The organism is Mesorhizobium sp. M0296 (assembly GCF_040321675.1).
GTDB lineage: Bacteria > Pseudomonadota > Alphaproteobacteria > Rhizobiales > Rhizobiaceae > Mesorhizobium.
In genome coordinates, this window is record NZ_JAMYRZ010000010.1 from 56160 (window position 1) to 112401 (window position 56242).

General features: G+C 62.3%; 53 protein-coding genes and 1 pseudogene (2 of these 54 only partly in view). 22 read left to right on the plus strand and 32 right to left on the minus strand.

The genetic code is table 11. The features are described from left to right. From NKI97_RS12250 to NKI97_RS12260, 3 genes are all read left to right on the plus strand, one after another. Positions 1-1072, plus strand: the 3' portion of a protein-coding gene (locus NKI97_RS12250) for a cytosine deaminase (RefSeq protein ID WP_352834275.1). The gene continues 227 nt to the left of window position 1, outside the view; the window shows 1072 of its 1299 coding nt (coding positions 228-1299); its start codon lies off the left edge, out of view; the stop codon is at positions 1070-1072. Then, complete coding sequence (locus NKI97_RS12255) at positions 1069-2469, plus strand: FAD-binding oxidoreductase (protein ID WP_502907099.1); 1401 nt, start codon at positions 1069-1071, stop codon at positions 2467-2469. The genes NKI97_RS12250 and NKI97_RS12255 overlap by 4 nt, the downstream gene beginning before the upstream one ends. A 225-nt stretch (positions 2470-2694) precedes the next feature. Then, positions 2695-3276, plus strand: a complete 582-nt coding sequence (locus NKI97_RS12260; RefSeq protein WP_352834278.1) for an NAD(P)H-dependent oxidoreductase — start codon at positions 2695-2697, stop codon at positions 3274-3276. 6 nt (positions 3277-3282) lie between these two features. On the opposite strand, the gene NKI97_RS12265 is transcribed toward NKI97_RS12260, so the two are convergent. The 5 genes from NKI97_RS12265 to NKI97_RS12285 form a co-directional block, all read right to left on the minus strand. Then, positions 3283-5757 (minus strand): GcvT family protein, encoded by a 2475-nt coding sequence (locus NKI97_RS12265; RefSeq protein WP_352834281.1) that lies wholly within the window; start codon positions 5755-5757, stop codon positions 3283-3285. Beyond that, entirely contained in the window at positions 5754-6935 is a 1182-nt protein-coding gene (locus tag NKI97_RS12270) for a pyridoxal phosphate-dependent aminotransferase (RefSeq protein WP_352452125.1), read from the minus strand. The genes NKI97_RS12265 and NKI97_RS12270 overlap by 4 nt, the downstream gene beginning before the upstream one ends. Next, positions 6935-7834, minus strand: coding sequence for a homocysteine S-methyltransferase family protein (locus NKI97_RS12275; protein WP_352834284.1), 900 nt, complete (start codon positions 7832-7834; stop codon positions 6935-6937). The genes NKI97_RS12270 and NKI97_RS12275 overlap by 1 nt, the downstream gene beginning before the upstream one ends. Further along, on the minus strand, positions 7831-10284 hold the full coding sequence (locus NKI97_RS12280; protein ID WP_352834287.1) for a GcvT family protein: 2454 nt from the start codon (positions 10282-10284) through the stop codon (positions 7831-7833). The genes NKI97_RS12275 and NKI97_RS12280 overlap by 4 nt, the downstream gene beginning before the upstream one ends. 77 nt (positions 10285-10361) lie before the next feature. After that, the gene (locus tag NKI97_RS12285; protein WP_352834290.1) at positions 10362-10955 is read right to left on the minus strand and encodes a helix-turn-helix domain-containing protein; all 594 of its coding nucleotides are present in this window, start codon (positions 10953-10955) and stop codon (positions 10362-10364) included. A 270-nt stretch (positions 10956-11225) separates the two neighbouring features. Here NKI97_RS12285 and NKI97_RS12290 point away from each other — a divergent pair, with 270 nt between their 5' ends. Beyond that, positions 11226-11924, plus strand: a complete 699-nt coding sequence (locus NKI97_RS12290; RefSeq protein WP_352834293.1) for a nitroreductase — start codon at positions 11226-11228, stop codon at positions 11922-11924. Positions 11925-11943: 19 nt separating this feature from the next. Here the strand turns inward: NKI97_RS12290 and NKI97_RS12295 are convergent, their stop codons facing one another. The 4 genes from NKI97_RS12295 to NKI97_RS12310 are packed head-to-tail and all read right to left on the minus strand — an operon-like array spanning position 11944 to position 17084. Beyond that, entirely contained in the window at positions 11944-12531 is a 588-nt protein-coding gene (locus NKI97_RS12295; RefSeq protein ID WP_352834295.1) for a sarcosine oxidase subunit gamma, read from the minus strand. Then, entirely contained in the window at positions 12524-15520 is a 2997-nt protein-coding gene (locus tag NKI97_RS12300) for a sarcosine oxidase subunit alpha (protein ID WP_352834298.1), read from the minus strand. The genes NKI97_RS12295 and NKI97_RS12300 overlap by 8 nt, the downstream gene beginning before the upstream one ends. Further along, positions 15517-15813 carry a sarcosine oxidase subunit delta gene (locus NKI97_RS12305; protein WP_023676536.1) on the minus strand — a complete coding sequence of 99 codons (297 nt, stop codon included), beginning with the start codon at positions 15811-15813 and terminating at the stop codon, positions 15517-15519. The genes NKI97_RS12300 and NKI97_RS12305 overlap by 4 nt, the downstream gene beginning before the upstream one ends. An 11-nt stretch (positions 15814-15824) precedes the next feature. Next, complete coding sequence (locus NKI97_RS12310; RefSeq protein ID WP_352834524.1) at positions 15825-17084, minus strand: sarcosine oxidase subunit beta; 1260 nt, start codon at positions 17082-17084, stop codon at positions 15825-15827. Positions 17085-17355: 271 nt separating this feature from the next. On the opposite strand from NKI97_RS12310, the gene NKI97_RS12315 reads away from it, so the two are divergent. From NKI97_RS12315 to NKI97_RS12350, 8 genes are all read left to right on the plus strand, one after another. Next, positions 17356-19845: a mechanosensitive ion channel family protein gene (locus NKI97_RS12315; RefSeq protein WP_352834301.1), complete on the plus strand. Its 2490-nt coding sequence runs from the start codon at positions 17356-17358 to the stop codon at positions 19843-19845. 155 nt (positions 19846-20000) lie between these two features. Beyond that, on the plus strand, positions 20001-20264 hold the full coding sequence (locus NKI97_RS12320; RefSeq protein WP_023676533.1) for a hypothetical protein: 264 nt from the start codon (positions 20001-20003) through the stop codon (positions 20262-20264). 268 nt (positions 20265-20532) lie between these two features. Next, positions 20533-23094: a GcvT family protein gene (locus NKI97_RS12325; RefSeq protein ID WP_352834303.1), complete on the plus strand. Its 2562-nt coding sequence runs from the start codon at positions 20533-20535 to the stop codon at positions 23092-23094. Positions 23095-23101: 7 nt separating this feature from the next. Beyond that, entirely contained in the window at positions 23102-24064 is a 963-nt protein-coding gene (locus tag NKI97_RS12330) for a site-2 protease family protein (RefSeq protein WP_352834305.1), read from the plus strand. Positions 24065-24164: 100 nt separating this feature from the next. Further along, positions 24165-25013: a DUF1194 domain-containing protein gene (locus NKI97_RS12335; RefSeq protein WP_352834307.1), complete on the plus strand. Its 849-nt coding sequence runs from the start codon at positions 24165-24167 to the stop codon at positions 25011-25013. 114 nt (positions 25014-25127) lie between these two features. Then, a complete protein-coding gene (locus NKI97_RS12340) occupies positions 25128-26078 on the plus strand; it encodes an ABC transporter substrate-binding protein (protein ID WP_352452114.1) in 951 nt (316 codons plus the stop codon). Between the two features lie 71 nt (positions 26079-26149). After that, entirely contained in the window at positions 26150-26926 is a 777-nt protein-coding gene (locus NKI97_RS12345; protein ID WP_352834310.1) for an ABC transporter permease, read from the plus strand. Continuing rightward, positions 26923-27705: an ABC transporter ATP-binding protein gene (locus tag NKI97_RS12350; RefSeq protein WP_352452112.1), complete on the plus strand. Its 783-nt coding sequence runs from the start codon at positions 26923-26925 to the stop codon at positions 27703-27705. The genes NKI97_RS12345 and NKI97_RS12350 overlap by 4 nt, the downstream gene beginning before the upstream one ends. A gap of 139 nt (positions 27706-27844) precedes the next feature. On the opposite strand, the pseudogene NKI97_RS12355 reads toward NKI97_RS12350, so the two are convergent. The 5 genes and pseudogenes from NKI97_RS12355 to NKI97_RS12375 all read right to left on the minus strand — a co-directional run. Further along, positions 27845-28027: pseudogene (locus NKI97_RS12355) on the minus strand (GNAT family N-acetyltransferase); the annotation flags it as partial. A gap of 192 nt (positions 28028-28219) precedes the next feature. Then, a complete protein-coding gene (locus tag NKI97_RS12360; RefSeq protein WP_352834311.1) occupies positions 28220-28399 on the minus strand; it encodes a type II toxin-antitoxin system TacA family antitoxin in 180 nt (59 codons plus the stop codon). Between the two features lie 185 nt (positions 28400-28584). Next, positions 28585-29523 carry a GlxA family transcriptional regulator gene (locus tag NKI97_RS12365; RefSeq protein WP_348625928.1) on the minus strand — a complete coding sequence of 313 codons (939 nt, stop codon included), beginning with the start codon at positions 29521-29523 and terminating at the stop codon, positions 28585-28587. Between the two features lie 350 nt (positions 29524-29873). Beyond that, positions 29874-30008, minus strand: a complete 135-nt coding sequence (locus NKI97_RS12370; RefSeq protein ID WP_013894968.1) for a hypothetical protein — start codon at positions 30006-30008, stop codon at positions 29874-29876. 335 nt (positions 30009-30343) lie between these two features. Continuing rightward, on the minus strand, positions 30344-30529 hold the full coding sequence (locus NKI97_RS12375; protein ID WP_352452109.1) for a hypothetical protein: 186 nt from the start codon (positions 30527-30529) through the stop codon (positions 30344-30346). A 229-nt stretch (positions 30530-30758) separates the two neighbouring features. Between NKI97_RS12375 and NKI97_RS12380 the strand changes: the two genes are divergently transcribed. Next, positions 30759-31658 (plus strand): LysR substrate-binding domain-containing protein, encoded by a 900-nt coding sequence (locus NKI97_RS12380; RefSeq protein WP_023676521.1) that lies wholly within the window; start codon positions 30759-30761, stop codon positions 31656-31658. 6 nt (positions 31659-31664) lie between these two features. Here the strand turns inward: NKI97_RS12380 and NKI97_RS12385 are convergent, their stop codons facing one another. From NKI97_RS12385 to NKI97_RS12430, 10 genes are all read right to left on the minus strand, one after another. After that, on the minus strand, positions 31665-32648 hold the full coding sequence (locus NKI97_RS12385) for an alpha/beta hydrolase (RefSeq protein WP_352742280.1): 984 nt from the start codon (positions 32646-32648) through the stop codon (positions 31665-31667). Between the two features lie 268 nt (positions 32649-32916). Next, positions 32917-33099, minus strand: coding sequence for a hypothetical protein (locus tag NKI97_RS12390; protein WP_023676518.1), 183 nt, complete (start codon positions 33097-33099; stop codon positions 32917-32919). Between the two features lie 186 nt (positions 33100-33285). Continuing rightward, positions 33286-35355 carry an ASKHA domain-containing protein gene (locus NKI97_RS12395; protein WP_352834314.1) on the minus strand — a complete coding sequence of 690 codons (2070 nt, stop codon included), beginning with the start codon at positions 35353-35355 and terminating at the stop codon, positions 33286-33288. Between the two features lie 113 nt (positions 35356-35468). Further along, positions 35469-36443 (minus strand): methyltetrahydrofolate cobalamin methyltransferase, encoded by a 975-nt coding sequence (locus NKI97_RS12400; protein ID WP_023676516.1) that lies wholly within the window; start codon positions 36441-36443, stop codon positions 35469-35471. A gap of 80 nt (positions 36444-36523) precedes the next feature. Further along, positions 36524-37615, minus strand: coding sequence for a methylenetetrahydrofolate reductase (locus NKI97_RS12405; RefSeq protein WP_023676515.1), 1092 nt, complete (start codon positions 37613-37615; stop codon positions 36524-36526). After that, on the minus strand, positions 37612-38235 hold the full coding sequence (locus NKI97_RS12410) for a methylenetetrahydrofolate reductase C-terminal domain-containing protein (protein ID WP_352452106.1): 624 nt from the start codon (positions 38233-38235) through the stop codon (positions 37612-37614). The genes NKI97_RS12405 and NKI97_RS12410 overlap by 4 nt, the downstream gene beginning before the upstream one ends. Beyond that, entirely contained in the window at positions 38228-38530 is a 303-nt protein-coding gene (locus tag NKI97_RS12415; protein ID WP_352452105.1) for a virulence factor, read from the minus strand. The genes NKI97_RS12410 and NKI97_RS12415 overlap by 8 nt, the downstream gene beginning before the upstream one ends. A gap of 235 nt (positions 38531-38765) precedes the next feature. Beyond that, entirely contained in the window at positions 38766-39677 is a 912-nt protein-coding gene (locus tag NKI97_RS12420; protein WP_352747900.1) for a fatty acid desaturase, read from the minus strand. A gap of 43 nt (positions 39678-39720) precedes the next feature. Next, on the minus strand, positions 39721-40503 hold the full coding sequence (locus tag NKI97_RS12425) for a formyl transferase (protein ID WP_352452103.1): 783 nt from the start codon (positions 40501-40503) through the stop codon (positions 39721-39723). A gap of 79 nt (positions 40504-40582) precedes the next feature. Further along, positions 40583-41158 (minus strand): DUF4893 domain-containing protein, encoded by a 576-nt coding sequence (locus NKI97_RS12430; RefSeq protein WP_352452102.1) that lies wholly within the window; start codon positions 41156-41158, stop codon positions 40583-40585. Positions 41159-41279: 121 nt separating this feature from the next. Here NKI97_RS12430 and NKI97_RS12435 point away from each other — a divergent pair, with 121 nt between their 5' ends. Continuing rightward, positions 41280-42206 (plus strand): NAD-dependent epimerase/dehydratase family protein, encoded by a 927-nt coding sequence (locus NKI97_RS12435; protein ID WP_352742276.1) that lies wholly within the window; start codon positions 41280-41282, stop codon positions 42204-42206. Between the two features lie 8 nt (positions 42207-42214). On the opposite strand, the gene NKI97_RS12440 is transcribed toward NKI97_RS12435, so the two are convergent. After that, a complete protein-coding gene (locus NKI97_RS12440; RefSeq protein ID WP_352707867.1) occupies positions 42215-42844 on the minus strand; it encodes a DUF1638 domain-containing protein in 630 nt (209 codons plus the stop codon). Between the two features lie 64 nt (positions 42845-42908). On the opposite strand from NKI97_RS12440, the gene NKI97_RS12445 reads away from it, so the two are divergent. After that, positions 42909-43049 carry an entericidin A/B family lipoprotein gene (locus tag NKI97_RS12445; protein WP_023676507.1) on the plus strand — a complete coding sequence of 47 codons (141 nt, stop codon included), beginning with the start codon at positions 42909-42911 and terminating at the stop codon, positions 43047-43049. 81 nt (positions 43050-43130) lie between these two features. Here the strand turns inward: NKI97_RS12445 and NKI97_RS12450 are convergent, their stop codons facing one another. Beyond that, complete coding sequence (locus NKI97_RS12450) at positions 43131-43829, minus strand: cobalamin B12-binding domain-containing protein (protein WP_023676506.1); 699 nt, start codon at positions 43827-43829, stop codon at positions 43131-43133. A 308-nt stretch (positions 43830-44137) separates the two neighbouring features. Between NKI97_RS12450 and NKI97_RS12455 the strand changes: the two genes are divergently transcribed. The 6 genes from NKI97_RS12455 (at position 44138) to NKI97_RS12480 (ending at position 50933) form a co-directional block, all read left to right on the plus strand. Next, positions 44138-45712, plus strand: coding sequence for a trimethylamine methyltransferase family protein (locus NKI97_RS12455; RefSeq protein WP_352452099.1), 1575 nt, complete (start codon positions 44138-44140; stop codon positions 45710-45712). A gap of 137 nt (positions 45713-45849) precedes the next feature. Further along, positions 45850-46632 carry a hypothetical protein gene (locus NKI97_RS12460; protein ID WP_352452098.1) on the plus strand — a complete coding sequence of 261 codons (783 nt, stop codon included), beginning with the start codon at positions 45850-45852 and terminating at the stop codon, positions 46630-46632. Positions 46633-46694: 62 nt separating this feature from the next. Continuing rightward, positions 46695-47324 (plus strand): hypothetical protein, encoded by a 630-nt coding sequence (locus tag NKI97_RS12465; protein WP_352452097.1) that lies wholly within the window; start codon positions 46695-46697, stop codon positions 47322-47324. 104 nt (positions 47325-47428) lie between these two features. Continuing rightward, positions 47429-48184: a dienelactone hydrolase family protein gene (locus tag NKI97_RS12470; RefSeq protein WP_352452096.1), complete on the plus strand. Its 756-nt coding sequence runs from the start codon at positions 47429-47431 to the stop codon at positions 48182-48184. Positions 48185-48252: 68 nt separating this feature from the next. Next, a complete protein-coding gene (locus tag NKI97_RS12475) occupies positions 48253-48813 on the plus strand; it encodes an RNA polymerase sigma factor (protein ID WP_352452095.1) in 561 nt (186 codons plus the stop codon). 2 nt (positions 48814-48815) lie between these two features. Then, the gene (locus NKI97_RS12480) at positions 48816-50933 is read left to right on the plus strand and encodes a vWA domain-containing protein (RefSeq protein WP_352834318.1); all 2118 of its coding nucleotides are present in this window, start codon (positions 48816-48818) and stop codon (positions 50931-50933) included. A 626-nt stretch (positions 50934-51559) separates the two neighbouring features. On the opposite strand, the gene NKI97_RS12485 is transcribed toward NKI97_RS12480, so the two are convergent. The 3 genes from NKI97_RS12485 to NKI97_RS12495 all read right to left on the minus strand — a co-directional run bounded on the left by NKI97_RS12485 (position 51560) and on the right by NKI97_RS12495 (position 54119). Then, entirely contained in the window at positions 51560-52081 is a 522-nt protein-coding gene (locus NKI97_RS12485) for a hypothetical protein (protein ID WP_352452093.1), read from the minus strand. 90 nt (positions 52082-52171) lie between these two features. Next, entirely contained in the window at positions 52172-53188 is a 1017-nt protein-coding gene (gene bmt, locus NKI97_RS12490; protein ID WP_352452092.1) for a betaine--homocysteine S-methyltransferase, read from the minus strand. An 88-nt stretch (positions 53189-53276) separates the two neighbouring features. Continuing rightward, on the minus strand, positions 53277-54119 hold the full coding sequence (locus NKI97_RS12495) for a helix-turn-helix domain-containing protein (protein WP_352452091.1): 843 nt from the start codon (positions 54117-54119) through the stop codon (positions 53277-53279). A 228-nt stretch (positions 54120-54347) separates the two neighbouring features. Here NKI97_RS12495 and NKI97_RS12500 point away from each other — a divergent pair, with 228 nt between their 5' ends. Next, the gene (locus NKI97_RS12500; protein WP_352744818.1) at positions 54348-55358 is read left to right on the plus strand and encodes a fatty acid desaturase; all 1011 of its coding nucleotides are present in this window, start codon (positions 54348-54350) and stop codon (positions 55356-55358) included. A gap of 194 nt (positions 55359-55552) precedes the next feature. Here NKI97_RS12500 and NKI97_RS12505 read toward each other — a convergent pair whose 3' ends face one another. The 3 genes in view from NKI97_RS12505 to NKI97_RS12515 are tightly spaced (at most 1 nt apart) and all read right to left on the minus strand, a layout consistent with a single transcriptional unit that may run on beyond the window. Beyond that, entirely contained in the window at positions 55553-55771 is a 219-nt protein-coding gene (locus NKI97_RS12505; protein WP_352834321.1) for a hypothetical protein, read from the minus strand. Then, positions 55768-56112, minus strand: a complete 345-nt coding sequence (locus NKI97_RS12510; RefSeq protein WP_352834324.1) for a hypothetical protein — start codon at positions 56110-56112, stop codon at positions 55768-55770. The genes NKI97_RS12505 and NKI97_RS12510 overlap by 4 nt, the downstream gene beginning before the upstream one ends. Before the next feature lies 1 nt (position 56113). Further along, positions 56114-56242, minus strand: the 3' portion of a protein-coding gene (locus NKI97_RS12515) for a pyocin activator PrtN family protein (RefSeq protein ID WP_352834327.1). Its footprint extends 138 nt past the window's final position; the window shows 129 of its 267 coding nt (coding positions 139-267); its start codon lies beyond the right edge, outside the window; its stop codon occupies positions 56114-56116.

A 56242-nucleotide genomic window follows, 5' to 3' on the forward strand; every position in this document is an offset into this window, starting at 1 on the left:
TATCGACAAGGGCCATATCTGGCCTCGAAAGCCCAACCCGGACGGCACCTTCATGGGCGCGCTGAACGCAACGGGCGCCGACCGCGCGGCGCGCTGGAGCGCCGCCGACGTTGCCCGCCGCATGGATTTTTCGCTGCGCTGCGCCTACGCGCACGGCACCAGGGCGCTGCGCACGCATCTCGACAGCGTCGCGCCGCAGGAAGAGATCTCCTGGCCGGTGTTCGAGACGATGCGGGAGAAATGGCGCGGCCGCATCGAGCTGCAGGCGGCCTGCCTGCTCGGCATCGAAGGCGTGCGCGACAGGAAATGGTTTGAGAGGCTGGCCAAGCGGGTGGCTGCCGCCAAGGGCGTGCTCGGCGTCGTCACCTATATGGTGCCGGACCTCGAAGAACTGCTCGACCAGGTGTTTGCGCAGGCAATCAAGCATGGCCTCGACCTCGATTTCCATGCCGACGAGACCGACGATGTCTCTGCGATCTCGCTGAAGAAAATCGCCGAAGCCGCCCTTTGGAACGGTTTTGACGGGAACATCCTGATCGGCCATTGCTGCTCGCTGGCACGCCAGCCCGATCTCGACGTGCTCGACACGCTGGATAAGGTCGCCAAGGCCGGCTTGGCGGTGGTGTCGCTGCCGATGTGCAATCTCTATCTGCAGGACCGGCGAGGCGACAGGACAACGCCGCGCTGGCGCGGGGTGACGCTGCTGCACGAGATGAAGGCGCGCGGCATTGCCGTCGCCGTCGCCTCCGACAATACGCGCGACCCGTTCTACGCCTATGGCGATCTCGACATGCTGGAGGTCTATCGCATGGCGACGCGCATCCTGCATCTAGACCATCCCGTCGCGGACTGGCCGCAAGCTGTCACCGCAACGCCGGCCAAGGTGATGCGGCTCGATGGTTTCGGCACGCTTGCCGCCGGAGCGCCGGCCGATTTCGTCGTCTTCAGGGGGCGAAGCTGGACGGAATTGCTGTCGCGGCCCGAATCGGATCGCATCGTCGTGCGCGACGGCCGGGCGATCGAGCGCCAGCTGCCCGATTATGCCGAACTCGATGATCTGATGGTGGAATGATGGATATTGCCGCGCTCAAGCGCGACCTGGACGGTTTGAAGATCGACGACCATCCGGCGATCGTCCAGCAGAAGAGCCGCGATTTCTACTGGTACAGCCCGGTGCTGAAGCAGCAGCTCGAGCACGTCACCGGCGACCTGATCGTGACGCCGAAAACCGAAGACGAGGTCGTCCGCATTCTCGCCGCCTGTCACCGGCATGGCGTGCCGGTGACGCCGCGCGGCAGTGGCACCGGCAATTACGGGCAGGCGATGCCGCTGTCCGGCGGCGTGGTGCTCAATCTCGCCGAAATGAACGCGGTCAAGACGATCGCCCCCGGCCGTGTCGTCACCGGCCCCGGCGCCGTGCTCGCCGACATCGACAGAGCGACGCGGGCGCATTCCGGCCAGGAGCTCCGCATGTCGCCGTCGACCTACAACACCGCATCGATCGGCGGCTTCGTCGCCGGCGGCTCCGGCGGTATCGGCTCGATCCGCTGGGGCGGACTGCGCGACCTCGGCAACGTCATCCGGCTGAGGACCGTGACGATGGAGGCACAGCCGCGGGTCATGGAGCTCACCGGCGAGGACGTGCTGAAGGTGATGCACGCCTACGGCACCAACGGCATCATCACCGAAGTCGAGATGCCGCTGACCGCCAGCTATGACTGGATCGACGTCATCGTCGGCTTCGACGATTTCATGGATGCGGCCGGCTTCGGCAACGATCTCGCCATCCAGGACGGCATCCTGGCGAAACTGATCACACCGATCGCAGCACCCATCCCCTACGATTACCTCAAGCGCCACCAGCGGTTTTTCCGGCGCGGCCAAAGCATCGTCGTCCTGATGATCGCGCCGCATGCGATGGATGCTTTCCTTGCCTTCACGGCGCGCAGCAAGGGCGAGATCGTCTTTCGTGCCGACAAGGAGGCCGATCTCAAAGGGCTGCCGCCGGCCTATGAGCTGACCTGGAACCACACGACGCTGCGTGCCATCCGGGTCGATCCGACGATCACCTATCTGCAGACCCGCTATCCGTCGCCGGACCACCTCGGCCACGTCAAGGCGATGGTCGACCGCTTCGGCGACGAGGTGCCGGCGCATCTCGAGTTCATCCGCTTCGACGGCGCCATCGGCATCGCCGGGCTGCCGCTGGTCCGCTTCACCACGGCGGAGCGGCTCGACGAGATCATCCGCATCCACGAGGACAATGGCTGCTGGATCTTCAACCCGCACCGCTACACGCTGGAAGAAGGCGGCATGAAGCGGACGGATGAAGTGCAACTGGCTTTCAAGCGCGAGACCGACCCGCAAGGGCTGCTCAATCCCGGCAAGATGATCGCCTGGGAGAACCCGGACTATGATTATCGCTCGGGCAAGTCGTTCCTGTTCAAGGGACTGGAGAAGGCGGGTTGAGACGATGACGGGCGTGTGGCGCTGTACCCCCCTCTGGCCTGCCCTCTTTGCCACCACTTGGCATCTCCCCCTCAAGGGGGGAGATCGGCAGTTCCATCGTCTCGACCATCTTCCAACGTCGTCAACTGGCGAAAGCGATACTGACAGCCGATCTCCCCACTTGAGGGGGAGATGCCCGGCAGGGCAGAGGGGGGTGCTTGGTGCCGACTTGCGAGATGTTCTCCTGTGAACGTCCTGGTCCTCTATGCTCATCCTGTGGAGACCAGCTTCAACGCCGATCTGCACCGGACGATCATCGAGCGGCTGAAGGCCGCCGGCCATGTCGTCGACGACTGCGATCTCTATGCCGAGGGTTTCGATCCCAGGCTGACGCGGGCCGAACGGCTGTCCTATCACGACGAACGCAGCGAAGGCGATCCGGCGTCAGCCTATGTCGAGCGCCTTCTGCGGGCCGAGGCGCTGGTGCTGTCGTTTCCGGTGTGGAACTTCGGCTATCCGGCCATTTTGAAAGGCTTTTTCGATCGCGTCTTCCTGCCCGGCGTGTCGTTCAAGCTGGTCGACGGCAAGGTGCAGCCGTCGCTGCACAACATCCGCAAGGTGGTCGCGGTCACGACCTATGGCGGCAGCCGGTTCCGAGCCATGCTGATGGGTGACCCGCCGCGCAAGCTGGTCAATCGGGTGCTGCGTGCGACGATCAAGCCCGGCGGGTCGGTCTCCTACCTTGCGCATTACTCGATGAACCTGTCGACCGAGGGCAGTCGGACGAGGTTCGTGGCGAAAGTCGCGGCCAGGATCGACGCGTTCTGAGGTGCGCTACATCCGCACCCGTTCCGACTTCGGATCGTACATCGGCTTGAGCGAGGCCTCGGCGGCAAAGCGCTCGCCGGCGATCTCGATCTCGTAGGACGACGACAGGACATCCGCCTCGCTCTCGCCCTTGCAAGGCACGTAACCAAGCCCGATCGCACCGCCGAGATGATGGCCGTAATTGCCCGAGGTGATCGGGCCGACGATCGTGCCGTCGCGCAGGATCGCCTCATTGTGGAAGAGCAGGGGCTCGGGGTCGTTCAGGCGGAACTGCACCAGCCGCCGGTTCAATCCGCTTTCTTTCTTCCTCAGCACGGCATCGCGGCCAAGAAAATCGCCCTTGGCCGTCTTCACTGCGAAGCCAAGGCCGGCCTCCAGCACATTGTCCTCGTCGTTGATGTCGTGGCCGAAATGCCGGAACGCCTTCTCGATGCGGCAGGAATCCAGCGTGTGCAGGCCGCATAGTTTTAGCCCGACATCGGTGCCTGCCTCCGCGATCGCGTCGAAGACATGGGCAGCCTGGTCGGTCGAGACATAAAGCTCCCAGCCGAGTTCGCCGACATAGGTGACGCGGTGAGCGCGGGCCAGGCCCATGCCGATCTCGATCTCCTGAAACGTGCCGAACGGATTGTTGTTATTAGAGAAATCATTCGGGCTGACCTTTTGGATCAGCTTCCTCGAATCCGGGCCCATCAGGCAAAGCACCGCTTCGGCAGCGGTCACATCGGTGATGACGACGAACTCGTCGGCAAGATGTTTTCTCAGCCAGGCCAGGTCGCGTTGCAGCGTGGCGCCGGGCACGACGAGGAAGAAGGCGGTTTCGGACAGTCGCGAGACGGTGAGGTCGCTCTCGATGCCGCCGCGCTGGTTGAGCATCTGGGTGTAGACGATCTTGCCCGGCGCCACGTCCACGTCGTTGGCGCAGAGCCTTTGCAGGAAGGCGCAGGCATCGCGGCCTTCGACACGGATCTTGCCGAACGAAGTCATGTCGAACAGGCCGACGCCGTTCCTGATCGCAAGATGTTCCTCGCGCTGGTTGTCGAACCAGTTCTGCCGCTTCCAGGAATAGCGGTATTCGCGCTCCTGGCCGGGCCTAGCGAACCAGTTCGCGCGCTCCCAACCGGCGACCTCGCCGAACACCGCGCCGCTTGCCTTCAGATGTTCGTGCAGCGGCGAGCGCCTTATGTTCCGCGAGGTCGCCATCTGCCGGTAGGGGAAATGATCGGCGTAGAGCAGGCCGAGCGTTTCGGAGACGCGCTCCTTGAGATAGCGGCGGTTCTTCTGGAACGGCTGGGCGCGGCGGATGTCGACCTCCCAGAGGTCGAAGGGCGCCTCGCCGTCATTGATCCATTGCGCCAGCGCCATGCCGGCGCCGCCGGAGGAGACGATGCCGATCGAATTGTAGCCGGTCGCCATCCAATAGCCGGAAAGCTCCGGCGCCTCGCCGAGATAATAGCGGTCGTCGGGGGTAAAACTCTCGGGGCCGTTGAAGAAGGTGTGGATGCCGGCGGTGGCCAGCATCGGCATGCGGTTGACGCCCATTTCCAGGATCGGCTCGAAATGGTCCATGTCCTGCGGCAACTGGTCGAAGCAGAAATCCTCGCTTATGCCGTTCATGCCCCAGGGCTTGGCCACCGGCTCGAAAGCGCCGAGCATCATCTTGCCGGCATCTTCCTTGTAGTAGGCGCACTCGTCCGGCACGCGCAGCACCGGCAAGCGGGAAAGCCCGGGGATCGGTTCCGTGACGAGATAGAAATGTTCGCAGGCGTGCAACGGGATGGTGACGCCGTTCCGGGCGCCAAGTTCGCGTGCCCACATGCCGGCGCAGTTGACGACGATATCGGCCTCGATCAGGCCTTGCTCGTCGCCCTGCGCCCAGGAAACGCCGGTGACGCGGCCGGCCCTGGTATGCACCTTGGTCACCTTGACGTTCTCGACGATCGTCGCACCGCGCTGGCGCGCGCCCTTGGCCAACGCCATGGCGATATTGGCCGGGTCGCACTGACCGTCGAGCGGCAGATGCACGGCGCCGACCACATCGGAAACATTGAGATGCGGGTACATCTGCTTGACTTCGTTGGGCGAAATCTCGCGCACGTCGATATCGAAGGCGCGGGCGAGAGATGCCTGCCGATAGATCTCGTGCTTGCGCTCCTCGGTCAGCGCCACCGTGATCGAGCCGACCTGGCGCATGCCGGTGCCGACATCGGTCTCGGCCTCCAGCTTGACGTAGAGGTCGGCCGAGTACTTCGCCAGCCGCGTCATGTTCTGCGAGCCGCGCAGCTGGCCGATCAGGCCGGCGGCGTGCCATGTCGTGCCCGACGTCAGCTGCTTGCGCTCGAGCAGCACGATATCGGTCCAGCCGAGCTTGGCCAGATGATAGGCGACCGAGCAGCCGGAGACGCCGCCACCGATGATGACCGCCCTCGCTTTGGGAGGAATGGCCTTGGTCGGAATGGTTTTGGTGGGCGAGGCGTTCATGCGGCCTCGCGACCATAGCTGGAGGCGAAGCGGCGCAGGCGCGTGGCAGCCTCCATCAGTACCGGCTCAGGCTGGCAGAGGCTGAAGCGGATGTGGCCGGCGGCGGCCTCGCCGAAGCTTGAGCCGGGCATGACGCCGACATTTTCCTGGTCGAGGAAGGCCCAGGCGAATTTTTCGTCGTCCGGCTCGATCGCCGATATGTCGAGCATGACGTACATGCCGCCTTCGGAGCCGCGCACGGTGATGTTGTTCATACCGCGCATGGCATCGAGGACGACGGTGCGCCTCGCGGCGTAGCGCTCGGCGATTTCCTTGACGCCGTAGCCATTTTCGAGCGCCTCGGCGCAGGCGAGGCTGATGAAGGCCGGCAGGCCGTAGGTCATCACCAGATTGAGGTCGGTCAACAGCGAGACCATTGATTCCGGCCCGGTCAGCCAGCCCATGCGCCAGCCGGTCATGCCGTGGCTCTTGGACATCGAATTGATGACCAGCGTGCGTTCCGCCATGCAGGGCAGCGAGCGTGGTGAGACGTGCTCGCCGCCGCCCAGCGTCCAGTAGACCTCGTCCGACAGCAGCCAGAGGTCATGTTCGCGGCAGATCTGCGCCAGCTCTTCCAGGCGCTCGCGCGAATAGACGGCGCCCGTGGGATTGTTGGGCGTGTTGATCAGGATGGCGCGGGTGTTCGGCCGAAGGGCAGCGCGGATATCGGCGGCGCGCGGCTGAAAGCCATCCTCGGCGGGGGTCTCGACGACGCTGAACTCGGCGCCCGCCGCACTGAAGGTGTTGGGATAGGTGGCGTAATAGGGCGCGACGACGATGGCATGGTCGCCCTGGTCGAGAACCGCTTGTATGGCCGCGTAAAGCGCGGCCTGCCCGCCCGGGGTGGCGATGACCTGGTCGGGATTTGTCGCAACCCCGGTGCACCGCGTCGAGGCCGCCGCCATCGCCTTGCGCAGGCGCGAAACGCCGGCAAGCGGGGTGTAGTGGTGATTGCTGGCGCGAACCGCCGTCACGCAGGCTTCGATCGTCTCGCTCGGCGTGTCGAAATCATGGTCGCCGACCGACAGCATGATGATGTCCTCGCCGGCCTGCTTGCGCGCCCAGGCAGCGGAATGAACCTCCCAGCCATCCTTGCCCGAAGGCACGATGCCGGAAATGCGCGAAGATGGTCTGGGCATTATGCTGCTCCCGAAATTTCATAACCGGCCTGTTCGAGCCGGTCGCGCAGCGCGGCGATGTGGGCCGGTCCGACTTCGCAGCAGCCGCCGACGATGCCGGCGCCGGCCTCGACCCAATCGACCGCCTGGCCGGCATAGGCATCCGGATCGAGGTCGTGGCGGGCGTGCAGCACTTCCACCGTACCGCCATGCTTGAGCGCCTCAATCGAGGTGAAGCCGTTGGCATAAGCGCCGACCGGACCGCCGAGAGCGATCAGTTCGGGCAGCGCTGCAGCGATCGCTTCGGGCCGGCAGCAATTGATCAGCCGGGCCGCGACGGGCAGGCCGGCAAGAGCGCCCGACGCCGCCGCAATGGCTTCGCCGCTGCGCAGGCGCGGCGTGCCGTGGTCGGCAAGCGTCCACGACACCCATACGGGCTTGCCGCTTTCCGACGCCGCGGTGACGGCGGCGCGCGCCTCTTCGGCCGACGCCATGGTTTCGCACAGAAACAGATCGACGCCGTCCGCCTGCTCGGCAACGATACGGCGATAGATGTCGAGCGTATCCTGAAAGGATATCGTCAGCGCCGGCGCATAGCTGCCGAACAGCGGCGACAGGCAGCCGGCGATCGCCGCGTCGCCGGCCTGGTCGCGGGCTTGCCTTGCCAGTTCGATGCCGCGCTTCTGCAGCGGCTTGAACAGCTCTTGCGCGCCTTCGCGTGCCAGCCGCTCCGGCGTGGCTGAATAGGTGTTGATGGTGATGACGCGGGCGCCGGCGCGGATGAATTCCGCATGCAGGTCGCGCACCAGATCCGGTTCGTCGATCAGCACCCTGGCCGACCACAGCGGCGTCGGCTCGGAACTGCTACGGCGGACCAGCTCTTGGCCCATGCCGCCATCGGTGAGGATGACTTTCTTCATGCTCTGAGCCTCTCGTTCTTTGGATCCCATAACGGCTCATCCTTCTGCACGACCGCCCTGAAGCGTTCGCCGAAGATCTCGACCTCGACCGCGGTTCCCGGCTCGGTGAGGTCGGCGCGCAGCATGCCGAGCGCGATCGACTTGTCGATGCGATGACCCCAGCCGCCGGACGTCGTCTCGCCGACGATCCCGCCGTCATGCCAAAGCGTCGACATGGTGGGCGCGTCGCAATCGCCGGGGTTTTCGACGACCAGCGTGACGAAGCGCTTCTTGATGCCCTGCTGCTTCTCGTTCTGCAGCGCCGCCTTGCCGCGGAAGTCGGGCTTATCCCATCTGACGAAGCGCTCCAGCCCGCCCTGCAGGATCGAATAGTCGGTCGACAGGTCACCCTTCCAGGTGCGGTAACCTTTTTCGAGCCGGAGCGAATCCAGCGCGTACATGCCGAACGGTTTTAGTCTATGCCTCCTCCCAGCCGCCCAGACGGCGTCGAAGATGGCTGCGGTATCGTCGACCTTGCTGTGGATTTCCCAGCCGAGCTCGCCCGCGAAGGACACGCGCACCAGCTTTGCCCAACGTCCGGCGATACTGGTTTCCTGATGCGTCAGCCAGGGCAGGGTGAGGTCGGCCGCGCAGAGTTCGGCGAGGATTTTTCGCGAGTTGGGGCCGGCGAGGATCTGGGTGGAGTATTCCTCCGTCCGGTCGACCAGCTTGAATGTGGCGTCCTTTGGGATGCGCGATTTCAGCCATTCGAAATCATGCCACTGAGCCACAGCGGCGGTGATCAGCGTCATCAGGTTCTCGTCGTGGCGGACCACCGACATTTCGGTGACGATGCGGCCCTTGTCGTCGGCAAAATAGACGAGGCCGATGCGGCCAGGTTTCGGCACCAGGCCTGTCACCTGGAGGCTCAGCCATTCGGCGGCACCCGGACCGTCGAGATTGAAACGGGAAAACCCCGGCAGGTCCAGAATGCCGGCGGCATCGCGGACGGCGAGGCATTCCTCGCGCACACGATGTTGCCACGGTCCGTCGCGGCGGAAGGTCAGCATGGATTCTTCGGAGATGTCGTCGCCTGGCTTCGCATACCAGGTGGCGCGTTCCCAGCCATTATAGGCGTCGAACCGGGCGCCGAGTGCCTTGATGCGGTCGTGGAGCGGCGACAGCTTGCGGTCGCGCCCGGCCGGCCAGGCATGGCGCGGGAACTGGATGGCATATTCGTTGCCGTAGATCTCCATGCCCTTGGCGACGCAATAATCCGGGGCCGAGGCAAAGGCGGTGAAACGGCGTGGATCGCAGGACCACATGTCCCATTCGGTCTGGCCTTCGGTCACCCACTCGGCCAGCACCTTGCCGGCGCCGCCGCCCTGGGCGATGCCGAAGGTGAAGACGCAGGCCTCGAAGGCGTTGGGCACGCCGGGCATCGGCCCGATCAGAGGGTTGCCGTCCGGCGCATAGGGGATCGGCCCGTTGATGACCTTGGACAGGCCGGCGGTGCCGAGGATCGGCACGCGGGCGACAGCATCGGCCAGGTAATGTTCTAGCCGATCGAGATCGTCGGGAAACAGCTGGAAGGAAAAGTCGTCGGGCATCGGGTCGTTGTGGCCGACCCAGTGGGCGCGGCAATTGCGCTCATAGGGGCCGAGATTCATGCCGTTCTTTTCCTGGCGCAGATAATAGGACGTATCGACGTCGCGCAGCAGCGGCAGCTTCTTGCCCTGTTCCTTCGACCACGCCGCCAGTTCGGGGATTTCCTCGAACAGGATATATTGATGGCTCATCACCATCATTGGCACCTCGCGGCCGAACATCCTGCCGACTTCGGCGGCGCGGTAGCCGGCGGCGTTGACGACGATCTCGCAGCGGATCTCGCCTTGCGCCGTCTCGACCACCCACTCGTGATTGTCTCGGCTCACGCCGGTGACCGGACAGAAGCGGATGATCTTCGCGCCCATGTCGCGCGCGCCCTTGGCCAGTGCCTGGGTCAACTGCGCGGGGTCGATATCGCCATCATTCGGATCGTAGAGCGCGCCTTTCAGCTCATGCGTCTCGATGAAGGGGTAACGGCGCTTGATCTCGTCGAGCCCGACCACGTCGATATCCATGCTCTGGTAGCGGCCCATGCCCTTGGCGCGCTGGAATTCCTGCATGCGCTCCGCGCTATGGGCCAGCCTGAGCGAGCCGGTGACGTGGTAGTTCATGGGATAGCGGACCTCGTCGGCCAGCCGGCGATAGAGCTCGGTCGAATAACGCTGCATGTTCATCAGCGACCATGACGAGGAGAAAGTCGGCACGTTGCCGGCGGCATGCCAGGTCGAGCCGGAGGTCAGCTCGTTCTTCTCCAGAAGCACGCAGTCGGTCCAGCCCGCCTTGGCGAGATGGTAGAGCGAGGAGGCGCCGACGGCACCACCTCCGATGATCACAACGCGTGCCGTGGTCGGCAAACCGGCCATGTTCTTCTCCGACTATTTGTTTTGATGCATGTCGTTGTCCCAAAACCGCCACGCACTTTTGGGCGACATGCATTCGTTCAATAGACGGGCGGCGAAACCACCCAGATGACGACAGCCGGCTCGGCTCCAGGATTGCGCCAGCGGAACGGCTTGCCGTCGAAGCGGAAGGAGTCGCCTTCGCCAAGCCGGTGCCAGATGCCAGCAATTTCGATGTCGAAGCTGCCCGAAGCGACGTAGCCGGCTTCCTCGGTCGGCCGGCGCGCCTCGGCCTTCATCTCGGCACCCGGAGCGAAGACCGAACGCAGCATCTCGAAGCTACCGCCGAGATCGGGCGACAGAAGCTCCTCCACCAGGCCAGAATCGCTTGTGCCAAGTGTGCGCCGGCTGCCGGCGCGCACGACCACGCCGCGTTCGGTCTCGACAGGCACGTCATGGCTGAAGAACAGGCTGACCGGCACGCCGAACAATTCGGCGAAGGCCCTGAGATCGCCGAGCGACGGGACCGACAGACCGCGCTCGACCTGGCTGACCCAGCCGACGGAACGGCCGAGCTTCAGTGCGATTTCAGCAAGCGTCAGGCCGCGCGCCTTGCGCAACGCGCGGATGTCGCCGGCCAGCAGCCGTTCGCCGCTGTCCTGTTCCGATCTGGCGGCGGTTGAGGGCAAAGCCATCCCTGTCTCGGTGAAAAATTCCCAGCAAATTTCATTTGATGGCGGATTCATGAAAAAATCAAGAGGATTTTCACGCAACCACAAGATTTACTTGCGCCATTTTGACGGTTCGGGCAAAGGCTCGGCGCACGAGCGGCGAGCGGGGCGTCCGGTCGAGGCGGGTAGGCTATCGGGCGTTCAAAAAGACGCGCAAGGATGCTCCATCACTTCTAGTCGGCGCATGATCCTTCCGGAAAATCGGGTTCGGGATCATACGCAAAAGGACGGCCCATGCTGGAAAACAACTCCCGGATTGCGGCGGCGATCGTCGATGACGCGATCACCTCGCGGCGGTCGGTACGCGCCTTCTTGCCCGATATGGTCGACGACGAGACCATCCGCGATATTCTCGCCGTTTCCGCGCGCGCGCCCTCAGGCACCAATATGCAACCCTGGAAGGTCTATGTGACCAAGGGCGAGGTCAAGCAGCGCATCACCGACGCCATCCTCAGCTCGGGCATCCGCGCCGAAAAGGTCGAGTGGGACGAGTACCGCTACTATCCCGACCAGTTCTTCGAACCCTATCTGACGCGACGGCGGGCCAACGGCTTCGGCCTCTACGGCGTGCTCGGCATCGGCCGGCGCGAGGTCGACAGGATGCGTGCGCAGCACGACCGCAACTTCGTCTTCTTCGACGCCCCGGTCGGCATGATCTTTACCGTCGACCGGCGGCTGAACAAGGGGTCGTGGATCGACTACGGCATGTTCCTGCAAAACATCATGGTCGCCGCGCGGGGCAGGGGCCTGCACACCTGTCCGCAAGCCGCCTTCGCGCCCTATCACCGGCAGATCAGGCCGGTGCTCAACATTCCCGACGAGGAGATCGTCGTCTGCGGCATGGCGCTCGGCCATGAGGATACGTCCAAGCCCGAAAATGCCTTCCGCACCGACCGCGCGCCGCTGGAAGAGTGGGTGACGTTCGCGGAGTGACGTGAAGCGCCGTCCGGCTCTACTGCACTTCGTAGCCGACTTCCTCGCTCGCATGGCAGAGCGCTTTCCAGAACGAGCGGGCAAACGAGCGGAACACATAGATGTCGAACTGATCGGCGCCGGTGCGCTGGATTTGCGCGAAGATGTCGTGATGCATGGTCGAGCGGCCGGCGCCGATCGGGAAGGCCGGCAGCGCGAAGTCGATGGCGAAGAATTTCGCCAGCACCCACTCGGCCTTCGGCCCGGCGATACGGATCGCGGTGCGGCCGTGCGAAAGGTCGGTCACCGTACCGATGGCCGAAGTGACGACACTGGCAAAGGCCGGCGCCAATCGCTCGGCTTCATCGACCACAGTGAACTTTCCCGGCGCAAAGCCGAACACCGACCTGGCGCCGTTCGTCACACCGCCACCGGCGCCGTCGGGCAAAGCCAGGCCGGTGACCGCATGGATGCCGGCCATCAACTTCTTCTCCTCGCCGGGCCAGGCGGCGAGCTGCACGATCGAACCCGGCCTGGTTTCGGAGAGGATGATTTCGACACCGTGCTCGAAATTGCCATGCGAGCCTGGATGCAGCACCGGCTCAAGCGGGGATTGGCGCTCAACCATGCATGCGGCTCCCGTCCGGATCGAAGAAATGGTTGGAGACGATCTCGACCGGCCCGAACCGGTTGCGCAACGGGTCGGAAACGTAGGCACGCGAGCCGCGCCGCGCCTTGCCGCCCTTGACCAGGGCAAGCGCGATATATTTGCCGAGCGCTGGCGAATAGCAGCAGGCGGTGATGTGGCCAAGCGAGCCGTGCGGATTGGCTTCGTCAAGCTCCTCGACGATGTGTGCGCCGCCATTGAGCGGCTGGTTGTCGAGCGAAACAATACCGACGAGTTCCAGGCGGTCGGGGGCGATCAGCCCCTCGCGATCCATCATCGCCGAACCGATGAACGGCTTCTTCTTCGACAGCATCCAGTCGAGATGCAGGTCGCGTGCCGTGGTACGGCCGTCGATCTCGGCACCGGTGACGTGGCCTTTCTCGATGCGCATGGTGCCCAGCGCCTCCAGCCCGTAGGTCACCAGCCCGAACGGCTTGCCGGCTTCGATCAGCGCCTCCCAGACATGGGTGCCGTAGCCGGCGCCGGAATAGACCTCGAAGGCCATTTCGCCGGAGAAGGACAGCCGGCAGATCATCACCGGCACGCCGGCGATTTCGCCGTGGACGATGCCCATGAAGGGCAGGGCGGCATTGTCGACGGCGGTGCCGCTGACGCAAGCAGCCAGTATCTGCCTTGCCTTCGGCCCACCGATGGCGGCACCGGCCCATTGGTCGGTCACCGAGGTGACGTGGACCTTCAGCGCCGGCCAGATCACGTCGAGGAAATACTCCAGATGCTGCATCACCTTGCCGGCATTGGCGGTGGTGGTGGTCATCAGGAAATCCTGCTCGCCGAGCCGCCACGTGGTGCCGTCGTCGAAGGCGAGACCGTCCTCGCGCAGCATCAGCCCGTAGCGCGCCTTGCCGACGGCCAGCGTCGAAAACATGTTGGTGTATACGCGGTCGAGGAATTCCGCCGCGTCGGGGCCTTGCACCGCGATCTTGCCCAATGTCGAGACATCGACGATGCCGGCGCTCTCGCGCGTGGCTCTCGCTTCGCGCACATAGGCCTGCTCGATCGTCTCGCCGGGATGGCCGTAGATCATCGGCCGATACCACAGGCCGGCGGAATACATGGTGGCGCCATTGGCGACGTGCCAGTCATGCATCGGCGTCAGCCGCTCGGGCTTCAGATCGCCGAAGCGTTCGGCGGCTAGCGAGCCGATCGACACCGCCGAAAAGGGCGGGCGAAAACGCGTCGTGCCGACCTGCGGGATCGGCTTGCCCAGCGCCTCGGCCATGATGGCCAGGCCGGGTATGTTGGAGCTCTTGCCCTGGTCGGTTGCCATGCCGAGCGTGGTGTAGCGCTTCAGATGCTCGACCGAGACGAAGCCTTCGCGATGCGCCAGCCGCACGTCATCCGCAGTCACGTCATGCTGGAAATCGACGAAACTCTTTCCCTGGGCCGTGATCTCGAACACCGGCGCCGGATCGGGATCGCCAGGTGCTGCTTCGACGGCAGGCAAGGCCGCCGGCGTGGCGGTTGCGCCCGCAGCGGAAAGACCGGCGGCGCGACCTTCGGCGATCGCCTCGGCGGTGGAGAAACTGCCGGTGAAGGCGCCGGCGCCGATCCATTGCCGCGTCGTCGGCTTGGGCGGCAGGAACGCTTGCAATGCTTCGTTCCATTCCGCTCTCGCGCCGGCCTGGCTGGCCAGATGAATGGTCGGCGACCAGCCGCCCGACATCAATAGGCAATCGGCGTGGATGCTGCGCGCATCGCCGGAAAGCGCGCCGTTGACCATGTCGAAGCGCTGCACCTTGAAGCCAGAAAGCGCCTTGCCGCCCTCGGTGGCGATCACCGCGTGGCCAGAAAGGATCTCGGCCTCGGTCTCGCCGGCCAGCTTGCGCATTTCGCTCGAAAGCTCAGGGCGCACGTCGATGATGGCGACGACCACGGCGCCGGCCTGCTTCAGCGCCAGGGCCGCGCGATAGGCGCTGTCATTGTTGGTGAACAGCCCGATCCTGTCGCCGGGCAGCACGCCATATTCAATGGCATAACGCTCGGCAGCATGCGCCAGCATTACGCCTGGCCGATCATTGCCTGGAAAGACCAGCGGACGCTCCAGGGATCCGGTGGCCAGCACCACAGACTTGGCGCGGATTGTCCAGTAGCGATGGCGCGATTCGCCCTTGCCGGGCGTTTCCTTGTGGTCGGTGACACGTTCGAGCGCGGCAAGCGTGTTGCCGTCATAATAGCCCCAGACGGTGGTGCGCGGCAGCAGGCGGACATTGTCACGGCCTTCGAGCTGGCCAGCGGCGCGCGCTGTCCAGTCGGCGGCCGGCATGCCATCGATCGTCTCGCCCGACCAATTGGCCGAGCCGCCGAAATGCGGCTCGAGCTCGGCCAGGATGACGCGTGCACCCTGATCGGCAGCCGCCCTGGCGGCCATCAGCCCCGCCGGGCCGGAGCCGACTACCAGCACATCGCAAAACGCGTTCATGCGTTCGTAGCGCGCCGTATCGGGAGCCGTGCCTGCCTTGCCCAGGCCGGCGGCACGGCGGATGAAATGCTCACAGAACATCCAGAAGCGAGTGCCCTTCAGCGGACCGATCACCGGTCCCATGAAGGTCTTGTAGTAGAAGCCGGCCGACAAAAGCTTGCCGCCGAGCTGGTTCACGGCACTGACGTCCCAGGCAAGCGAAGGGAAGCGGTTCTGGCTGATTGCGGCCAGCCCGTCATAAATCTCGACCATTGTGGCGGGGATGTTCGGCTCGCGAACCTCGCCCCTCAACACTGTGACCAGCGCGTTCGGTTCCTCGACGCTGGCGGTCAGCACGCCGCGCGGGCGGTGATATTTGAACGAACGCCCAAACAGGGTGACGCCGTTGGCCAGCAGCGCCGAAGCCAGCGTGTCGCCGGCATGGCCGGTATAAGGCGCGCCGTCGAAGGTGAAACGGATGGTCCGCAGCCGGTCGATGCGGCCCCCGGCCTCTGTACGGCGCGGGCTCATGGCTTGTCCTCGGCCCGGTGCCGCGCAACCGAGTTGTGGTCGCCGCGCGCGAACGCGGTGCTGGAGATCTCGTGCGTCAGCGTGTTGCGCACGACCCTGAGATGGGCGCGGCAGCCGCCGGAATGCTGCCAGATCTCATTGTGGTCGCCGGCTGGATTAAGCCGGTCGTAGACATAGGCGTTCCAGGCGTCGAGGTTCTGCGAGGCGGGCTGTGGGCGCTGGCGATTGCCGTCGCCCTGATAGGTGAATTCGATCACGTCGCGCGGGCCGCAATAGGGGCAGGTGATGAGCATGGATCTCTAACCTAATGCAGCCGGGGCGTGGCGCCCTGACCCTTGTCGTCGATCACCAGGCCACGGTAGAAGCGGTCGAGCGTGAAGGCCGCGTTGAGACCGTGCGGCTCGTCCTTGGCAATGGTCCAGGCAAAGCACCAGCCAGAAGCCGGCGTCGCCTTGAAGCCGCCATAGCACCAGCCGCAGTTGAGATACATGCCCGGCAGCGGACCGGTGGTGATGATTGGCGAGCCGTCCATCGACATGTCGCAGACGCCGCCCCATGAGCGCAGCATGCGGACACGGGCCAGCCCAGGGAACAGCGCCAGCATCTCGCTCATCACCTCATCGACGATCGGCAGGCTGCCGCGTTGGGCGTAGCTGTTGTAGCCGTCGAGATCGCCGCCATAGACAAGGCCGCCCTTGTCCGATTGCGACATATAGAAATGGCCCATGCCGAAGGTCAGGACCGTATCGATGAACGGTTTTAGCGATTCCGTGACGAAGGCCTGCAGCACATGGCTCTCGATCGGCATCGTCTCGATGCCGGCAAGCCGCATGACCCGCCCGGTGCTGCCGGCAACCGCGACCGCTACCTTTTTTGCGCGGATTTCGCCGCGCGTTGTCGTGACGCCGGTGATGCGGTCGCCGTCGCGCAGGAAGCCGGTGACCTCGCAATTTTCGATGATGTCGACGCCGCGGCGATCTGCGCCGCGCGCATAGCCCCAGGCGACGGCGTCGTGGCGGGCGGTGCCGGCGCGCCGCTGCGTCAGGCCACCGACGATCGGGAAACGCGCGGTGGCTGAGACGTCGAGCGCCGGCACCAGGCGCGCGATTTCGGCCGTGGTCATCAGTTCGGCGTCAACGCCGAGATGGCGCATGGCGTTTCCGCGCCGGGCATAGTCGTCGAGCTGAGCAGGTGTGTGGGCGAGGTTCAGGCAGCCGCGCTGCGAGAACATGACGTTGTAGTTGAGGTCATGGGCCAGGTTCTCCCACAGCTTCATCGAATGCTCGTAAAAGCGCGTGTTGGCCGGCAGGAGATAGTTGGAACGGACCGCCGTGGTGTTGCGGCCGACATTGCCGGAACCGAGCCAGCCCTTCTCCAGCACCGCGACATTGGTGATGCCGTGCTCCTTGGCGAGATAGTAAGCGGTCGACAGGCCATGGCCGCCGCCGCCGATGACGATCACGTCGTAGGACGCCTTCGGGTCGGGCTTGCGCCAGGCCGGCTTCCAGTCCTTGTTTCCGGTCAGCGCGTTCTTGAGAAGCGAAAAGGCCGAATATTCCGCCATTCTTATTGTCATCCATTTCAGGCTTTGCGGCAGACTATAGAGCAGGCCGCCAACGCAAAGCCAAGATTGCGCCATCGCTTTTCGACTCCCCGACTTCGACTGGATTGGCCGACTTCGACTGGATTGGCCGACTTCGACTGGATTGGCCGACTTCGATTGGCGGGACTTCGAAAAACGAGACGCCTGGGATGACTTGCCCCGTGATATGAGCCTCTTTATCAAGGACGTGCTTCAAAACTGCCGATGCCGCCCGCGAGTCGCCAGAAAAATCATGTTCTTTCGTTTATTCCGCCTGGTCTTGATTCTTGCGCTTGTTGTCTCGGCGCCGCCGTCGCTCGTTGCTATGGCGCAGGCACTCGGGCAGGGCGCCGCCGGGTTGATCGCAGACCAGCAGAAGGTCATCCAGAGTCTGACGGCCAAAACCGACGATCTCGAGAAGAAGATACAGCAGGACGGCCAAGACGATGCCACCCTGGTGGAAATCCGTCTGCAATTGGAGGATCTGTCGCGGGCGGCGCTCACCAGCGCGCTAGCGTTCCGATCGCGTCTCGGCGATATCAACGATCGGATTGAGATGCTGGGACCTCCGCCGGCCGCGGGCCAGCCGGCCGAGCCAGACATCGTAACCGGTGAACGCCAGGCCTTGGCTTCCGAAAAAGCCGAGATCAACGCCGTTATTGCCAGCGCGCAGAACCTGTCGATCCGCATCAGTGGGCTGATCGAGAAGATCGGCAACATGCGCAGCGAGCTGTTCCGCAATGTGCTTACTAAGCGCTACGTGCTGTCCGATGCGCTTAGCCCCGAAGTCTTTTCCGACGCCAACGCTGAGTTTTCCGGCTTCTATAAGGCGGTCTCGTCCTGGCTGAGTTTCGCCTTCAAGTTCAAGTTCCAGGCCATTCTTGCCGCGACTTTGATGGCGCTCGCATTCGCTGCAGTGCTTTTTATCGGCGGCCGACGCCTGTTCGGCCGCGTCTTCGAAGCGGATCCCTCCGTCGAGGACCCCTCCTATCTCAGCCGCCTGTCGGTGGCGTTCTGGTCGACGTTGCTGCCGACGCTGGCGGTCGGCGCCTTCCTTGTCTCGACGATCTTCTTCTTCGATTATTACAATGTTTTACGCGGTGACATCGGCATCTTCCTGAATTCGCTGGTTGCCGTTATCGCGGTGGTGTTCTGCGTCAACCGCCTGACCAACGCAGCGCTCGAGCCCCGACTGCCGAACTGGCGTTTGATCCCGGTCGAAACCGGCCCGGCGCGCTGGCTGGTGCGGCTGACGACCGCCATGGCTGTCGTCATCGGCAGCAACAACTTCCTGTCTGTCGTCAACGACAAGATGGGCTCGCCACTGTCGCTGACCATCGCCAGAAGCTTCATCGCCACCATCGTCGTCGGCATCATCCTGATCCTTATGGGCCTGCTGAAGCCGTTCAAGGCCCCCGATGGAAGCTGGCGCCCGTGGCCGGCGTGGCTGCGCTACACCGCCGTCGTGCTAGGCCTATTCACCATCGCATCGGCACTGCTTGGCTATATCGGCCTTGCAATTTTCGTCTCGCTGCAGGTCGTGGTCACCGGCACCATCCTGGTCACCGCCTATATCGGCTTCCTGTCGGCGCGAGCGATCGGCGAGGAAGGTGGTTTCGCCAACACTTCGATCGGGCGCTGGCTAGCGGCCAATTCAAGCTACGAAGAGACCGCGCTCGACCAGCTAGGGCTTGTCGTCAGCGCCGCCATCAACATCATGATCGTGCTGGTGTTCCTGCCGCTGATCCTGTTGATGTGGGGCTTCCAGCCCGGCGACATCCAGGCCTGGGCCTACAAGTTGGCGACGGGCCTCACCATAGGCTCGGTGACGATCTCGGTCACCGGCATCCTCACCGGCGTCGTCGTCTTCATCATGGGCTATTTCCTGACGCGCTGGTTCCAGGGCTGGCTCGACGGTTCGGTGATGGCGCGCGGCCGGGTCGACACCGGTGTGCGCAATTCGATCCGGCTGGCGGTCGGCTATGCCGGCGTCGCGGTCGCGGCACTGGTCGGCATCTCGGCGGCCGGTATCGACCTCTCCAATCTCGCGTTGGTCGCAGGCGCCCTGTCTCTCGGCATCGGCTTTGGCCTGCAGAATGTCGTCTCCAACTTCGTCTCGGGCCTGATCCTGTTGGCCGAGCGGCCGTTCAAGGTCGGCGATTGGATCGTCGCCGGCGACATCAGCGGCACGGTCAAGAAGATCAGTGTACGCGCCACCGAGATCGAAACGTTCCAGCGGCAATCGGTGATCCTGCCCAATTCAAACCTGATCAACAATGCGGTCGGCAACTGGACGCACCGCAACAAGCTCGGCCGCATCGACATCAAGGTCGGCGTTGCCTATGGCAGCGACATCAAGCACGTGCATGGCGTCCTGTTGGAGATCGCGCGCAGTCATCCGCTGGTGCTGAAAAACCCCGAACCCTTCGTGCTGTTTTCCAATTTCGGCCCGGCCGCGCTCGAATTCGAGATCCGCGTATTCCTGGCAGACGTTCTTAGTGGCAATATCGTCCAGAACGACATCCGCTTTGCCATCTTCGATGTGTTCGCCGACCAGCATATCGAAATTCCGTCGACACCGCGCGCCGTCGTCGAGACCAAAAAGCACGAGGCGTGGCCGATCGACGACGACAAGATCGAAGTCGAATTCGCCGAGCGGGAACAAGCAAAAGCCCTAGCGGCGGTCGAGGCGAAACGTCTCGCCAAGTCGGGACGCAAGGTGCGGAAGCCCGATCCTGACTAGCTGTTTGGAGCTTGCCTTCAAGCCTTCGGAAACCAATTGCGGCATGAATGCGGCATTCAGTTGCCGTTCAGCTTGCATTGCATATAAGCTCACCTGCAAACGGCGAGAATGCCTTGCGAAATGCAACAGAGGCGGTGGCAACACCGATACTGCAAATGTGGAAGTCTCTCGTCGCCGCCATCGCTTTTCTGGCCGTGGGCGGTTCGGCCCATGCCGCCAGCGCGGTCAACAAGGACGCCGAGACCCGCACGCTGATCGTGACGGAAGGCGGCGGCAAGACCGAGCTGGCGCTGGCCGCTGGCGAAACCGTGGAATTTTGCCCGAGCGGCTGTTTTGTTACCTTGCCGAATGGCGACCTCGAGGCGCTGACCGGTTCGGAGACGATTGAGATCTCGGGCGGCGTCGCGCGCATCAAGTAAAGTCGACGCCATGATTTTTGAAGGCCGGGCAAACGCCCGGCCTTTTATTTGCTTCCGGTAATCGGCGATGAAGGTATGCACTTTTCTTCGAAGCTGCGCAGGACGGGCTCTAGCAGCGCCTTCATACCGAGCAGGGCGAAGGCGTAGGTCTAACTGCATTCGACGGGCTGGTGGCGCGGGCTTTTTTGGCGATGTCGCAAACAGGCTGCAAGCGCGGCGCCGCGCCGCCCTATAGTCTGCTCGCAATAGCATCTTGGAGTCGCGGGCAATGGCAGGGTTTCCGGAAAAGGCGAAGGTCGTCATCGTCGGGCTGGGCGGCATCGTCGGCGCATCGGTCGCCCATCACCTGATCGAGCGCGGATGGGACGATATTGTCGGCATCGACAAATCGGGCATCCCGACGGATATCGGCTCGACGGCGCATGCCTCCGACTTCTGCTACACGACCAGCCATGATTTCCTGTCGTGCTGGACGACGCTCTATTCCATCGATTTCTACGAAAAGATGGGTCACTACGCGCGCATCGGCGGCCTCGAGGTCGCCCGCGTCGGCGACGACGCCCGCATGGCGGAGATCAAGCGCAAGATCGCCTCGGCGAAGGCCTTCGGCACACGCGCCCGCCTGATCGATCCCGCCGAGATCAAGGAAAAATTCCCGCTGATCGAAGAACAGATGGTACAGGGCGGCCTGTGGGATCCCGACGCCGGCCTCGTCATCCCGCGCTCGCAGACCGTCGCCGGCAAGCTTGTCGACCAGGCGGAAGCTTCCGGCAAACTCAGGGCGTTTGCCAATACGTCGGCCAGGTCGCTCGTCATCGAGAACGGCCGCATCAAGGGCGTGGTGACCGACCGCGGCACCATCGAGGCCGACTATGTCGTGGTCTGCACCGGCATCTGGGGACGGCTGATCGCGGAAATGGCGGGCGAGGACCTGCCGGTCATGCCGATTGACCATCCGCTTACCTTCTTCGGGCCGTACACTGAGTTCGCCGGCACCGGCAAGGAGATCGGCTGGCCGCTGCTGCGCGACCAGGGCAACTCGGCTTACATGCGCGATACCGGCGACCCCAAGACCGCCGAAGGCGGGCAGATCGAATGGGGTTATTACGAAGAGACCAATCCGCGCCTTTGCCATCCGCGCGATATTCTCGAGAAAAACGAGGCGCGGCTTTCGCCGTCGCAACGCGATCTCGACATGGAACAAATCCTGGCGCCGCTCGAGCGCGCCATGGAACTGACGCCGATCCTGGGCGAGCTGGGCTACAATGAGAGCCATTCCTTCAACGGCCTGTTGCAGGTGACGGCGGACGGCGGCCCCTCGATGGGCGAAAGCCAGAAGGTGAGGGGCCTCTGGTATGCCGTGGCGATCTGGGTCAAGGACGGCCCCGGCATGGGCAAGCTCATCGCCGACTGGATGACGGATGGCCGCACGGCGATCGACCACCACGCCATCGACTATTCGCGTTTCTATCCGCACCAGACGAAAGAACAGTTCATCTGGGATCGCTGCACCGAAACCGCGATGAAGGTCTACAACCCGGCGGTCCATCCGCGCGAGCCGTTCTCCAAGGCTCGCAATGTCCGCCGCTCGCCCTTCTGGGAGCGCGAGAAGGAACTCGGCGGCTATTTCATGGAGCTCGGCGGCTGGGAGCGCGCCCATGGCTACGCCGCCAACGAGCATCTGCTCGAGAAATACGGCAACCGGGTGCCGGTGCGCCAAAACGAATGGGATAACCGCCACTTCTGGCGCGTCTCGAACGCCGAGCATCTCGCGATGAGCGAGGATTGCGGCATCGTCAACCTGTCGCATTTCGCCATGTACGACGTGGAAGGCCCGGATCATGTCGCGCTGATGGAATGGCTGTGCGCGGCAAAGATCGGCGGTGACGGCAATATCGGCAAGGGCATCTATACCCATTTCCTCGACGAGGAAGGCATGGTGCGCGCCGACCTGACCGTCATCCGCATGGCCGACCGCTGCCGCGTCATCGACGGCGCTGATGCCGGGCCGCGCGACTTCAAGTACATGCGCCGGACGGCAGAGGACAAAGGCTTCGACGTTACCGTCACCGATGTGACCGAGAGATATGTGACCGTCGGCATCTGGGGTCCGAACGCGCGGGCAACATTAGGCAAGGTCGTGGAAAACCCCGACGGACTGACGCCTGAGAATTTTCCCTTTGCCGCGATCAAGCCCGTCAGGATCGCCGGCAAGGACGTGACCGCCTTCCGCATCTCCTATGTCGGCGAGCAAGGCTGGGAACTGCATATGCGCTACGAGGACGGCCTGGCTGTCTGGGACGCGCTGCGGTCGACCGGCGTGATGGCCTTTGGCGTCGAGACCTATGCCAACAGCCGCCGCATGGAGAAGAGCCTGCGCCTGCAGAATGCGGACCTCTTGACCGAATACAATCTGCTGGAAGCCGACCTTGCCCGTCCGAAAGTCAAGGAGGCCGATTTCTGCGGCAAGGCAAAGCATCTGGAATATCGCGCCCGGGTGCATCAGCCGGCCATGCTTTGCACGCTTATCATGACGGACAATACAGATTCGAATGGTGTTCCCCGCTATCCGGTTGGCACGATGCCGGTGATGGACCCGCAAACCGGTAAGACGCTCGTCGACGAGCTCGGCCGCCGCTCCTTCACGACCTCGGTGGCTTATGGTCCGACCCTCGGCAAGAACATCGCGCTCGCCTACCTGCCCTGGGCGTGTTGCCAGGAGGGCCGCAAGCTGAGCGTCGAATATTTCGGCGAGAAGTACCCGGTCGAAGTGGCCGCCGTCGGCTACAGGCCGCTCTACGACCCGGAGAACCTCAATCCGCGCAGCTAAGCGTTGCTTGCCTGCCGATTCTCCACACAGGCAAGCAGAGCAGTGCCAGCAGGACCTGAATGCAGAAGCCCGATTCATCGTCGGGCTTTTCGCTTTGTGGAGCGATGATTCTCGCTTACCGTCGCGCTGCGATTGGGCGGTGCCTTTGCGGCGGATCGGCTGGGACAGAAAAAACGATGCGCTTGTGTTTCAGCTGAACCGGAATATCCCGGTTCGCGTCAGCTGGACCTTCGCAATTCCCATTGTGCTGCCCTTCCTGAACGAGTGGGCGAGCCGACCCAAGGATGCACTGATCCATACCTCTATCTTTGCAGCGCTTCTGTTTGCGTCGATATTTCTGCACGAACTGGCACACGCCTGGATCGGACGCCGACAAGGCGTCGCCACCGACAGGATAGAATTATATCTCTTCGGCGGGCTCACGCGTTTCAAACGCGCCGCAGCGCCATCGCCTGCCTGGGCGCGGATTGCGATAGCGGGTCCCCTGGCGAACGTCGCGCTCGCCGCGTTTTTCGATGCGGCCTATTATCTGGTTTTTGGAGAACTCATCCCAGTTGCGCCCGAAAGGCCATTCGGGTGGCTGCCGTCAAGATCGGCCGGTCCTCTGGAATGGACGCTTTGGATTGGCGCATTGTTGAACGTGTCACTTATCATTCTCAACATCCTGCCCGCCTACGATCTGGATGGCGGCGTGATTGCAAGACATTTGTTCCTGAGACGCTTCGGCGTCCGCCGGGCCGCGCAGATCGTCGGCATCTGCGGCATCGTACTTTCAATTCTGCGTTTTGCGATCATCTTGCCTGCCGCGGTTGCAGGTATTCTGTTGTGGCTTCCGCCGTCATTCAAGCCGAACTGGAGGGCAGCGCGCGGGGTCGGTGCTAGAAAACCGAAGCCGGACCCATCCTCCGAGACGGATGTCGAGAAGGCCGTGGAGTGGCGGGGACGGGGCGGGCACCGCATCCACAAATGAAATTCGTTTTCCGGCGGTTCGCAAAAATGTGACCGAATGAGCCCGGCTCTCCACCGGGCTTTTCTCTTTGTCGATCGGCGATTTTCGCTTACCGTGCGTCATGTCTGGTTTTGCCCGTGCAAGACATCTCGTCTCGGGTGCCGCCGCGCTGGCGTCGGTGCTATGGCTGACTGCAAACTCCCGCGCCGCCGAGCCGGTCGACGTCGAACTGGTGCTGGCAGTCGACGTTTCGCTGTCCATGTCGCCGGACGAGCTCGAAATCCAGCGTCATGGCTATGCGGCGGCGCTGACGCATGACGATGTCTTGCAGGCAATCGGCGAAGGCGCTCATGGCAAGATTGCCGTCACCTATGTCGAATGGGCTGGCGCGACCTGGCAGCAGGTCGTCGTGCCGTGGACGGTGATCGCCAATCGTGCCGACGCCGAGCGGCTGGCAGCGCAGCTTTCCGCTCATCCGCCGGCCAGTGCCAGGCGCACCTCGATCTCCGGCGCGCTGGAATTCGCCAGCGATCTCTTTGCTGAAAGCGGCTTCCAGGGCGTCAAGCGGGTGATCGACATTTCGGGTGACGGCCCCAACAACCAGGGCGCACCTGTCGATATCACCCGCGACGCCGTGATCAAGCAAGGCATCACCGTCAACGGCCTACCGCTGATGACCAGGGGCGGGTTCAGCAGCGCTTACGATGTCAACAATCTCGACCGCTACTACAGCGACTGCGTCATCGGCGGGCCGGGCTCCTTCATGATCCCCGTCAATGACTGGACGCAGTTTCCGGAGGCCATCCGCCGCAAGCTGGTGCTGGAGCTTGCCGGTCCGGCCTCGCCGGAGCGAGCGGCGGAAGAGGCGGCGCATCCGCCATTGGTGCTGGCACAGGACATCCCCGTCACCGACTGCCTGGTCGGCGAAAAAATGTGGCGCGACCGCAGCTGGATGTACAACAGCCGCTGATGGCGGAGTTTGCTGTCGATGGTGACATACCGCAGTGCAGCATCTGCTTCATTGACAAGCCTGCGGGCGTCTGTGACACAATTCCGCATCCGAACACATAAAAGGGGAACCGACATGAACAGGATCGGAATTCTTGCCGCAAGCTTGACGCTTGCCGTCGGATTGTCCGCGCCGGCGATGGCCGCCACATCGGTCAGCATCGGCATCAGTGGATGGACGGGCTTTGCGCCGCTGACGCTCGCCAAGCAGGCCGGCATCTTCGAAAAGCACGGCCTCGACGTCACCTTGAAGAAGGTGCCGCAAGCCAGCCGGCCGCTCGCCATCGCCAGCGGCGACCTGCAATGCGCCGCCACCACGGTCGAGACCTGGCTGGTCTGGAACGCCAATGGCGTGACGACCAAGCAGATATTCCAGCTCGACAAATCCTACGGCGCCGACGGCATCGTCGCCCGCAACGACATCAAGACCGTCGCCGATCTCAAAGGTAAGTCGGTCGCGTCTTCGGCGCCGGGCACCTCGCCCTATTTCATGCTGGCCTGGGTGCTCAACAAGAACGGCATGTCGACCAAGGACGTGACGGTCGTCAACCTGGAGCCGGATGCGGCGGCGCAGGCGTTTCTCGCCGGCCAGAACGATGCGGCGGTCACCTATGAGCCGTTCATCTCGGCGGTGCGCGAAAAGTCCGACCAGGGCCATATCCTTGTGACCACTCTCGACTATCCGATGGTGCTCGATACGGTCGGCTGCACGCCGGAGTTCCTCAAGGCCAATCCGGATGCGGGCAAGGCGCTTGCCGACAGCTATTTCGAGGCACTCGACCTGATCAAGAGCGATCCGGCGAAATCCTATGAGACGATGGGTGCCGACGTGAAGCAGTCGGCCAAGGAATTCGAAGAGTCGGCCAAATACCTGAAATGGGCCGATAAGGCTGAAAACAAGCAGTTCTTCACCAAGGAATTCCAGGACTTTTCCAAGACCGCCGGCGAGCTTCTGCTGCAGATGGGTTTGATCAAGGAAGCGCCTGACGTCTCGACATTGGCCGACACCAGCGCCGTCGCCGACTAACCGGCAGGATTGTCGCCCGGCGGCGGCGCGTGCGCCGCCGCTTTTTCATTCAGATCAGAGGACGGTCGAAGATGCCGCGCCCCTTGCATCCGGTCTCGCCGGGCATTCGAACCGTGCTCGGCATTTCGTTCTTCGTGCTGTTCGTGGCGTTCTGGGCGTGGATCACGCTTGGCGGCCACGTCAATCGCATTTTCCTTGCCGATCCGCTGTCGATGATGAGAGACGGTTGGCGGCTGCTGGTCGAGGACCGCTTCTGGCTCGACATCCTTATCACCATCTGGCGCGTCTTCAGCGGGTTCTTGATGGCGGCCATCGTTGCCGTGCCGCTCGGCATCGTGATGGGTGCCTGGAAGCCCGTGGAGGCGTTCCTGGAGCCGTTCGTCTCCTTCGCCCGCTATCTGCCGGCATCGGCCTTCATCCCGCTGCTCATCCTGTGGGCGGGCGTTGGCGAGCTCGAAAAACTGCTGGTGATCTTCGTCGGTTCGGTGTTCCAGATCATCCTGATCATCGCGGTCAAGGTCGGCGGCACACGGCGCGACCTGGTCGAGGCGGCCTACACGCTTGGCTCGTCCGACAACGGCATCGTGCGGCGCGTCATCATGCCGGCCAATGCGCCGGAGATTGCCGAGACCCTGCGGCTGGTGCTCGGCTGGGCCTGGACCTATGTCATCGTCGCCGAGCTGATCGGCTCGTCGTCGGGCATCGGCTACATGATCATCAACAGCCAGTCGCGGCTGGCGACAGGGCAGATCATCTTCGGCATCATCGTCATCGGCCTGATCGGGCTGTTGTCCGATTTCGCCTTCAAGGCGCTCAACCGTTGGCTGTTTCCATGGAGCCTGGCGTGAGCAAGCTGCTCATCGAAGGCGTCTCGCGCACCTTCGCCGGTGTCGGCGGTGGGCAGCCGGTCAAGGCGCTGATGCCGATCGATCTGGCGGTCGCCGCCAACGACTTCATCACCATCCTGGGGCCATCCGGCTGTGGAAAGTCGACGCTGCTCAGGATCGTCGCCGGCCTCGAAGCGCCGAGTGGGGGACGTGTTCTGCTCGACGGCAGGGTGGTGGACCGGCCCGGTCCAGACCGCGGCATGGTTTTCCAGTCCTATACGCTGTTTCCGTGGCTGACGGTCGCCGAGAACATCGCCTTCGGCCTGCGCGAACGTGGAATGGCCGAGCACGAGCGCAGCGAAATCGTCGCTTCTTACGTCGATCTCGTCGGGCTGAGAGGTTTTGAAAACCATTGGCCGAAGCAGCTTTCCGGCGGCATGCAGCAGCGCACCGCGATTGCCCGGGCACTGGCCAACGATCCGGAGATCCTGCTGCTCGACGAGCCGTTCGGCGCACTCGACAACCAGACCCGCGGGCTGATGCAGGAACTGCTTCTCGGCATCTGGGAGCGCCGGCAAAAAACGGTGCTGTTCGTCACCCACGACATAGAGGAGGCGATCTTCATGGCGTCGCGCGTGGTCGTGATGACGGCACGGCCGGGCCGCATCAAATCGGACGTTGCCGTCGACCTGCCGCATCCGCGCCACTACACGCTGAAGACCAGCCCGGAGTTTTCGGCACTGAAGGCGCGGCTGACGGAAGATATCCGCGTCGAGGCGATGCGCACGGCGCAGATATAGTCGGGTCAGCAAGGCGCCTGAACGGCTCAGAGACTTCGTAAGTCCTTGATAGCACGTAAAGATGCAGCGGGTCCGTCGGCGATTGCGCGAATCCGTAGCGTTCGTAAAACGTGCGGGCGCCGTCGTTCTTGGCGTGGACGACGACCGCGCGGATACCTGCAATATCGGCCGCCTGCAACCTGCGCAGGACGGCATCGCGCAACAGTCCGCCGCCGACGCCTTTGCCTTGCCAGTCCAGACCGACCGCAAGACGCGCCAGCAGCATTACAGGCACCGGATGGCGGGCGAGACCTTTCGTCGATCGCTCGGGCGCCACCCTCATATTTAACTTCACCAACGACCAGGGTGTAAAGGCCGATCACATCTTCGCCAGAGAGACCAATGTAGGTCTGCGATGCATTGGCTTGCTCGTTTTGGAATGCATAGCGTACGAGAAAGCGATTGAGCGGTTCTTCACCGCAGTCGAACATGTCCACCAAATGCTTGCGGACCAGTTTCTCGATCTGGAACTCGCTCACGCTGGATCGCGACCGGAAAAAATGCTTGGTTCGTTCAATAAGCGCTTGAGGCGGGGGAGATCACGCGTTGGCGCGTCGAGCGCTGCCATGAACGCGATCCATTTTTCGGCGTCTAGATGAAAGCTGCGCCGGTCGGCTAATGTTTCTTCGGCTCGCGCAAGCTCGCTTTCAAGCACGAAATCGCTGGCGAACCGCGTTCGGTCGCGGCGGCGGTTGCGAGTGTACGCTTTGCCTGGGGGTAAGGCGCAAGTCCAGTTTTTCCGATCTGGTGGTTCTGGTCGTCATTGGTACCTCTCGATTGAAGGATACCACGCCAGACAATGTCATGACAATTTCGGCCGCGCGCGCGAAACGTGCTGGATCAAGCCGCCAGAAGCTGCTTGCGGTCGACGCGTTCCTGTTGCGGCGAGCGGGCGTACAACTCGCGATAGCATTTGGAGAAATGCGAGGCGGAAACAAAGCCGCAGGCGACCGCCACTTCGACCACCGGCAACGACGACTGGATCAGCAGGTGCCGGGCGCGGTCGAGGCGGATCTCCAGATAGTAACGGGCAGGGGAGCGCCCCATCTCGGTGCGGAACAGGCGCTCAATCTGCCGGCGCGACAGGTCGACATGGTCAGCGACCTCGATCAGCGAGAGCGGCTCGGAGAGATTGGCTTCCATCAGCTCGATAATGGTCAGAACCTTGGAATTCTGCACGCCAAGGCGGGCGCGCAGCGGCAGGCGCTGGCGGTCGGTCGGGCTGCGCACGCGATCAGTCAGCACCTGCTCGCAGACGCGGTTGACGAGGCTTTCGTCGAAATCGTCGCCGATCAGCTTCAGCATCATGTCGAGCGCGGCGGTGCCGCCGGCGCAGGTGTAGATGTTCTGGTCGATCTCGAAGAGGTCGGCGAAGACATTGGCCTTGGGGAACGCCTCGGAAAAGCCCGGCAGGTTCTCCCAATGGATGGCGCAGCGCTTGTTGGACAGCAGGCCTGCGGCGGCCAGGATATGCGCGCCGGTGCACAGGCCGCCGACGGCAACGCCGCGATTGTACTCCTCGCGCAACCAGGCAAAGGCCGATTTGTTCTGGTAGCGCTCGACATTGATGCCGCTGCAGACGATGGCCATGTTCGGCCGGTCCGGTCCGGACATTTTCTTGCGCTCTTCCTCCAGCGAGGTGTTGACGGCGCATTCGACGCCGTTCGAGGCGCGCACCGGCTTGCCGTCGATGCTGGCGAGCCGCCAGCGATAGGCTTCATAGCCGAGCATGCGGTTGGCCGAACGCAACGGATCGAGCGCCGTCGCGAAGGCGATCATGGTGAAATCGGGGACCAGGAAGAATACGAACGATCGCCGGATCGGGTGCTTTACGACGTTCACGGGTAGATCCTCACGCTGCAATGGCGCGAACAGGATGTCGCGATTAGCATAGCGACATCAGGAAAGACGTTTCCTGTCAATTGGCTAGATGGCAACGGAGCGACTTTATTTGCGACACGGGTCGCAAATGGGCAATCGCTATGCGGCGAAGGACGCGACATGCCGCCGGATCGAGCAAACGAGCCTACGCAGTCTGCGCACACGAAAACGCCGCCTCGGCAAAACCGAAGCGGCGCTGGATCGACTTCGAAGCAGCGCTAGGCTGCTTCCGCCCGGATTGCCGCGTCTCAGGCGACGAAGCCGAGGCGCGCGGCAGCCATGGCACCGGTCTGGCCAGGCATGGTGTTGGCCAGGCGCTGACGCTCGAGCGCGGTCGTCAGGTTCATTTCGCGACGGGCAAAGAGGCGGGCAAAAAGCTTCATGATCATCTCCATTCGGTTGCTCAGACGGGTCGCCTTCGCTTGATGGAGTGGGGCAGCTCGTTTGTTGATGATGATATAGGCTTACGTGAGGGGAAACTAAATCGCAAAAGCGAAGCACTTGATATGAAAAGCGACACGGAATGCGACAAATTTGGGCATTCTGCCCAGGATTTTCGATTATTTACAATGTGTTGATTGCCAGTGCGGGCTGCTATGCGACTTGCTCATATGCGGCATGCGACGGCGACATGGCTCGGGAAAATCATTGGAGTACAAACAAAAAGGCCTGCCGGGCTGATCTGCGCGGCAGGCCTTCAGCTGTTGATACACACGGTTTACTTTGCTCCAGCCCAGGATCCCACACCATGGCGAGTGCCGGCCTTGGCATCGGCAGCTTCAGGCCAGCCGATATCCTTCTGCAGTTCAATCGGCAGCGCGCGGATGGCGCGTTCCGTCTGGTAGCGGGCACGGGCCTCGCTGAACTCGGTCGCGATCCGACCGATGGATGACAGGATAGACATCTCATTCTCCTTCGCGTTGGGCCGGGTTGTCCCGGCGCTTGCAGCGTCAGGCGGTACACCGGGTTTGTTTCAGCTTCATTTGGTGTCGATTGCAGGTCCGTGTCATGGTTGTTTCGGGACCACTTCGATGCGTCCTGCTTTCGATGGAGTTGACTATCCTCCCAAACTGATGTTCAATCAAACGAAATGGAATGATGGTTTGCATCAGAAAAATTGAAGGTCGCTTGCCATGAACGCCCCACTCAATCATCCGCTGCCGCTGCTCGATCTGGATGTTCTGCGCACTTTCGTCGCGATCGCCGAGACCGGCAGCTTCACCACTGCGGCCAATGCGGTCTTCCGCACGCCGTCGGCCGTCTCCATGCAGATCAAGAAGCTGGAGGACATTCTCGGCCGCTCGGTGTTCGCGCGCGACGCCCGTTCGGTGACGCTGACCACCGATGGCGAGATGCTGCTCGGCTATGCGCGCCGGCTGCTGTCGATCAATCGCGAGGTGGTGTCGAAGTTCATCATTCCAGACATTGTCGGGGTGGTGCGGCTCGGCTCGCCGGACGATTACGGCGAACGTGTGCTGCCGCATGTGCTGAAGCGGTTCGCACAGTCGCATCCATCGATCGCGGTCGACGTCACCATCGACCAGAGCGTCAATCTGCGCCGGCGCATGGACGACCGGGCGCTCGATATCACGCTGCTCACCAACTCCTACAAGACCAGCGCGATCGGCGCCGAAGTTCTGCTCACAGAGCCGATCGTCTGGGCCGGTGCCAAGGGCGGTTGCGCGCATCTGCGCGAGCCGCTGCCGGTCTCATTGTGGGAAGAGGGCTGTGCCTGGCGGGCAGGGGCATTGGAGGCGCTTGGCCGCGAGGGCCGCAACTACCGTATCGCCTATATGAGCGCGCACACGGCCGGCCAGCGCGCCGCGATCATGGCGGATCTTGCGGTGGCGCCGCTGCCGAAATCCTTCCTCGGCAGCGACATGGTCGAGCTGTGCCCGAAGGACGGCATGCCTGACATCGGCACCTACAACCTCGCCATGGTGGTGACGCCGGACGCCAGCGCGCCGGTGAAGGCAGTCGCCGACCATATCCGCGCGACGTTTGAGATGTTCAGGGAAACTGGGAAGTTCTGAGCCAAACTACGACCTGAGCGGCGCAACCAGATCGCGAGGGGTTCCGTCGCGGTCTGCCCTTTGCAGCGACAACTCTCCTGCCTTGGCATGATAACTGTCAGTTTTGTTGGTCAAGAAGGCCACTATGCTGTCCCGCGCGCGTCGCGCCTCCGGCATGTCGATCAACGGCCAGACATGGAACATGCCTTGCTCGTGGACGACCTCAATTTCGACGCCGGCCGCGCGTGCCTTTTCCGCGAAGATCAGATTGTCGGGGGTGAGCAGATCGCGTGAACCGGTCAGCAGCAGCGTTTTGGGCAGCACCGACAGGTCGCCGTAAACCGGGCTGATGCGCCAGTCGGTGGGATCTATGCCGGCGCTGTAAAGTCGGATCGCCTCGCGGCCGCCGGCAATGCCCAGCCACGGATCGTTGCGTTCGGCCTCATACATTTCTGGGTTGGCGAGCGACACGTCGAGACCGGGCGAAATCAGCACGTGGCGTGATGGCAAGGGCAGGCCATTTTGCGCAGCCATCATCGTCAGCACGACGGCCATGTTTCCGCCGGCGGAATCGCCCATGAAGATGATATCAGTCGCGCTGGTTTCGCCGAACATCTGGCGGTAGACGGCGCCGACCATGCCGAACATGGCGTGAAAATCGTGTTCGGGAGCAATGGGATAGATCGGCACGGTGATACCGAACCCGAGGCGGTCGGCCATGTCGGCGATCAGCCGCCAATGATAGGGTGTGATTTCAAAGACATAAGCGCCGCCGTGCAGGTAGAGAATCCGCCTCCGCTCACCAGCCTGGGGAGCGATCTCGTAGACGGGAAAGCCGTTGATCGTGCGGGTTGTGATCTCCAGGCGTGACCGCAGCGACGCAGGCGGCTGATGGTTTTCCGTCTTGCGCGCATAGGCGATCCAGCGCTGCAGGTTCTCGGGGCTAGAAAACGCCTTCTTGCGGCTGTACCTGAGGACGAACGACACGACGTGGCTTTTGAGACTGGGCATGCAGATACACGGACTTCGGCTGAGCCGACTAAGAGAACCCCCGACTATTTCGAAGATTGTGTCGCCACCAAAAAAGTCAAGATTGGTGCAATCTCAACACGGTCGTTTGATCCCAGCTGTCGACAAAACGTCCGGCCATGAAGTCTCTGGCCTACCGGCGCAGCTCAACGCCGCGGCAGCAACGCGGCGCGCAGCCAATTGCTGGGTGCAGCCGGAGCCGCATTGCGGCTCCGGCGAATACCGAGCAGCTTGCATTTGTCGATGAATTTCATCCGCGCTGCATGCCCCATCCGACCGAAAGCTGCCTTTCGCTCGAACGCGGCGACACCGGCCAGCCAATGTCCTTTTGGATCTCAGGCGGCAAGCTGTTGAGGATGCGCAGCGACTTGCGCGCTTCGCGTGTTTTCTTGAAGGCCGCACCATAGCGGCCGAGGCTTTCGAACATCGACATCTTGATCTCCTTGGAGCGTTGCGGTGGCCGAAAACTGTTTCCGCCTGCCGTTCGATGCCGGTTAAATGCTCCGCCTATGTATCTGGCGAATTTCACGAAAACGCGATTTCGTTTCCAGATCGGCGCGATCTGGAAACATTTGCATACAAATGAAAATGGAAGGTCTGACAGCCTAGCGGAGGCGAGTCATCCCCGCCCGCGCCGCGCGGCGTGGCCTTCGCGCGAACGCCGCCGCGGGGCAGCGTCGCCGGCAATGCCGTCTTCGCTCACCGTCTTGCGCGGCGGCAGTTTCACCGCCGCCGACAGCTTGGGAAACGGGTCGATCTTGTTCGGGAGCGCCATGGCATAAACGAAATGTTCCTGGAATTTCGGCTCCAGCGCCGTCTCGATCTTCTCGATCTTGCTAACGGTTTCCTCGATCTCGCGGCGATAGCCACGGTTCAACAGCGCCATGCGGGCGCCGGCGCCGGCCGCATTGCCAACGGCCGAGACCTTGTCGAGGTCGCAATCCGGAATCAGGCCCAGTACCATTGCGTATTTCGGGTCGATGAACGAGCCGAATGCGCCGGCGAAGTGGATGCGGTCGACATGATCGGTGTGCTGCTTTTCCATCAAAAGCTTGGTGCCGGCATAAAGGGCGGCCTTGGCAAGCTGGATAGCGCGCACATCAGTCTGGGTGATGGTGATCTTGGGCTCGCCTTCCTTCAGCACATAGGAGAAGGTGCGGCCATTGGCGACGACGCGAGGCGAGTGGCCGCTCAGCGATCCATCGACGACGCCGTCCTCGGAGATGATGCCGGCGAGATACATCTCGGCGACCACCTCGATGATGCCGGAGCCGCAAATACCGGTGACGCCGGTCGCCTGCACGCTGTCGAGGAAGCCCGGCTCGTCGGACCAGAGTTCCGAGCCGATGACGCGGTATTTCGGTTCCAGCGTTTCAGGATCGATGCGGACGCGCTCGATGGCACCCGGTGCGGCGCGCTGGCCACCGGAGATTTCCGCACCTTCGAAGGCCGGGCCAGTTGGCGATGAGGCCGCCACGACCCGCTGGCGATTGCCGAGCACGATCTCGGCATTGGTGCCGACATCGACGATCAGCATCATCTCGTCCTGGCGGTGCGGCCCTTCCGACAGCGTCACTGCGGCAGCGTCCGCGCCGACATGGCCGGCAATGCAAGGAAGCATATAGAGCCTGGCGCCCTGGTTGAGCTTCAAACCGATATCCGATGCCTTGATGTGCACGGCGCCGGAGACGGCTAGCGCGAAGGGGGCGCCGCCGAGCTCGGTCGGATCGATGCCGAGGAACAGATGGTGCATGATCGGATTGCCGACGAACACGGAATCCAGGATGTCGTTGCGTTGGACGTTGCCTTCGGTGCAGACTTTGTCCACAAGCCCCGAAATGGCCTCGCGCACGGCGACCGTCATGCCTTCGCGGCCGTCCGGGTTCATCATCACGTACGAGACACGGCTCATCAGATCCTCGCCGAAGCGGATCTGCGGATTGGATGTGCCCGACGAGGCGGCGACGCGGCCCGACAGCAACGACACCAGATGCATGGCGATCGTGGTCGAGCCGATATCGCAAGCAAGTCCGTACGCCTCGTTCTTGAGGCCGGGCCACAAAGCGATGACCCGTGCGGTCTCGCTGTCGGTGTCCTTGTGGATGGCGGCGGTCGCGGTCCAGTTGCCTTTGCGCAAAATGCCTTGCACCTGCGGCAACAGATGGAAATCGAAATCGAGGCTCTTGAGGCCCCAGTCCTTCATCAGCGCGATCTTCAGACGGTCGAGGTCGCCGAGCGGCTTGTGCATGTCGGGTTCTTCGATCTCGACATAGCACATGCGGATTGCCGCATCTCGTGCGATGACCCTGGTGTCGGCGTCCTTGCGGATGGTCTGCGCGTTGATGACGGTGTCCTGCGGCACGTCAACGACGAGATCGCCGAGAATTTGCGCCGAGCAGGACAGCCGGCGGCGCCCGGGCAGGCCGCGTACGCGCTCGTAGCGCTCTTCCTTGGCACCCTTGGGCGAGAGGTGATCGTTGGAGGAAACGATCTTGTGCTTGGCGAAATTGCCTTCCTGCACCTCGATCTGGCAACGCCCGCAAGTGGCGCGCCCGCCGCACACGCTCTCGACATAGACACCGAGCTGGCGCGCTGCATCCAGAACCGGCGTGCCGACCGGAAACCGCCCGCGCTTGCCCGACGGCATGAACAGCACGAGCGGATCGGTGATGTTGACGGGAGAGTTCATACGTTCCAGACTTTACTTTCTACGCAGCTCGGGTCTTGGCCACGGCAGCGATGCCGCTGTGTCTCGGTTCCTCCCCAGTCCTGGGCCCCATATCGTGTCGGCCAAGACCTGGCTCAACCCCGGGCCATACGCGCTTCGCGGCCGCCGCGCCTGCGTCCGCCATTGCCATTGCCATCGCCCGGCGCGTTGACCTGCGTCCGGGCGGCAACGGCCTGGCCGCCTTCAGCAGGCTTGTAGTCCTTGTAGGTCCTGATCCAGTTGGTGCAGTTCTCGTCGGTGCCGTTCAGCACGTTGGCGCCGCGCACCGCTTCCATTTCCTGCGGCCGCACCGGGTTCATGATCGCCGAGGTCATGCCGGCGCCGATCACCATCGGGATGAAGGCGGCGTTGATGCCATGACGGTGCGGCAGGCCGAACGAGATGTTGGAGAGGCCGCAGGTGGTGTTGACCTTGAGCTCCTCGCGCAGCCGGCGTAGCAGGGCAAATACCTGGCGGCCGGCATCGCCCAGCGCGCCGATCGGCATGACCAGCGGGTCGACGACCACATCATGCGCCGGAATGCCGAAGTCGGCACAGCGCTGAACGATCTTCTTGGCGACGGCGAAGCGCACATCGGGGTCCATCGAAATACCGGTCTCGTCGTTGGAAATGGCGACGACGGGAACGTTGTATTTCTTGATCAACGGCAGGATGGCTTCGAGCTTTTCCTCCTCGCCGGTGACGGAATTGACCAGCGGCCGGCCCTTGGCGACCTTCAGCGCCGCTTCGATTGCCGCAGTCACGGAGGAGTCGATCGACAACGGCAGGTCGACCAGGCCTTGCACGATCTCCAGCGTCTGCACCAGCAGCGCCGGCTCGGTGGCGTTGGGATCGACTGCAGTGACGCCGGCATTGACGTCGAGCATGGTCGCCCCACAGGCGGCCTGCTCCAGCGCATCCTTGATGACGGTCTCAAAATTGCCGGCGATCATTTCGGCGGCCAGTTTCTTACGGCCGGTCGGGTTGATGCGCTCGCCGATCACGCAGAAGGGCTGATCGAAGCCGATGATGATTTCTCGTGTCGCCGAGGCGACGATGGTGCGGGTCATGAAATCTCTCCATCGTGATATAAAGAGTTCTTTATATCGTTATCTGTTTCTGATCAAGCGAATGCTGACGATTCGCGCTGTCAATGCGCGGTCTTGACCATGTCGACCTGGGTTTCGGTGAGGTCGTCATGCAGTATGTGGTCGAGCCGGTCGGCAACGAGCTGGTCGTCGCGGCGGATTTCGCGTTTCCACGGCCGGCGACCCTTCAGCACGCCGGATTCGTCGACGATCTCGGCGACGTATTCTTCCTGGCGGTAGGCCATCACATGGACGCCGGATACACCGGGAATTTCCTTCACCTCATTGATGATGTCGATGCAGAGCTGCTTGCCTTCCTTCTTCTGATCCTGGGCGCCTTCCAGGCGCTTGACGATCTGATCGGGAATGTGAATGCCCGGTACGTTGGAGCGGATCCATTTGGCCGTCTTGGCCGAGGCCAGCGGCCCGACGCCGCACAGGATGAAACATTTCTCGGTATAGCCGAGATCGCGGACCTTCTGCATGTAGGTGCGGAACATCGGTACGTCGAAGCAGTACTGGCTCTGCACGAATTGTGCCCCGGCGGCGATCTTCTTGCCCAGCCGATAGGGCCGGAAATCGATCGGCGGCGCGAACGGGTTGATGGCCGCGCCAAGGAAAAGCTGCGGCGGCGTCGTGAGTTTTCGGCCGGACAGGAATTTGCCGTTATCGCGCATAACGCGGCAGGTTTCGAGCAGCGACATGCAGTCGAGATCGAACACCGGCTTGGCGCCGGGCTGGTCGCCGGCCTGCACGCCATCGCCGGTCAGGCAGAGCATGTTGGCGACGCCCATCGCAGCACCCCCAAGCACGTCGCCCTGGATGGCGATGCGGTTCCGGTCGCGGCAGGCGATCTGCATGATCGGGGCATAGCCCATGCGGGTCAGCAGCGCGCAGATGCCGACCGACGACATGTGGCAGTTGGCGCCGGAAGCGTCGACGGCATTGATGGCGTCGACCCAACCGTCGAAAATCCTGGCGCGGTTGTAGACGTCTTCCGGATCGGCGCTGTCAGGCGGATTGAGCTCGGTCGTCACTGCGAACTCGCCGCGCCTTAGGACGCGTTCCAGCCGGCCGCGCGAGGTGTGGCCGGGCAGGGGATCGAGCGGCAAATGGATGCCGGCCGGATTCTCGTCTGGCTGACGGCCGATCATGCCGACGCTCCGGTCTTCGTAGTATTCCGGGCCGCATTGCGGGCGGCCGCGGCCTGCGCGGTGACCCGCAGCCAGGCGGAGGTTTCGCGCAAGGACTGATCCACCGGCTTCTGCACGTCAAAAATCTTGTCGCCATGCGCCATGTTCCGCGAGCCTTCCCAAGCTTTGACCCAGACGCAAGGCATATCAGGCTCGACCTCGCAATTGCCGTTGGCGCGGACACCGCCGCAAGGGCCGTTGCGCAATTGCTTGGGGCAGTTCATCGGGCACGACATGCCGGTCGAGGAAAGAATGCACTGGCCGCACATGCGGCAGTCGAACATGAAGCCCTTGACGCGCTTTTCGACGAATTTCACCGGCCCTTCGACACGGCTGTAGCCGATGCCCTTCCACAGCGGATGGAGGAGCAGGAACATGTCAGCGAATTTGCCGTAGAACCATTCGAGCAGCCGCGAATGCCGCACAGACCAAAGGCGCACCGCGAAAGAGCGCTGCACACGCCGCTGTGGCGACACGTCGGCCGGCTTGTAGTCGGATTTCGGCGCCGCCTTCTTGACGATGGTCGCCTGGGTTACGCCGGCTCGAGCCGTCGTCGCCGGCATTGATTGGGGATCAGACATTTTCTTTGCCCCCCGCCTTGACCAGAGCGACCAGCCGCTCACGGTCGTATTTCGCATCAAGTTCCTGAAGAGCCTTCTCGGCCTCGGCTTCAAGATCGTCACTGACCGGGAGGGGTTCTGCCTTGCGCCATTCGGCAAGATAGTCGTCGGTGCCGCCAGCGCCGGTGCGCATGGCGCACATGTCGATCGCCTCGGTGAAGCGCAGCGGCAGTTCGCGCTTGGCGTTCTGCCGGCCCTTCTTGACGATGACCTGGGCGGGGATGTCGCGCCAGTAGACGACGATCAGATCGGCCATAATTTCCTGCTCCTGCAGAGCGCCGTGCGTCCAATCGGACGCACAAACGATGCTCTACCATTTAACTCCGCTGCATCGTGCTCTCCGAAGATCGATTCCGATCTTTTGGCCAATGCAGTGGTTTCGAGCATTGCCGGAAGCGCTGTTGGGCTGCTTGTTATGGGACGACGCGGGGGCCTTCAAAAGCGACGCAATCGACGGCCGCGGTTGAAAGCGGAGTTTCTTCCAGCACTGGTCAGCCGGCGCGGCCATCGTAGCTGCCGACCAGCTTCCTGTGGAAGCGCACGTAACCTCGTTCGGTCGTGCGCAAATGCTCCCCGACGATGTCATGGAAGCGCGGCAGGCGGTGGAAGGGAACGGCCGGATAGGAATGGTGCTCGGAATGGTACGGCATGTTCCAAGCCACGAAGCGCACCAGCCTTGTGGTGAAGGTGGTGCGGGTGTTCTCGAGCATGTTGGCGACATGCGGGCACAACGCGTGCTCGGCCAGCAGGTAGGCACGCAAAAACGGCTGTCCGACCAGCACCGGCACGATCCAGACCCACAACAGCAGCGCCGACTGCGCGGCGAGCGATGCGGCCAGCAATGCCGCATAGCCGATCAGGAACAGCCGTGCTTCGGCAACCACCTTGCCGCGGCCCTTCTCCGGCACGAAGCCGTCGCGATTGCGGCCAGCCGCATTGGTTACGATCACGCGGCCCATGGCGATCCAATAGGGGCTGCCGGACAGATAGCGCAGATATTGGCTGACGGTCTCCGGCTTCGGCGCCATCAGTTCGGGGTCGTTTCTCCGGTCGTGCGTGTGGCGGTGATGGGCGAAATGGAAATAGCGGAACCATGCCGGCGGCAGCAGGATCAGGAAGCCGGCCACGGCAGCAACAGCGCGATTGAGCCACGCCGTCCTGAACGCGGTTTCATGGATGGTCTCGTGCAACGGCGTGAAGAAGAAGACGATCAGGACTCCCTGCGGCAAGACGAGCAGCGGCCAGAACGGGATGCGGGCGGCGATCAGCGCGCCCAGCAGGATAACCAGCCCGGCATGGACCGCCAGCCGGACAATGCCTGGCCGGTCAAGCCTGGCGGTGAGGTCGCGACGGTCCTCGACCGAAAGGCCGGCAATGATGGTGCGGTGGTCGATGTCGCTCACGATGCAATGTTAGTGGCGGGTGGCTGTCCGGTAAATCGGCGCGTCACCAGACGCCGTTCCTTATCCCCGTCCAGAGATAAAACCATACCGTCGGATGATACCATTGTTTCGAAGGCAGGCCGGGATCCACCGTGCCGACCTTGCCAGCCAGCGCATCCCTGACCGCTTCGACGCAGATGTCGCGCGAGAAGGCCGCCTGCCGCAACGCGTAGCTTGAAATTGTGTCGCCCGGCTGCGGTTTGCCACGCGTCTGCCGCAGCACGCCGCCAGTATCGACGCCGGCGTCGACCAGATGCACGGTGGTGCCGAAGTTCTCCGCATCGCCTGAAGCCAGCGCCCAGTAGCCGCCGTTCATGCCACGATATTTCGGGGCGATGCCGGCATGGTAGTTGAGGACCGGGCAAGGGATTTTCGCCAGCGTCTGCAGCGACAGCAAGCGGCAGCCGGCGAGCAGCACCACACCCGGCTGGATTTCCGCAATCGCCTGCAGGCACTCCGGCGCGTTGGCCGACGAGACATAAATGATCTTTTGCCCAGGCTTCGGTTCGGTTTGCAGCTTCTGCCCGGCGGCAAGCCGTGCTGCGTGGCCGGCGAAGAAGCGCTTGCCGAGGCGCGTCAGCACCATCGTGCCGAGTTGACCGATGGCCGAGGTCCAGCCTTGCCGCCGCGCCCGCGCGAGAAGCAATTGCTTTTTGGATTCAGGAGCTTCGAGGATGACGCTGACCGGGCCGAGTTGATCGGCGAGGGCGTTGACGATCGCCCAGATATGCGGGCCGCCTTCGGTGACGACGACGATCGGCCGTTGGTTTGTTTTCGACAGTGCCATGCTCTGCGACCCCCCGCAAAGAACCTGTTCTTTGCGGGGGAATGCTAGGCTGACCGGGTTAACCCCTGGTGATCGGGGCTCAGCGCTTGAATTCGAGGATATCGAGCTTCGATTCGTAATAGGGCGCCGGGAACTCGATGCGCCATTCACTGGCGCTGTTGCGGAAGGCATAGCCGACCTGATCGCTTTCCGGCCCGCTGCCGTAGGGCTTTGCCGGATCGTCGTTGACGTGGAAGGAACCGAGATAGATCGCGCGTTTCTCGCCATCGTCGAAGAAGCGGCCCTTGGTGCGCTGCGAGCCGGTGATCTTTTCCAGTCTCCAGCCGGAACCGTCGTCGCTCACCTTGCATTTGAACCAGCCATAGATGACGAGCGGGCCCAATCCGCCGGCCTTGATGGTGCGGCATTGCCATTTGCCGGTCAGGTCCTTGTCAGAGAAGGGAACCAGCGGCTTTGCCAGCAAGGCGTCGAGCTGCTTGACCTCGGCGGGATCGCCGGCCTTCGCCTCGTCAAGCGCTGCCTTGCGCGTCTCGCCATATTTGTTGAGCCGCGCCTTGTCGGCAGCCGTTATCAGCTTCTGCACCTCGCCATCGGCGAACGCGGGCATCGTCAAGCAGAGGACAGTTGCTGCGGCAAACATGAGGCGAGCGATCATCGTTGGCGTTTCCCTTTTGATGGCTGGAGCAGGCTGTTTTCTTGTCTGGCGCATACCTTAATGTTTCGCCGCGTTCTGTCATCCGTGGCTGAGCATCGACAGCAGAAACGAGGTGGAAAGAATGCGGATCTTGCTGACGGGATCGTCCGGTTGGCTGGGCAGCGCCTTGGCGCCGCGGCTGCGGGCTCTTGGTCATGACGTCACCGGCCTCGATCCCGTCCCATCCTCGGAAACGCGAATCGTCGGCTCTGTCGCCGATCGCGACCTGGTCATGAGGGCGGTCGAGGAGAACCGCATCGAGGCCATCATCCATAGCGGCGCGCTGCACAAGCCTGACATCGAACGTCATCGCAACGAGGATTTCGTCGAGACGAATGTGCGCGGCACGCTCAACCTGCTCGATGCGGCAGCAGCTTTTGGCGTTCAGCGCTTCGTGTTTACGTCGACGACATCGCTGATGATTTCCGAGTCCATACGCACCACCGGCTTCACCGGCGGGGCCCGCAAGGCGGCATGGCTGACGGAAGACATGTCGCCTGAACCGCGCAACATCTACGGCGTCACCAAGCTTTCAGCCGAACAGCTCTGCCGGCTCTATCATTTGCAGTTCGGCCTGCCGGTGATCGTGTTGCGCACCGCCCGGTTTTTTCCCGAGGCGGACGACATGGCGCACGTGATCGAACAGTCGGATGCCAACACCAAGGCCAATGAGCTGTTGTTCCGCCGGCTGACGGTGGAGGACGCAGCCGACGCCCACATCGCTGCCCTGGAGAAAGGGCCGCAATTGGGCTTCGAGACTTTCATCATCTCGGCACCGACGCCTTTCCAGCCCGAAGATTGCGCGGCCTTGATCGCCGACGCGCCGTCGGTCGTCGCGCGCTATTTTCCGGATTATCCGGCACTCTACACGAAGAAAGGCTGGACGATGTTTTCGTCGATCGACCGGGTCTATGATGCGTCGCGGGCTAGGGACCGGCTGGGTTTCGTCTGCAAGACGAGCTTTGCAGATGTGCTCGCCGGGCTTGAAGCTGAAGAACGCTTTGCCTAGAAATATCGTCAAGCCAGGATTGCAGCGCTGGCCAGTTCCTTCGTCAGGTCACCATAGCCGGTCGAGCGCCGCTCATAGGCGAGGCCGAGCATTTTCGCCGCCTTTTCGGCGACCTTGTCGAGTTCCGGGTCGTCGGTCTGAGCGATATAGATCAGCTTCTCGTAGTTGCCGAAATAGTCCTTGATCAGCTCCGGGTGCTTGTCCAGACCGAGCGGCTTCATGAAGAAGGCATCGAATTGCCGGCAGAGGAAATCGGTCATGTAGAACGACATCATGTCGTCATCGGCGACCTTCGCATAGGCATCCATGCCCTGGTAGAAAGCAAAGCAATGCGGCCCGGCCATGCGCTCGACGCCATGCTTCTCGCAGATCCGATCGAGCAAGCCACCCGTGCCGCAATCGGCATAGCCGACGAATATGTGGCTGTAGCCGTCGGTCTTGGCCTTCTCGATAGCCTTGTCCATGGCCGGCGCGATGCGGTCCGGATAGAAATGGAACTCCGCCGGCAGGCAGGTCAGGTCGAGATGGTCGAGCCCGAGCTGCTCCTTGACCGCCAAAACTTCGCGCGCAATCATCCCGCAGGCGATGACGAGCAGCCTGTCGCCTTGATCGGATTGTTGTTTTCGCGCGGTAGTCATGGAACCAGTCTAATCCATCTTCGTTGCTGTCCAGCGAATTTATATCCTGAGGGAGACACCATTCATGAAATTGTTCCGCGTCGCGCCAATCGCTATTCTCGCCTGCGCCTTGGCTGTTTCGGCCTGCGCCAACACGGTGCGCGGCGTCGGTAAGGATATCAAATCCACTGCGAAGGCTGTTGACGATACCGTCAAGAAACCCTGATCCGCACGGCTCTAAACATTTGGGAATAAAAAAGCCGCACTGCAAGGCGCGGCTTTTCTCGTTGGTGCCGGACTTATTGGCTCAGGCCGAAGCGCGGACGTTGTGCTTGCGCTTCATGAAGTCCTTGGCGGTCTCGACCGCCACCGCGGCGTCGCGGCAATAGGCGTCGGCGCCGACGGCTTTGCCGAATTCCTCGTTGAGCGGTGCGCCGCCGACCAGCACGACATAGTCATCGCGAATGCCCTTTTCCTTCATCGTATCGATGACGACTTTCATGTAAGGCATGGTCGTCGTCAGCAGCGCCGACATGCCGATGATGTCGGGCTGGTGCTTTTCGATGGCATCGAGATATTTTTCGACCGCATTGTTGATGCCCAGGTCGATGACATCGAAGCCGGCGCCTTCCATCATCATGCCGACCAGATTCTTGCCGATGTCATGGATGTCGCCCTTGACGGTGCCGATCACCATCTTGCCCTGCTTCGGCGCGCCGGTGGCGACAAGCAGCGGACGCAGGATGAACATGCCGGCCTTCATCGCGTTGGCCGACAGCAGCACTTCGGGAACGAACAGGATGCCGTCGCGGAAGTCCTCGCCGACGATGCGCATGCCCTCGACCAGAGCCTCGGTTAACACCTTGTAAGGCGCCCAGCCGCGCTCGAGAAGGATATTGGTGCCTTCCTCGATTTCTTCCTTCAACCCGTCATAAAGATCGTCGTGCATCTGCTGCACCAACTCGTCGTCGGAGAGTTCCGAAAGGATGATCTCGTCGTCGGCCATTTTTTCTCAGGCTCCTTGCCGGCTACAACTGTTGCGGCAGCTTAAAAATATCGCGTCAATACCTAACCCGCACGGGCCGGTTGTCCATAGCTGATTTGCGACTTCCCGCAAAACGAAAGCGACCGTAAATCTCTTGGAATTCTTGTCGATTTTGCGACAGGCGTTGGCGCTGGCGGGCCGTTTCGAATAGGGTGCATGGCTACGATCCGGCCAGAGACCGCAATATGCGGCCGCAAACGGATTTCAGGCCGGTGCAAGAGCCAGGCCGGAGTAAATCAGGCCAGACCGAAAGCCAGGGAAGAACGATTATGAGTGAGAACGCGCCGGTCGATCAGGAAGCGTCAAACGCACGGCGCGGGCGCGCTGCCAGCGGTGGCGCCGCAGCCCGACGGGCTGCGCGTTCGGGCGGCGGCCCCGGCACACAGCTCACATATATCAAGCGCAAGATCAACGTCTATGAAGTGCTGGACGAGGAAGGGCTGGCGCTGATCGAAAAGAACACCGACACCGTGCTGGAGGAGATCGGCATCATCTTCCGCGACGACGCCGAGGCGCTGCAGCTTTGGAAAGAGGCGGGCGCCGACGTCAAGGGCGAGCGGGTGCATTTCCCCAAGGGCCTCTGCCGCTCGCTGTTGAAGACCGCTCCGTCCGTCTATACCCAGCACGCCCGCAACGGCGAGCGCTCGGTGCAGATCGGCGGCAACGCGACAGTGTTCGCGCCGGTCTATGGACCGCCCTTCGTGCGCGATCTCGACGGCGTCAGGCGCTATGCAACGATCGAGGATTTCCGGAATTTCGTGAAACTCGCCTATATGGCGCCGTCGATCCACCATTCCGGCGGCACGGTTTGCGAGCCGGTCGACGTGCCGGTCAACAAGCGCCATCTCGACATGGTCTACAGCCATATCAAATATTCAGACAAGCCGTTCATGGGCTCGGTGACCGCGCCCGAGCGCGCTGAAGATACGGTGGCAATGGCCAAGATCGTGTTCGGTGACGATTTCGTCGAGAACAACACGGTGCTGACCAGCCTGATCAACGCCAACTCGCCGATGGTTTTCGACGAGACCATGCTGGGAGCGCTGAAGGTCTATTCGCGCCACAACCAAGCCTGCATCGTCACGCCGTTCATCCTTGCCGGTGCGATGAGCCCGGTGACGGTCGCCGGTACACTGACGCAGGTTTTGGCCGAAGTGCTGGCCGGCGCGTCGTTCACGCAGCTGATCCGGCCGGGTGCGCCGGTGCTGTTCGGCACCTTCGCCTCGTCGATCTCGATGCAGTCGGGCGCGCCGACCTTCGGCACGCCGGAGCCGTCGCTGGTCTCGTATGGCGCCGCACAGCTTGCCCGTCGGCTCGGCCTGCCGTTTCGCACCGGCGGTTCGCTCTGTGCTTCAAAAATCCCCGATGCGCAGGCCGCCTACGAGAGCGCCAACACGCTGAACTCGACGATCCTCGCCGGCACCAACTTCGTGCTGCATTCGGCCGGCTGGCTCGAGGGCGGTCTCGCCTCCTGCTACGAAAAGTTCATGATGGACATCGACCAGCTCGGCATGACGCAGAAGTTCTCCGAGGGTGTCGACCTGTCGGAAAACGGCCAGGCGATGGATGCCATCCGCCAGGTCGGCCCGGGCAGCCACTATCTCGGCTGCGACCACACCCAGGCCAATTTCCAGACCGCGTTCTACCGTTCCAACATTGCCGACAACAATTCTTACGAGCAATGGCTGGCGGAAGGCGAAAAAACCGCGCCGCAGCGCGCCAACGAGCTCGCCCGCCGCTGGCTGGAAAGCTACGAGGCGCCGCATCTCGATCAGGGTATCGACGACGGGCTGAAGGACTTCATTGCCAGGAAGAAGGCGTCGATGGCCGACGCCTTCACCTGAAAGGAGCCCGAATCAGGCGGGGCTAAAGTCGCCAACATCATCCACAAGGAAGTCTGGCGGAGTGCCTTCTCCGACCCGCACAAGAAGGGGTGATTTGCGTGTCGCGGGTGAGGACGAGCGGCGAGGGAACGGTGCCAATGCCTTTCAATCCAACCAGGCGAAACCGGAACATTGGCACGCCGAAGCAGGGCCATGGGCAAAACAACCGCATGACCGTTCCCCGACCGTGGACATCCGCCGGATGGTGTGCGGCGCAGCTCAATCCTGGCCAGACGCTGCGCAGGACGGTGAATGGCAGGGCCGTAACGCTCATTGTCGAAAAGGCGAGCGGTGGGTGTGTTCACGCATGCTCGGTCAAAGATGTTGTCTTCCTTCTCTCTCATGTTCCTCTCGCTGACTGGGCCGGGCTGGAAACATTTGTCTTGCGCCAACCGACGCGAAAAGCGCGCGTACTCAGACCGGCGTGGGGGCGGATGTTTTATTATGCCGATCTTGGTTTCCGCGGATCCTCCATCGAAAAAAGTGGTCCGTCCTTATTTTTGGAAGCCTGTAACGTTGGCGACACCATCGAATGGTCCACATCGCTGGACCCTGAGGATGCGGCAGAGTTGGACAGACTTCGTTTGGACGGTCACAAAATCAGCCGGGTTGGAAAGAAGCATCTCGTTTCCACCTCACTCGATTCCGTGCGAGCCACGCAGCTCTATCGCACGCTTCTGCATGAGATCGGCCACTGGGTTGATTGGCTTGGAAAAGTGGAAGCGCCGTTCGCCCAAGGTAAGGACTACTCAACACTTTATGACCGCTATTTTGCCCGGCCCAAAGGTGAAGTAGAGGCGTTTGCTCATCGCTACGCCGATAATTTGCGTGAGACGCTTGAGAAAAGGGGAGTAATCCCGTTTTCAAGGATCGAAGGGTGACAGAGTTCCTTGAGCGCAGCATGGTCGAAACCATCGCGGCAGCGCTTTCCGCCTCCGGCCTCATGCTTCGCGGCGGCTTCAATTTTGCAGGTGGTGAAGAAACACCTTCCGGTCTCTCCGGCGCGGCCGCCAGATCCGTCCTGCTGGTGGGGCAGGCGGGTGCCGCACCTTGGCCGCACTTCCTGCGCTGGCTGGAGAAACAGTCACAGCCGATCGACGATCCGCTCGACAGATGGTCGCGCGAAGTGATCGGCGCGGTGGCCGGAAAATTCGGGGCGCGCGCCGTGTCACCGTCCGACAGACCGTATCTGCCGTTCCAGCGATGGGCGATGCGGGCGGAGGGCTTGCGGCCGTCGCCGCTCGGCATTCTCATGCATCCGCAATATGGGCTCTGGCATGCCTATCGCGGCGCGCTGCTGTTCGAAGACGAAATTGCGCTCCAAGAACCCCGCGACGTGATTCACCTTTGCGATACATGTCTGGAAAAACCTTGCCTGAAATCCTGTCCGGTAGAGGCTTATTCTGCGGACGGTTTTGCACATGAAACCTGTCTGGCGCATGTGCGCGGGCAAAACGGCGCGCCCTGCCGGACCGGCGGCTGCCTCGAACGCAACGCCTGTCCTTACGGTACCGATTATCGCTATCCGGCCGAGGTTCAGGCCTTTCACATGGCAGCATTCGCGCGTCTGTAGCGTCGCCGAATGCCGCACGAAATCTTGAAGCAGATCGCCTCATTACAGCTTGCCGCGACGGCCACCGCGGGTATCTATCGCACGTCAGATCAACGGAGCGGATGATGGCCACGCAAGCGATGCAGATCAAGACAAGCGACGGCATTGCCAAGGCCCGGCTGTTCCGTTCGGCGGCCCCAGCCAAGGCAGCGATCATCCTCTACATGGACGTTTTCGGTCCGCGACCGGCGCTTGATCAGATGGCGGAGCGGCTTACGAGCGAGGGCTATGCGGTGCTTGTGCCGGACCTTTTTTACCGCAATGCGCCCTACGGTCCGTTCGATCCCAAGACTGCGTTCGGCGACGAGAGGAGCAAGGCCGCCATCACAGATCTCCTGGACGGCACGACCCAGGAGATGACGATCCGCGACAGCGGCGCTTTCCTCGATGCACTTGTTGCGCAAGGCCTGGCCGGGCCGGTTGGCATTGTCGGCTACTGCATGGGCGGAGCGCGGGCGCTGAACGCGGCGGCCAGCTATCCCGACCGCATCGCCGCCGCGTTCAGTTTTCACGGCGGCAATCTGGCTGGTGACGCAGCCGACAGTCCGCACCGGAAGGCAGCGTCAATCAAGGCAAGGGTCTATATCGGCACTGCCGGTGTCGACCGCAGCTTTCCGCCGGAGCAATCGGCGCGGCTGGCCGAAACACTGCGCGCCGCCGAGGTCGATCATGTCATAGAGAACTATGCCGGCATGGCGCATGGCTGGTGCATGCCGGACCATAGTGCCTTCGATGCAGCCGGCGCCGAACGCCACTGGAAGCGGCTGACGATGCTGTTTGCGGAGACGCTCGGCCAAGGCACGCCAACCATTACGACGTGACCGCCCGCCAAAAAATTCTTTCCATCGCCCCAAGGAACCGCCATTAGCCTTCGTCCAACAGGCAAATGATGGCGATGATGCTGGACGAAAGCGAAGCCTCCGACGCCGAACTGATCGGACGGGCGAAGGGCGGAGACCGGGGTGCTTTCGGCAAGTTGCTCGAAAGGCACTATGGTTTCGTCTATCGCGCCGCCTATCGTTGGTGCGGCAAAAAGGCCGACGCCGAGGACATCGCCCAGGAAGTCTGCGTCCGGCTCGGGCGGGCGATCCGCGACTATCACGGCAGCGGTGCCTTCACGACGTGGCTCTACACCATGACGCTGAATGCGGCGCGCGACATGATGCGCAAGACCGCCCGCGAGACGGTCAAGACCGAGGCCTATGGCGCCTATGCGCTGATTTCGGGGGAAATCTCGGCCGAGCCGGAAGACCCGGCCGAGGCGCTCTGGGCAGCGGTGCGCAAGCTGCCGGACAAGCAGCGCGATGCGGTGCTGCTGGTTTATGGCGAAGGGCTGAGCCACGCCGCCGCCGCCGAGGCGATGGCGATCTCGGAGACAACGGTTTCCTGGCACATCCATGAGGCGAAGAAACGGCTGAAGACGCTGATGCGTTCAGCCGGGGAAGTGTGACCATGGTCGACGACAACGAACTGAACAGACTGCGCGACATCGCAGCACCGGCGCCCGACGCGGACGCAAAGGCGCGTGCCCTCCAGGCCGCGCTGCGCGCCTATGACATGGAAGAAAAAACTTTGCCGGGCGCCCAAGGATCGGTGAGCGGGCTTCGTCTCACAGAGCGAGCACAAAGGCTCTGGAGCGAAATCATGCAAAAGAAACTCTTCGCCACGCCGGCCATTGCCGGGCTCGTTGCCCTGCCGATCGCCGGATACGCTACCATTTATATGCTGGGGGAATCCAAATTCGGCGGGCCCGAATTCGGCGGGGATAAGATCACCGAAACGCTGGCTGACAAACCGGCGACCGTCAAACCGCCGGTCGTTGCCGAAGCGGACAAGCAGAAGAAGGCGGACGCCGACAGTGAAAGCCGCGACACCGGCGAGGCGCTTGTGGCGCCGACATCGCCGCCGAAGGCGGAATCGACCGCAGTCGGCGGGCTGACGCAGCAGGATGTGCTCAGCCGCAATGCACCTGAACCGGCGCAGAGCGGCGAGTTCGCGGTGGATGGGGGTGCAAGCTCCGCGGCTCCGGCAGTCGATGACGGCGCGCGGGTCGGACGCATGCCTGGCACGGTTGCCGAGCCCAAGCTGATGGCACAGCAGCCCGCCGCTGCGCCGGCCGACCAGATGCTGCCGCAAGAGGAAAACCGCGACCGCGTGGAGAATTTCAAGACCAACCCGGTGCATGCCGCACTTGAAGACCCGGTCTCGACCTTCTCGATCGATGTCGACACCGCTTCCTATTCCTTCGTCCGGCGCTCGCTGAAGGAAGGCTTTATCCCGCAGGCCGACACGGTTCGCGTCGAGGAGATGGTCAACTACTTCCCCTATGACTGGAAAGGCCCGGACTCCGCCTCGACGCCGTTCAACTCGACCGTCAGCGTCATGCCGACGCCGTGGAACGAGCACACCAGGCTGATGCATGTCGCCATCAAGGGTTTCGACGTGAAGCCGGCCGAGCAGCCCAGGGCCAATCTGGTCTTCCTGATCGATGTGTCGGGCTCGATGAACGAGCAGGACAAGCTGCCGCTCCTGCAGTCGGCCTTCCGGCTGCTGGTCAACAAGCTGAGACCTGACGACACCGTCTCGATCGTCACCTATGCGGGCGATGCCGGTACGGTGCTGGAGCCCACCAAGGCTTCGGAAAAGGACAAGATCCTCGCTGCCATCGACAATCTGACATCCGGCGGCTCGACGGCAGGCGAGGCCGGCATCAAGGAAGCCTACAGGCTGGCGCAGAAATCCTTCGTCAAGGACGGCATCAATCGGGTGATGCTCGCCACCGATGGCGACTTCAATGTCGGCCAGACCGACGACGACGACCTGAAGCGGCTGATCGAAAAGGAGCGCAAGACAGGCGTATTCCTGTCGGTGTTCGGCTTCGGCCGCGACAATCTGAACGACCAGATGATGCAGACCATCGCCCAGAACGGCAATGGCACTGCTGCCTACATCGATACGTTGGCGGAGGCCGAGAAGGTGCTGGTCGAGGATGCCTCCTCGACACTGTTCACCATCGCCAAGGACGTGAAGATCCAGGTCGAGTTCAACCCGAACAAGGTCTCGGAGTACCGGCTGATTGGCTACGAAACCCGCGCCTTGAACCGAGAGGATTTCAACAATGACCGGGTCGATGCCGGCGAGATCGGCTCAGGTCATTCAGTCACCGCGATCTACGAGATCACGCCTAAGGGCAGCGGCGGCGAACAGATCGATCAACTGCGCTACGGCCAGGCCTCGGTGAACAATGGCGGTGTCGCCAATGCCGACGAATATGCTTTCGTCAAGATCCGCTACAAGCTGCCGAACGAGGACACCTCGAAGCTGATCACCACGCCGGTAACGTCAGCCAACGAGGTGGCGTCGTTCGACCAGGCCAGCACCGACCAGCGTTTCTCCGTTGCCGTTGCTGCCTTCGGCCAGAAGCTGCGCGACGAGGATGCGACCGCGAAGTTCGGCTACGACAAGATCATGGAGATTGCCACCGCCGCCAGAGGAGCCGACCCGTTTGGATACCGGTCCGAGTTCCTCTCGCTTGTGCGCCTTGCCTCGGCGCTCGGCGGTAACCGGTAGTGGCAATGACAGCCGGTTTCTTTCAGATGGGATCGTTCTGATAGGGGGAGCCGGCCTACGGGCGGGTGAGGCAGGCGGCAAGGGAAACCTTGCCGGCCTTTTTTTGTTGCAGCGCGCGTCCATTTTGGAGATGCTGCGCGTTGATTTGGCGGAAGATTCTTTACAGGAATCGATTTTCGGGATCACGCGTCGCGTTGCTCATCGCATGTAGACCTGGTGAGGAGCAATATAGCCTATGAAATAAGAAGGCGCTCATCGATAGAAAGATGCTTCCCTGTAGCGAAGCCCCTTTTTAGTGCGCCGCGAGCTAATGTTTGTCTCAGATTTGTCCATTTGGACAAATCCCTAATCAGTTTCTCCGGCGCATTTACTGCGAGCCATTTCCCAATTCTTTCGATCGAATAGCTTTCGACCCAACGCCCGTCTTCCCAACCTTCGACGAAGCGTACAATCGCTCTGTGTGCGTCACGCTCTTCAATAGGCGATTGGAATGCTCGCTTAAATCGTTCTCTGTCGCTAGGTCGGAAAGTTCCTAACCGAGATAGTAAATCGTCCTCTAGTGGCGTGCTTTTGACCATAGCGTTGTTCGTAATCTCACAGAGTGTGGCGACAGCAGACTCTACCTCTCAAAGATAGTCGATCTCAATGTCCAATCCCATACCTTGAATCAAATAGGCAGCCGCATCCACTTGGCTCTTGGATGGCGGTTTTTGTTTGCAATATCGTCCGGAATTGGCATTTAGAATCCAGAGCAGCTTATCGTCATGCAAATCCAGCGCCAACTCTCCGGCAATCCGGGCCTTGCCTCCATCTAATAAGGTCGGATGTCCAAGTTTTTGATCTTCGGATGGATGTTTGTATCCTCGGCGCCGGGGATAGCCGCGTATGTCCGGTTTGCCGTCCAAAACTGCGATCTCCTCGACAGCAATTTTAATGTCACCATTTGCGTCCATGACCCACAGATAATTTTGAGTCTGTGCGGCAGATTTCAGAAGTGGTGATTGGGCGCAATCTCTTAGCGACGACAACGCCGCCAGCAATCCGACGTCCACAGTACAAAGAGAGTTAGGGCTTCGCTCTTTTTCCCAACTCATTATTCTCTCAGGCTCCCTAAGTTCTCCAAACTCAGCGTCGAGATCCTTTTCCAAAGCCGCAGTTCCCCAAAGCCCGCTGTATTCAGTTAACAACGAGAACTTAACTACTGCTTTGAAGATGTCCAGCCTAACCAATCATGGATTTCAAGCGCGTCCGCGGCGCCGCTCGCGGCGGGCTTCGCTGGTCTCGGCGACGTTGACCGTAGCCTGTTTGTTGCGCATCGGGCCAATGCGTTCGACGATCTGCTCGACGGTCGGGCGATCTGACTTGGTGTGCGCATCGAGCGCCTTACGCATGGCGGCGAGGTGCTGGAACGAGGTGCCGCAGCAGCCGCCGACGATTTTGGCGCCGGCATCGACGGCGAGGCGCACATAGTCGGCCATCAGCTCGGGTGTGCCGGAATAGTAGATCTCGGCGCCGCGAAATTCGGGAATGCCGCAATTGCCCTTGACGATCACCGTTGCTTCCGGCTTCGCCTCGGTCATGTCGAGCAGCGACGCGAGAATGTCGGAGGCGCCGACACCGCAATTGGCGCCGACACCGAGCGGTGTCTGCGACAGGCCATCGACGACGGCGTGGATGTCCTTCGGCAGCAGTCCCATCATGGTGCGGCCGGCGGTGTCGAAGGAGCCGGTATAGGTATAGGGCAGGCCGACGCGGATGGCGGCTTCGGCGGCGGCGCGGATTTCGTCAGGCGCCGACATGGTTTCGATCCAGGCGACTTCGGCGCCGCCGGCCTTCAGCCCTTCAATCTGCTCGGCAAAGGCTTCGACCGCCTCGTCATAGGTCATGGCGCCGAGCGGCACCAGCAGCTCGCCGGTCGGGCCGACGGAGCCGGCCACGATCACCTTGCGGCCAGCGTTGCCGGCGACGGCGCTTGCGATCTCGGCCGCGCGCTTGTTCAGCGCATAGACGCGGTCCTGCGCGTGGTGCAGCTTGAGCCGATGGCGGGTGCCGCCAAAAGAGTTGGTCAGGATAATGTCGGCGCCGGCATCGACAAAGTTCTGGTGCAGGCTGGTGATGGTGTCGGGCGCGGTCTCGTTCAAGAGCTCGGGAGCCTCTCCGGCCTCAAGGCCCATGGCGAACAGATTGGTGCCGGTGGCGCCATCGGCGAGCAGGACGCCCTTTTCGGCAAGCAGAGCGTCGATCGGATTGGTCATGTGAAATACGCCTTCCCGGAAGAATAACTGAGATAAGGATATAAAGAATTCTTTATGTGCCGTCAATGTCGGCACGTAGAGCAACCGGTCAAAATCGCATCTCCGCCAGCTTTCGTGTGAAGCTGGCCGCTTCATGCGCGTTGACGTCCGCGGCACGTATCAGATTGTCGAAATGGCTGGTCAGGATGCGGATCGGCTGCGTGGCGTTCAGCACCAGATACATGTCGCCGACGTAAATGGCGGCGCGATAGGGCCCGAAGATGGTGTAGGGGATCGAATAGCGCATCCGCCCGTCATAGAGAAACAGGCGGAAGGTGGGATAGAGGTCGTCGAGCAGCGTCGCCATGTGCAGGAGCTGCTGGTGGCGGTCGGCCTCCGGAAAGCGGTCCCACACGCCCAGCCCGCGCGCGAAGATCTCCAGCGTGTGGCGCGGCATACAGACTTCCATGTCGGTTTCGGGCCGTCGGTTGTAGTCGATGCGGTACTGCGTTTCGCCGGCCTGTGCCTCGCGGCTCTTGTTGGCGATGACGGCTTCGTAGTCGACAAGCGCCTCGGTGCGCAGAAGATCGGGAATGCCGGCCGGCACGTAGCGGATTTTCGTTCCCGCCGCCTCGGCATGCCAGCGAGCCAGCAGCGTGCGGTCGAAGCCGTCCGGCGCCTCCTCGATCTCAAGGCTCTCGCGGATTTCACCGGTGACGCCCTCATCGTGGCTGAGGCCGAGCAGCCAGTCGAGCGAGACTTTGAATTCGGCGGCGATGTTGAGCAGCGTTTCGGCGCGGGGAAGGCGGATCGACGCGCCGGAGAGCAGCTGCGACAGTGCCGAACGGTCGATGCCAACCGCGGCGGCGAAGGCCGACTGGTTCAAATCGGACCTTGTCAAGAGCATTTTCAGGCGCTCGCGAAAGATCGTCGACAGGTCGCGCTTGTCCAAATCTCTACTCTCCCTGACGTGAGCAAAATTTTGCGCCGAAGCGGTCTACATGGCGTTTAGAGCGCAAATGAATCTACGAGCTTGTTTACAATAGATAACATCTGCAGCTGAAAATGCGCAATCGCAACAGTTTGTGCGCTTTATCGCGTTGCAGCGATGCAACGCTCCTGACACAATGCTGTCAGGAATCAAACGGGTTCCGGCGACTGGAAGGCAGTGGTCGATAGCATGACGAGCATGGGCAACAGGCGACACGGCGCAACGGCCATCGAATGGCCGACAGCATTTCTCGCACTTCTCTGCTACGGCGGCTGGCTCGCTACCGGCTTCCTGCTCTGGCCCTCTTACCCGCTGCTGGCACTCGCCTTTCTGACCCTGATTGCGGCGCTGCAATCCTCGCTGATGCACGAGGTCCTGCACGGCCACCCAACCCGGAATGCGCGGCTCAACGAAGCCTTTGTGTTCCTGCCGATTGGCCTTGTCTGGCCGTTTCGCCGATTCAAGACCATTCATCTGCGCCACCATGCAGACGAGCGCCTGACCGATCCGCTCGATGATCCCGAAAGCTATTACAAGGCTCTCTGGCAGCACGAGGAGCTGCCGTCGGCGATGAAATTCCTGCTGAAGGTCAACAACACGATGATCGGGCGTTTGGTGCTAGGCCCGTGGCTTTCCTGCATCGGCTTTTTCATCGACGACGCCAGGCAAGTTGCCGCGGGCGACAATTCCATCCGCAAGGCATGGCTGCTGCATGCGATCGGCCTCGTCGTGGTGCTGCCTGTCGTGCAGTTCGGCTTCGGCATGCCGTTGTGGCTTTACGTTCTGGTGCCGGTTTGGCTTGGGCAGTCGCTGATTTCGATCCGCACCTACGCCGAGCACCAATGGTCTGAACATCCGGAAGGCCGCACGATCATCGTCGAGCGCTCGCCGCTGTCCTTCCTGTTCCTCAACAACAATCTGCATTTCGTCCATCACAAGAGCCCGACGGTGGCCTGGTACAGGCTGCCGAAGGTGTTTCGCGACCGCCGTGACGAATGGCTGCGGATGAACAATGGCTATGCCTACCCGAACTATTTCGCGCTGCTCAAGGCCTATGCCTTCAAGGCGAAGGAGCCGGTCGTCCATCCCGTGCTGCGGCGCATGCCGGAACCAGGACGCGCATTCAAGCCGCGCGTCAGGGCACGCAGCCTCAATGGGCTTGGCAGCGCACCGGTACCCGCCGAGCCGCCGAAAGAATGATTCTTGCGTTGTTGCAGGCGGTGCCGCGCGGACGACGCTTTCCTGACCTTGTCAATTTCCCGCATAACGGTCAAATCCCGGCATGAGCGAATTCATTGCGGCTTTGCCGATGTACGATCGGACGGAGGGAAGAAAAAAAGCCCGGAAACTAAGGCGTTCCGGGCTTCTTATTTTTCCATGTGATACGAATGTGGTCACTCGCCAACGCGGCGAAAGACGGTCTTGACCACATAGTTGCCGTCCCACACCTCAACGTCTGAACTGGCGATATAGACCGGGGAGGCAAGGGCGATCTCGGCGTCAATCGCCGCCTTCCTCATGCGGGCGATTGCCTCCAGGTATGCCGAATTGTCGCGGCGCGGCGCGCGCAAGATGTCGGGATCGATTTCGAACATTCCCTTTAGGCCGGTCATCGCCCTGCATCCTCGGATCGTGCTTTGTCAATCATGGCCTGCCACTCGCCGATCTGGCATTCCTCGACAGTCGGCGGACGGCCAAACCTGATGTTCAGTTCCCGCTCATCGTAGTCCATGCCGGCCTCAACCATCGCCTCGGTCGGGTCGCGCATAGCCTGGATCGCGAACCCGGCGGCGTGAACATGTTCCCTCCAATGGGCTTCGACGTATAGCTCTGTGTACCGATGGGAGGCGTCCCAACCGAACTCGCGCGTGGCGACACTTTGCCCATTCGTGACCATTCTGCCGCCCGCGCTGAGGGCTAGGGCGCGGGCAACCTTCTCAATCATGCCGGCCATGTCATCGCCTCCCTTGAAGCTGGTCGCATTCTTTTTTCGCGGCCTCGCGGCGCTTGTCAATCCAGGCGGCGAGGTCGAGCAAATAGACGCCCTTTGCCGCCTTCTGGCTGGTCTCGATCCTGACCACGGG

Excerpts from the sequence above, each read along its gene's own strand:
- NKI97_RS12255 (WP_502907099.1), top strand. The coding sequence starts at position 1,069 with ATGATGGATATTGCCGCGCTCAAGCGCGACCTGGACGGTTTGAAGATC.
- NKI97_RS12265 (WP_352834281.1), bottom strand. The coding sequence starts at position 5,757 with ATGAACGCCTCGCCCACCAAAACCATTCCGACCAAGGCCATTCCTCCC.
- NKI97_RS12270 (WP_352452125.1), bottom strand. The coding sequence starts at position 6,935 with ATGCCCAGACCATCTTCGCGCATTTCCGGCATCGTGCCTTCGGGCAAG.
- NKI97_RS12275 (WP_352834284.1), bottom strand. The coding sequence starts at position 7,834 with ATGAAGAAAGTCATCCTCACCGATGGCGGCATGGGCCAAGAGCTGGTC.
- NKI97_RS12280 (WP_352834287.1), bottom strand. The coding sequence starts at position 10,284 with ATGGCCGGTTTGCCGACCACGGCACGCGTTGTGATCATCGGAGGTGGT.
- NKI97_RS12285 (WP_352834290.1), bottom strand. The coding sequence starts at position 10,955 with ATGGCTTTGCCCTCAACCGCCGCCAGATCGGAACAGGACAGCGGCGAA.
- NKI97_RS12290 (WP_352834293.1), top strand. The coding sequence starts at position 11,226 with ATGCTGGAAAACAACTCCCGGATTGCGGCGGCGATCGTCGATGACGCG.
- NKI97_RS12295 (WP_352834295.1), bottom strand. The coding sequence starts at position 12,531 with ATGGTTGAGCGCCAATCCCCGCTTGAGCCGGTGCTGCATCCAGGCTCG.
- NKI97_RS12300 (WP_352834298.1), bottom strand. The coding sequence starts at position 15,520 with ATGAGCCCGCGCCGTACAGAGGCCGGGGGCCGCATCGACCGGCTGCGG.
- NKI97_RS12305 (WP_023676536.1), bottom strand. The coding sequence starts at position 15,813 with ATGCTCATCACCTGCCCCTATTGCGGCCCGCGCGACGTGATCGAATTC.
- NKI97_RS12310 (WP_352834524.1), bottom strand. The coding sequence starts at position 17,084 with ATGGCGGAATATTCGGCCTTTTCGCTTCTCAAGAACGCGCTGACCGGA.
- NKI97_RS12315 (WP_352834301.1), top strand. The coding sequence starts at position 17,356 with ATGTTCTTTCGTTTATTCCGCCTGGTCTTGATTCTTGCGCTTGTTGTC.
- NKI97_RS12320 (WP_023676533.1), top strand. The coding sequence starts at position 20,001 with ATGTGGAAGTCTCTCGTCGCCGCCATCGCTTTTCTGGCCGTGGGCGGT.
- NKI97_RS12325 (WP_352834303.1), top strand. The coding sequence starts at position 20,533 with ATGGCAGGGTTTCCGGAAAAGGCGAAGGTCGTCATCGTCGGGCTGGGC.
- NKI97_RS12335 (WP_352834307.1), top strand. The coding sequence starts at position 24,165 with ATGTCTGGTTTTGCCCGTGCAAGACATCTCGTCTCGGGTGCCGCCGCG.
- NKI97_RS12340 (WP_352452114.1), top strand. The coding sequence starts at position 25,128 with ATGAACAGGATCGGAATTCTTGCCGCAAGCTTGACGCTTGCCGTCGGA.
- NKI97_RS12345 (WP_352834310.1), top strand. The coding sequence starts at position 26,150 with ATGCCGCGCCCCTTGCATCCGGTCTCGCCGGGCATTCGAACCGTGCTC.
- NKI97_RS12365 (WP_348625928.1), bottom strand. The coding sequence starts at position 29,523 with ATGATCGCCTTCGCGACGGCGCTCGATCCGTTGCGTTCGGCCAACCGC.
- NKI97_RS12370 (WP_013894968.1), bottom strand. The coding sequence starts at position 30,008 with ATGAAGCTTTTTGCCCGCCTCTTTGCCCGTCGCGAAATGAACCTGACG.
- NKI97_RS12375 (WP_352452109.1), bottom strand. The coding sequence starts at position 30,529 with ATGTCTATCCTGTCATCCATCGGTCGGATCGCGACCGAGTTCAGCGAG.
- NKI97_RS12380 (WP_023676521.1), top strand. The coding sequence starts at position 30,759 with ATGAACGCCCCACTCAATCATCCGCTGCCGCTGCTCGATCTGGATGTT.
- NKI97_RS12385 (WP_352742280.1), bottom strand. The coding sequence starts at position 32,648 with ATGCCCAGTCTCAAAAGCCACGTCGTGTCGTTCGTCCTCAGGTACAGC.
- NKI97_RS12390 (WP_023676518.1), bottom strand. The coding sequence starts at position 33,099 with ATGTCGATGTTCGAAAGCCTCGGCCGCTATGGTGCGGCCTTCAAGAAA.
- NKI97_RS12395 (WP_352834314.1), bottom strand. The coding sequence starts at position 35,355 with ATGAACTCTCCCGTCAACATCACCGATCCGCTCGTGCTGTTCATGCCG.
- NKI97_RS12400 (WP_023676516.1), bottom strand. The coding sequence starts at position 36,443 with ATGACCCGCACCATCGTCGCCTCGGCGACACGAGAAATCATCATCGGC.
- NKI97_RS12405 (WP_023676515.1), bottom strand. The coding sequence starts at position 37,615 with ATGATCGGCCGTCAGCCAGACGAGAATCCGGCCGGCATCCATTTGCCG.
- NKI97_RS12410 (WP_352452106.1), bottom strand. The coding sequence starts at position 38,235 with ATGTCTGATCCCCAATCAATGCCGGCGACGACGGCTCGAGCCGGCGTA.
- NKI97_RS12415 (WP_352452105.1), bottom strand. The coding sequence starts at position 38,530 with ATGGCCGATCTGATCGTCGTCTACTGGCGCGACATCCCCGCCCAGGTC.
- NKI97_RS12425 (WP_352452103.1), bottom strand. The coding sequence starts at position 40,503 with ATGGCACTGTCGAAAACAAACCAACGGCCGATCGTCGTCGTCACCGAA.
- NKI97_RS12430 (WP_352452102.1), bottom strand. The coding sequence starts at position 41,158 with ATGATCGCTCGCCTCATGTTTGCCGCAGCAACTGTCCTCTGCTTGACG.
- NKI97_RS12435 (WP_352742276.1), top strand. The coding sequence starts at position 41,280 with ATGCGGATCTTGCTGACGGGATCGTCCGGTTGGCTGGGCAGCGCCTTG.
- NKI97_RS12440 (WP_352707867.1), bottom strand. The coding sequence starts at position 42,844 with ATGACTACCGCGCGAAAACAACAATCCGATCAAGGCGACAGGCTGCTC.
- NKI97_RS12445 (WP_023676507.1), top strand. The coding sequence starts at position 42,909 with ATGAAATTGTTCCGCGTCGCGCCAATCGCTATTCTCGCCTGCGCCTTG.
- NKI97_RS12450 (WP_023676506.1), bottom strand. The coding sequence starts at position 43,829 with ATGGCCGACGACGAGATCATCCTTTCGGAACTCTCCGACGACGAGTTG.
- NKI97_RS12455 (WP_352452099.1), top strand. The coding sequence starts at position 44,138 with ATGAGTGAGAACGCGCCGGTCGATCAGGAAGCGTCAAACGCACGGCGC.
- NKI97_RS12460 (WP_352452098.1), top strand. The coding sequence starts at position 45,850 with ATGCCTTTCAATCCAACCAGGCGAAACCGGAACATTGGCACGCCGAAG.
- NKI97_RS12465 (WP_352452097.1), top strand. The coding sequence starts at position 46,695 with ATGCTTCGCGGCGGCTTCAATTTTGCAGGTGGTGAAGAAACACCTTCC.
- NKI97_RS12470 (WP_352452096.1), top strand. The coding sequence starts at position 47,429 with ATGGCCACGCAAGCGATGCAGATCAAGACAAGCGACGGCATTGCCAAG.
- NKI97_RS12475 (WP_352452095.1), top strand. The coding sequence starts at position 48,253 with ATGGCGATGATGCTGGACGAAAGCGAAGCCTCCGACGCCGAACTGATC.
- NKI97_RS12480 (WP_352834318.1), top strand. The coding sequence starts at position 48,816 with ATGGTCGACGACAACGAACTGAACAGACTGCGCGACATCGCAGCACCG.
- bmt (WP_352452092.1), bottom strand. The coding sequence starts at position 53,188 with ATGACCAATCCGATCGACGCTCTGCTTGCCGAAAAGGGCGTCCTGCTC.
- NKI97_RS12500 (WP_352744818.1), top strand. The coding sequence starts at position 54,348 with ATGACGAGCATGGGCAACAGGCGACACGGCGCAACGGCCATCGAATGG.
- NKI97_RS12505 (WP_352834321.1), bottom strand. The coding sequence starts at position 55,771 with ATGACCGGCCTAAAGGGAATGTTCGAAATCGATCCCGACATCTTGCGC.
- NKI97_RS12510 (WP_352834324.1), bottom strand. The coding sequence starts at position 56,112 with ATGGCCGGCATGATTGAGAAGGTTGCCCGCGCCCTAGCCCTCAGCGCG.